The sequence below is a fragment of the Sulfurovum sp. AR genome (assembly GCF_000296775.1).
In the GTDB taxonomy this organism is placed as follows: Bacteria; Campylobacterota; Campylobacteria; order Campylobacterales; family Sulfurovaceae; genus Sulfurovum; species Sulfurovum xiamenensis.
The window spans coordinates 228,902-286,572 of the sequence record NZ_AJLE01000003.1 but is presented as its reverse complement, the minus strand read 5'-3'; the positions used below and the strand labels follow the sequence as shown (position 1 = coordinate 286,572).

Genomic DNA, 57,671 nt, shown 5'->3' with positions numbered 1-57,671 from the left:
GTATAATACTTTAAAAAATTCAGGGTAGCATAGCATGAACCAACTCATCCTTATATTGATGCTTTTCACTGTTTCGCTTCTTGCAAGAGAAGAGATGTTTCCTACTCAGGAATGCCCTGCCTTTAATAACCTGAAACATACGCAAAATACCCATGGCGTACATTTGGATAAAGAGAAAAAATATACGATACTCAGACACTATAAAGGACAAAATCTTATAGTGGTAAAAGGTGAACAGCCTTCACAGAGATGGGTAGATGAGAGTTGTTTTCACAAACATTCAGACGCGTCCAATCCCCTTAATGTTAGAAGAGCAGGTAGTAAGGTTCTTAATATCGATGATGGGTTTGATCAAACTCAAAAATATGACAATAGCAAAATCTCAAAACAAAACATTTTGACCCTCTCCTGGCATAATGCTTTTTGTGAAATGCACAGAGTGAAAAAAGAGTGTCAAAGAAGCTTGTTTGCTTTTGGCAGATTCAAGTATCGTGAAAAACATTTTGTACTGCATGGGTTGTGGCCACAGCCTAAACATAACATCTATTGTGGAGTGGAGCGTCACACCATGATGTTGGACAAACATAAGCAATGGAATAGACTTCCAGATATCGCTTTAAATGATGAGATAAAAGGACGTCTACAAAAAGTGATGCCGGGGGTTGCTTCAAGTTTACATAAACATGAATGGATCAAACACGGTACCTGTTACGGTACAGATCCTAACAGATATTATAAAGATGCTATACAGATGGTAGAACAGGTCAATGCTTCCAGGGTAGGCGATTTTTTTAAAAAACAGATAGGCAAACGTGTGACACTTCAACAGGTACGTGCAGTGTTTGACAGAAGCTTTGGATTGGGTGCTGGAAAACGCGTAGAGCTGAAATGTAATAAGGGACTTATCACGGAACTTTGGTTGCATATAGGAGCGGGAAGTGATGATCTAGGTGCACTTTTAACGCAAGGTAAACAAACACGAAGCCATTGTCAGGGTGGATTTGTAGATAAGGCTGGGTTTTGAGTGATAAAGTCGATGTATTAGAAGCACTGAAACATTCCAATGTTTTTTTGACAGGTGGTGCAGGGGTAGGAAAGAGCTATATTACCAATGAGGTGATCTCTGACTACCGAAAAAGAGGGAAACAAGTCGTCTCTTTGGGCTCAACAGGTGTGAGTGCAGTGAATATTGGTGGTTTTACGGTACATAGCTTTTTTGTTTTCGGTATCGCAAATAACTTTGAAGAATTGGCTGCAGGAGACAAACGTGCTAAAAGCCGGCTTTCGGACCTGAAGAAAGTACTCAAAGCTACAGATCTTATCATCATCGATGAAATTTCCATGGTGAGTACGGACCTAATGGATATGATAGCTTACAGACTGAACCACTACGGATATCTTGGAAAAGTACTGTTTGTAGGAGATTTCTTTCAATTGCCACCGGTACAAAAACAGCAGAATAGAGCTGATGTCTTTGGAGAAAAGCTCTATGCATTTGAGAGTATGGCTTGGGAACGTTTCGATCTGACAGTGATTGAACTGACCAAAATGAAACGTACTAGAGATGCAGAGTTCACACATATCCTATCCAAGGTCCGCAAAGGGCAATGCGATGAGGAAGTGATCCATTATATGACAAAACTCTGGAACAATGAAGAGTTGGAGAAAGACCCGACCTATCTTTTTGGCCGTAACCTAGAAGTGGAACAGACCAATCGAGCAAAGATCAATGAACTCGATACCGAAGAGACCATACTCTTTGCAAACATAGAGATGTTCGGATCAGTCCATGAAAAAAAACTGGCAGGCTGGAAAAATATGCTGCCTATCTCCGAGCATTTGACGCTCAAAGAGGGGGTTCCTATCCTGTTTACGGTGAACAAATGGGGAAAGTTCGTCAATGGAGAGAGAGGGATCCTCAGAAAGATAGAAGAGGACCATCTCATCGTAGAGAAAGAAGATGAATTCGTACGTGTCGAGAGACATGACTTTGATCTGGTCGATATGCTGGTGAAAGATGATGGTAGCGTTGAGACCATGTCCCTTGCCACACTTTCACAATTTCCTCTAAAGCTGGCCTATGCCGTGACGATACACAAAAGCCAGGGGATGAGTATAGACAACCTTGTCTGTAACGTGGACAATATCTTCGCACCCAGTCAATTCTATGTGGCTATATCACGTGCGATAAACCCTAAACATCTGAAAATAGATTTTAACAGAGGAGATCTGACACAGTATCTGAAACGTGTGATTAATGTGGATAGACGTGTTGTAGAGTATTATGAGAATCTTGTTACTTCGTAAGTATGTTGATATATCCTGCCGGCTTGATATGTAAAAGATTATCTTCTATTGTGACAATGTCACCATCAAGTTCTATATGATTATAGGTATCTTCCAATTCGATCGTCATCTCTTTGACCTCTCCGTAAAAACTACCGAATTTTTTGATGAACGATGCGGGGGTGAAGATGAAAAAACGGTTCGAACTCATCAGCATAAAGGGTGTCATGATGAGGTGTAGGGGTAGTAAGAAAAGAAAAGCAAGCAGATATTTCCCCATGTTGTTTTTAATCAGCCCAAAACGCAGTGTTTCAGCAAGGAAGATATGCTGAAGGTCACCCATATTTCCTGCAGAGAAAAGAAAGATTTCCTCATTGAGAGTAAAGTAAGGGTGTTTTTGTGTTGGGAGGGTCTCATTATTGCCCAAAGCATCGAGCAAGGTTTGGAGCTTTGGTACTTTGTGCAGTTTTGCAACCACATTAAATGAGCCTATAGGATTGAGTATGAAATGTGCCGAGTATGTCATCGTATGAAGTTGTTTGATGACACGCCTGATCGTACCATCACCACCAGAGATGATGATATAGTCAAATGCTTCTATATCTGGCAGTGTATGTAAGGATGTCCCTTCTATAGATACTATATCGAGTTTGTCATGTTGTAGTGTTTTACCTATAGAGAGAATACGCATTATGGTCCTTAGTTATATCAGCTATAATTATAGCTATGAAACTTGAAAATGAAGATGCACTTGATAACCTTATCCTCTGTGAGCAATGTTTTACACTGCATGAAGCGTTACCTCTGAAAGATGGTACGAAGGCATGCTGTTCATCATGCGGGGCAGTACTCTACAGATATGACAGTAAACTGATTGATCATGGTCTGGCATTGAGTATCACGGGCCTTGTGTTTTTTTTATTGGCCAATGTCTTTCCTTTGGTACAGATAGAGATACTCGGACACGGACAGTTCATTACGGTCCCTAAAACGATTTTTTCTTTGTTTGAATATGGGTTTTATTTTGTAGGGGTCCTTTGTACCTTTCTTATTTTTATTTTTCCTTTCATGGTCTTTACGATCAATATGCTGCTTTTTACGCTTTTAAAGATGAAACGGGGTAAGAACTTAACCAAAGAACTTCTTGTTTTGCTTGCACATATCAAGCCTTGGAGTATGACCGATATATTTCTGATCAGTATACTCGTCGCACTGGTAAAATTGATCGGGTATGCACAAATTCATATAGGTATTGCATTTTGGGCACTCATGGTTTTTGTACTGATCGACCTTTATATAGTTAAACGTATGCATCTCTTTGACCTATGGATGTTGAGAAAAAGAATCGTATGTGATGAGGATACAAAGTGATAGAGATAGACGAAGACAAACTCATAAGATGCCCGATATGCGGGGCTGTGAATGTAGATAAGGGTAGAGAGAACCGGTGTCGCCGTTGTGATTCTACTATCTATCATCATAAACGTTTTAGTACAGAAAGATCTTGGGCATACCTTATCACGGCTATGATCGCCTATATACCTGCCAATATCTATCCTATGCTCATCACGAAACAGTTTGGTAGTGAGGAGGGCAATACACTCTTGGGCGGTGTTGTCATGTTATGGGAACATGGTTCCTATCCTATCGCTATGATCATCTTTGTTGCATCCATCCTGATACCTGTACTCAAGTTTCTTGTTTTGATTTATTTATTGATTAGTGTAAAATACCCTATAGGGAAAGATAAGAAAGTCAATAAGCACAAATTGTATTATATGACAGAGGTCATAGGTCCATGGTCTATGATTGATGTTTTTGTAGTAGCTATACTTGCAGCACTCATTCATCTTGCCAACATCGAGATCATTGCGGGAATGGCAGCAACTGCTTTTGCACTCTCAGTATTTTTTACACTTTTAGCAGCACATGCTTTTAATGAACGTCTAATTAAGGGATATCAATAAATGTCAACACAGCGACCTACAATAGAAGAATCAAGTAAATTCAACCTTATTACCTCCATATGGATCGTGCCATTTATCGCATTTATTATAGCTGGATGGTTGGCCTACCAGTATTTTGCTGAACTCGGACCTGAAATAGAAATTGTTTTTCCGGAAAATGCAGGATTGCATGCAGGACAGAGCCAAATTAAATACAGAAATGTACCTATAGGTACAGTAAAAAAGATCGTATTGCAAGAAGAGGGTGAAGGTGTGACGGTGATCGCAAGAATGGAAAAATCTGCTACCCCGTATCTTAATACCCATGCAAAATTCTGGATCGTTAAGCCTGTAGTAGGTATATCCGGTGTTTCAGGTCTGGAGACATTGATATCCGGAACCTATATCGATATGTATTCTGCCAAAGGCGGAGAAGCCAAAAATTTTTTTCATGGTTTAACACAGGCATATAGGTATACAGAAGATGGCATGTATTTTCAGCTTAGTGCACCCTCAAGCTACAATGTCAAAGCAGGTACACCTGTCTATTTTAAAAATATTGAAGCGGGTCAGGTAGAACATGTCAACATCTCTTTGGATGGGCAGGGTGTTGAGTTTGTAGTGTTCATCAACAAACTCTATGTACCTTATGTGCACAGAAGTTCCAAGTTCTGGGTCACGAGCACTGTCGAGATGAGTCTGGCTCACGGCAGACTTGATGTTAATGTAGCACCTGTGACGCATTTAGTACAAGGAGGTATAGAATTCTCGTCTACAGGAGAGGATGCTTCTGACACGGTACCTGAAAAATTTGTTTTCCGTCTTTACAAAAATGCTAATCTGGCAGAAGGACAGGTGATAGGAAAAGGTGGAGATTTTATCAATACCTTTGAAATTTTGACTGAGGATTCCATCGCTAAACTCAAAAAAGGTGCACTGGTACAGTATGAAGGGTATGAAGTAGGACGTGTAAAAGATATTAGACTTTCCTATAATATGCAGTCACATAAGATACTGGGGCAGATCCTTGTTGATATAGATCTCTCCTCATTTGCTTCAAAGCATGATGATGTAATAAGTTGCCAACAAAAATTCTATCAGGCTTTAGAAGAAGGTTTAAGTACAAAAATATCTTCTGCAGACCCTTTTACAGGTACACTTTTTGTTGACTTGGTCTTTGATACGAACACCACGAAAAGAAGTATTATACATGGAGAGCATTTTGTACGTCTTCCATCTGTCCCTAATGATACAAGAGGCATAGTCGATGGAGTTGAAAAACTGGTTGCTTCTTTAAATAAAGTGGTTGATGAGAATGCAGAGCCTTTACAGATAATAGTAGCAGACCTACAAAAGACTGTGAACAATCTCCATGCAATGACAGAGGCAAAAAACTTTAAAACGATGCCGGATGAGATGAATAAAGCCATGAAAGAGTTGACAACAACACTCCGTACAGCTAAAAAAGTACTCAAAGGGTATGACAGTAATTCTCTCTTAACACATCAAATTTCTCAAACACTTAAAGAGGTGACAGAAACATCTCAAGAGATGGAGGAGTTCCTTAAACTGATGAACCGTAAACCAAATTCACTTATTTTTGGAGATAAATAATGATCAAAATTAAACTATTATTAACAGTGTGGGCTCTATTGATAGTAAGTGGCTGTGCCTTGAATAACTATTATGTCCTTTCCACAGCTTCACAACCTAAAGAGAGTTATCCTTACAAGTCTCAAATAATAGGGGTTGAGAAAGTGAAGGTACCTAAGTATCTTTTTAAAAGAGAGATCGCTGTTGCCAAATCATCAAACCATGTTATATTTTTAGGGGGCTCAGCATGGGCCGAAGATATGGATGCAGGATTGACAAGCAGACTGATTTCATTCTTGCAAAAAAAGTTTAAACAGCCCGGTGTGTACCCATATCCTTGGGGTGTTGATGGTCAGCCCGACATCAAAATAAACGTGCAAGTATCACGTTTTATTGCCCAAGAAGGTACGGTTTATCTTGATGCAAGCTGGGAAGCAAGAGATATGAAAACAGACAAAAGGGTACTTAAATTATTTAGTACAACTTTCCCAACAAGTATGGATGCCGGCAGTATAGTAGATGCTATGGACAGAGCATTTGCACAGCTGGAAGAAGATGTAGCTAGAGGAGTCAGGGAACTTTAGTATGTTTTACTGACTGCTTGACGGGATACACAGACCAATATTCTAAAGCGAGGGAAACGATCATGACAGATCTGAATACGCGTGAGAACTATACAAGACTATGAAACGTATCAATAAAAATGTCATTATGCTGGGTTGGGTAAGTTTTTTTACCGATATGGCTTCTGCGATGATTATGCCCATTTTACCTATCTTTGTTGTAGTGGTCTTGGAGGAGGGGATGGACAAACTGGGTATTATCGTAGCGATATCTACTTTTGCCTCTTATGCGCTTCGTTTAGTATCGGGTTATATTTCCGACAGATATGGTATTGTCAAACCCTTGGTCGTGGCAGGATATGCTTTTTCTGCGTTGAGCAAGTCTCTGATAGGATTGACACAAGGGTATAAAACAGTAGCAGGTTTACAGGTAGCTGAGAGATTGGGGAAAGGGCTGCGTTCTGCGCCTAAAGATGTGATGATCGTTCAGTATAGCACAGCACGTGCATCGGGTAAAACCTTTGGTTTTCATAAGATGATGGATATCGCAGGAGAGTTGAGCGGTGCACTACTACTCTTTGTACTGCTTTGGTACTTTGGTCAGAGTGAAACGGTCATGCGTAACATCTTTTATGCTACTTTTCTCCCCGGTATCATAGGACTTGTGATCGTAGCATTTTTTGTACGTGATGTCCCTAAGCCGATCAGCCACCGCGAACAATCGTTTACATTGACACAGAATGACAAAAAAACGATCGGTGCACTGTTTTTTTATTTTTTATTTTTGCTTTTTGTTTTTAGTCCTTCTTTTTTTACGATGCAAGCTAAAGCGGTGGGCATTGCCACAGCTGTCATCCCTCTGCTCTTTGTTGTCTCTTCGGGCGTACAGACAATGAGCAGTTATCTTTTTGGTATACTCATTGATCGATTTGGTGTGAAACGTGTCTTGGCATTCTCTTATGCTTGTGGTGTAGCTTCTCAAGGATTTTTAATGCTTAAGAGTCCTTTTTTTACTTGGATCGCCTATGCTTTTCTGGGACTTTTCACCGTGGCTTCACTAAATGCAAACCGTGCGTTTATAGCACAGAGTGCAACCAATAAAGGCTCAGTCTATGGCGTTTTTTATGCAGGAGTAGCACTCTTTGGGGCATTAGGTGCATACATCGCAGGACTCATATGGGAACATTGGAATATGCAGAATGCATTGATATACTCTTTGGTGGGGACTTTAGTCATGACACTGTTGTTTTTTTTGATGAAGGGTCGTCATGAAAACTAAAGTATTCACATTTTTTTTTATAAACAAAGCAGTGATCATAATGAATATTCTAGGTTTTTATCTGTTTGCAAAAATTACAGAAGATGTGGTAGAAAAAGAGTATATTCTTGTGATAGATCGATGGATAGAGACCCATATCAATGCTATACAAACTCCATTATTGACTAAGTTTATGGTTACGCTGACCCATTTCAACGGTGCGATAGGTATTTTTGTTTTTTCACTATTGATGATGCTTTTTTTGGTCTATAAGAGATGGTATAACGATCTTTTGTTCTATTTCTTTGCTGTATTAGGTGCAAATATAGCCTATATTTTTATCAAAATGATCGTGCAACGTGTAAGACCGAGTTCAGATATACTTTCGATAGCAACCCACTCTTTCCCCTCAGGGCATGCAACAATGGCAACTGCCATGGCATTGGCTCTTTATTTTATACTTGCTAAAAGAGTCTCTTCTCTGGGTTTACGATCAGTCATAGTGATAGCTTGTATCGTTTGGCCAATTTTCATTGCTTTTTCTAGAGTTTATCTGGATGTACATTGGTTGAGTGATGTGCTTGCAGGCATAGGGCTGGGAGTGTTTTGGGTAACGTTGATAGAATTGATAAACAGGCTTAAGAACAAAGTGGGTTAAACTGTATACTCAAAATAGAATGCTTAAAAATTACAAAATGGTCAGTAGAACTATATAAGAGATCCAAAATGTAATTATAAATAAAATATGCTATACTTCTTTAATTGACCGACGGTCAGTCATATAAAGGAATACTATGGCAATTATCGTAAATAAGGAAGAAAAGCGTAGGAATATAGCGCTTTCATGTAGAGAATTACTCTTGGAACAGGGGATAAATTCACTTACCATATCACAGATCGCAAAAACAGCAGGTGTGGGAAAAGGAACGATCTATGAGTATTTTGAAAACAAGGAAGATATTGTTTTTGAAATCATTACAACTTTTATTTCCGATCATGAAAAAGAGTTATTGGCATTAGTGGACACACCCATCACTACAAGAGAGAAACTGTTTCATTTCCTCTATTTCTTGTTTGAAAATGAGATAGCAGGGAAGCATCTTAATGTGTATCAGGAATTTCTTGCTATTTCACTCTCTAGTGAACCAGAAGCAATGCTGGCTTTCAGTGAAGAGTGCAGAAAGAAATTTACCATGATACTCGATCTGATTTTAGAAGCGGGCAAAGCTTCAGGAGAAATTGAGAAGACTATGCCTATTTCATCCAGTTCTTTAACTTTGTTTGCTACAGGTTTGGTCGTGGACTCCCGTTTAGAGTCATGTGATATCAAAAAAGAGATAGATCTGTTTTTGGACATGATCTTGCCATCTAAATAAGAAGGATAGTAGATGAGAATTTTTTTAGGTTTGTTATTACCTTTATGTATATTTGCTCAAAGTTATGGTTTGAGAACGTTGGTAGAAAATGCCAATAAAGAGAACGGATTGATCACAGCAAAAGAGATACGTATCAAAGCAAAACAAGAAGAGATGGAGGCAGCCAAAAGTGCTTACTGGCCAACTGTGGATATCGGAGCAAGCCATAGCTATGTCTCTCCAACAAATATAGTGAACCCGGGACAAACTTCAAGTGCATTTGCTACGGTGAACTTTGAGATTTATGACGGTGGCAGAAAAAGTGCCTTACTTGATGCTAAGCGATTTGAACATGAAGCAGCTCTTTTTGAAAAAAGTGCGTTTGAAAAAAGTATCACGCTTGAGATCGTACATCATTATTACGGATTGCAGAAGCTCAAGGCAACACTGCAAGCCCTGGAAGAACGTTCTGTTGAGTTGAGTGCACAGATCAAGCGTATCAAAAAGTTTAAGAGTGCAGGCCTCTCTACACAAGAAGAAGTAGATAAACTTCAGGCGGAATTTGACAGTAATAACTATACGATGGCGAATACGCGTTTGGAACTGATACGAAGTGAAAAAAATCTACAGCTTCTAAGCGGTTTGCCTGTTTCACAGTTACAAAGTGACTCTTTTAAAGAACCTGAAAATGTAAGGTTTGAAACTTTTGAAAATATTAAAATACTTGAAGCCAATGCCAATGCCATCGGTGAACAGTCCAATGCCATCGATGCAGGATACAAACCCCAGATAAGCATATCTGATACCTATAATAAATCACGTTTTGATGATACCGTTTCTATGGGTGATCTTAGTGGAGATGGCTTACTATTGGATCATCAAAACAAATTAATGATCTCGGTGAACATGAGACTTTTTGACAACGGAAAAATGGCAAAAGAGAGTGAAGCAGTAAAGTATCAGAAGTTGGCATTGCTCTCAGAGATCGATCATGCAAAAAAAGAACAGCAAATAAATTATGATCTGTCACAAAAAAGTTTAGAAACAATACGTACAAGACTTAAAAGTGCCAAAAGTGCTTTGCGTGCTGCAAAAAGTACGTATGATGTGCTTAAAAAGAAATTTGAGGTTGGTTTGATCGACAATATTGCTTTTCTTGATGCATTGACCCAAAAGACAGTTGCGCAGTCACGATACAAAGAGACACTTTATGATTATGAGATCGGAAAATCGATCTATTACTATTATGCAGGGAAAGACCCAAAGGAGTTTATTAAATGAAAAAAATGATCGTTTTACTATTGGCAGTATTGCATTTGAATGCAGAGGAGATCTATGCGACATTTGATGTCAAAGCGGAAAAGAGTGCCTCTTTGGCATTCAGCAGCAGCGGAATTGTTGGAGAGATGAAGGTGGACATCGGTTCAGTTGTGAAAAAAGATGAACTGCTCGCTGAGCTACTCAATGATGATATTGAAGCGATGGTTGAAGTTTCAAAAGTGGCTTTGAAATATGCGCAAAGTGATTATGAACGACAAAAAAAGGTGCAGCAGCATATTAATGTCTCTTTGTTTGAGAGTTATGCCTATAAATATGATAATGCAAAAGTCCAACTTAAGTATCAGGATGCACTTTTAGAGAAAACCTATCTGCGTGCCCCTTTTGACGGAATTATCACTGCAAAGCATATTGAAGTCGGAGATGTGGTCAGCGGTCAAATGATCACAGAAGTATACGATATACAAAGTCTCAAGGCACGCAAGCTTATTTTAAAATTCGATCAGAAATATCATAAGAAAGTAAAGGTCGGTGACAGTTTTAAATACAAGGTAGACGGGGATGATACTCTCTATACCGGAACGATTTACAAAATCTATCCAACCATCGATTCCAGATCAAGAAAGATGTTGGCAGAGGTCAAAGCTGAGCGTTTCCCTGTGGGACTCTTTGGTGATGGATACATTACAGTAAAGTAGGAATGCATGTATAAATTTGCCATAAACAGACCTATCACAACATTGATGGGGGTATTGTCCTTTATAGTATTTGGATTAATGTCCTATAACACGATGCCTGTCAATCTTTTTCCCAATGTCGATTTCCCCGTTGTAACCATTCAAACGACTTACGATGGTGCTGATGCCAGTACCGTGGAAACCAAAGTGACAGATAAACTGGAAGAGGCGGTCAGCGGGATCGATGGGATCGATAAACTGATGTCAACCTCTTATGAAGGATTCAGTACGGTCACCATACAGTTTGAGCTTTTTAAAGATATCGATGAAGCGACCAATGATGTACGTGACAAGATCGGTTCTGTACTGCTTCCTAATGAAGTGGAGAAACCGATCGTAAAAAAACTGGGTGCAAGTGGCGTGGTGATCAACCTCTTCATTGCTACTAAAACAGGTGATGTGACTGCACTTATGCGAATGGCAGATGAGAAGATCAAACCTAAACTACAACGGATCAAAGGTGTAGGTGAAGTCAATATCATTGGGTATCAGGATAGAGAAGTACGGATTTTTGTTGACCCTTTTAAACTCAATAAATATGATCTTACACCTCTTGATGTTCAAAATATTGTTGCGGCTCAGAACATTAACCAAGGGGCAGGTAAGCTTATAAGTGATCAAAAAGAGACCGTGATCAAGGTGAAAGCGGATGCCATCAGTGTGGAGGATCTTCGAGAGTTGATCATTAAACCGGGAATCAAACTGAAAGATGTTGCACGTGTTATAGATGGATTGAGTGACAGCAGCAGTTATTCCTCATACAATGGGAATCAAGGTGTGATGCTTGAGGTGAAAAAGATCTCCGGTGAAAATGTATTGGATATCATCAACGGTGTAAAAGCCGTGATGCCACGTCTTGAAACTATTGCTGGTGAAGATTACACGTTGCAATTGCTTCAGGACCAGAGCGACAAGATCATGGTCAATATAGACAATGTGACCTTTGACCTTATCTATGGATCCATACTGGCGATCATCATTGTATTCTTCTTTCTTAGAAATGTGACTGCAACGATCGTTTCTGCATTGGCCATTCCTACATCGATCATTGGGACATTTGCCATTATTGACTGGTTGGGGTATGATCTGAATAAATTGACACTGATAGGACTTACACTGGCTATTGGTATCTTTATTGATGATGCGATCGTTGTGATTGAAAACATTACTAAAAAGATGGAAGCAGGAATGGAGCCATTTAAAGCATCTCTTGAAGGGATCAAAGAGGTGTCATTTTCCATCTTGGCGATCTCTTCAGTGTTGTTAGCAGTATTTGTACCTGTGGCTTTTATGGATGGTATCGTGGGTATGTTCTTTAATTCTTTTGCGATGACCGTAGCTGCAGGGGTTGTGATCTCTTATCTAGTTGCAGTAATGTTCATCCCGACGGTCGGAGCAAGGGTATTAAGTGCCAAGGAGAGTAAATTTTTTCATTTGACAGAGCCACTTTTTGTCAAACTAGACAGAGCGTATGTAGCGCTACTCAAACCATTGATCCGTTTTAAATGGATCACTATTCTGGTCACGATAGGCCTGCTGGTTTCCTCAACCAAACTCTCTACAGGAATGGATTTCGTGCCGATGCAGGACAACAGTGAGTTTCAGGTATTTACCAAGGCACCGGTAGGAACAAGCTTGGAAGAGATGAAGAAAAAAATGAAGCCTCTACTTGAGAAAATGGAGAGTGATGAGAATATAGAGTATTCTGTATTGTCCATTGGGTATAACAGTGCCAAGGAGATCCATAAAGCAAAGATCTATGCAAAGCTGAAGCCTGTAGCGCAGAGGTCTGTTTCTCAAGAAGATGTTGTACAGCAGTATACCAACGAATTCAAGACGATCAAAGATATGGTTGTGACGGTTGAAGAGGTTGCACCGTTTGATACGGGCAGCAGTAATGCACCCGTACAGATCGTTGTAACCGGAGATGATCTTGAGGTACTGAATAAAACGACACAGAAATTGATGGATCTACTCAAAGAGACTAAAGGTGCAGTAGGTATTGATAGAGACTATGAGAGTGGAAAACCAGAAATAAAAATCGATATTTTAAGAGAAAATGCACAGCGCTCTGGCGTAAGTGCCGATGAGATCGCAGGTATCTTGTCAAGTGCCTATTCAAGTGACAGAGCAATATCCTACTACGAAGAGAATGGCCGTGAGTTTGATATTACTTTGCGTTTTGAAGATCAATATCGAAGCACGATCGATGATATTAAAAAACTCCAGGTCAAAAACAGTGACGGTGAATTTGTTTCTCTTGAAGGATTGATCACTTTTGAAGAGCATACCGGTACAGCATCCATCAACCGTTACGACCGTGAGCGTAAAGTGATGGTGACATCAGGTATGTATGAGACCAGTTTAGATGTTATTATGAAAGTAGTGGATGATAAAATCGGTGAAATACTGCCTGTAGGATATAATTACCGTTATACGGGAGATATTGAAAATATGGCGGATACGAATGCTGCGTTTGGTGCTGCAGTACTCTTGGCAGTCATTTTGATCTATCTGATCCTTGCTGCACTGTATGAGTCTATCATTCAGCCATTCATTATTATGGTAGCCATGCCACTTTCCTTTACAGGGGTTATCGTGGCACTCTATTTGACAGGAAACAATTTCTCTCTCTTTGTCATGATCGGGATCATTCTCCTGCTTGGAATGGTAGGAAAGAATGCAATTTTGGTGGTCGACTTTGCGAATCAGGCGATCAAAGAAGGTAAAGAGGTGAATGAAGCCATATTGGAAGCGGGGGAAAAAAGACTTCGTCCTATCTTAATGACCACTTTTGCTATGATAGGTGCGATGCTTCCTCTGGCATTTGGAGGCGGAGCAGGGCATGAGAGTAATGCACCAATGGCATTGGCGATCATCGGAGGACTGATGAGTTCCACTATTTTGACCCTTTTGGTGGTTCCGGCTATTTACCGTATGATGTACCCGATGGATGCATGGCTCAGGAAATGGTATGAAAAAGGAAAAGTATGATCCTTGTGCTATTTTTAGGATGGCATGACTTTAGCAATATGGTGTATAGATATCTTTTATAGTTTATAATTATGTTACAATACATTCATTAAATCATATTGACCGGCAAGGATGTTTATGTCTATAGGACATTATATGAAAACAATTTTATTCATTGGTATGGCAACACTTTTGCATGCAGAAGCGTTCAAGCATCCCTTTGAAGTAGAGTCAGGTATGGTTCTGTATAAGATCAGTGGGGGTACACAACTGACACCTGAAACAAATCTCAGTATAAATGGTAAGACAAAATTACATTTTAAGGACTGGGGTGAAGTGAAGTTGGAGGAAGAGAACGGAGTCATAGTGACTACGGGTGCCATAAAACATAAACAGTATATAAAGAAGTCTGAAAAACATACAAAAGATACAGTCATTACGGTTGATTATGCAAATGAACAACTCCTGGAACGTAAAAAAAGCTCACATGATATCAGTGGTATTGATGAAACAGCATCTTTAACTAAAATAGGTGAAGAAACGGTTGCCGGTGTGCCTTGTGAGATGTGGGAAGGTGCAGGTGTGAAAAAATGCATTTATAAAAATATTGTTCTCAGGTTAGAGTCCAATTTATTGGATGTTGTGTATGTAAAAGAAGCAACGAAAGTTATTTTTGATAGTAATGCTTCTACTGAGGTGTATACTCTGCCGGATTTCCCTGTACAAGAGTTTGCACTTTTTAAAGATAAAATTAAAACGAAGAACAGATATAAAGCAGAAAATTTTTATAACATATTAAAAGAGGCTGCTTTGGATGTCAGTGATATAAATACAACTGAGAGTATCATGGATCTAAGAGATGAAGAGAGGATACAGTTTATTAATCATATTTCTAAAGATATTTATAAAAGACAAAAGAAATTTTTACCCAAGCTTTTAAGATCTATGAAGAAAACACGTGAATGTTTACAGACAGTAGAAGACCCTGCTGCAGCCAACCAGTGTATGGAGTATTGTAATCAAATGAAGGCACAAATGGGAAGTAAGAAGGATAAAGAGATCATACTCTGGGATGAGAAACAAAAAAATAGTTTACTCGATAAAATAGAAGATGAACTCATAGATCTGCAATCTCGTATACCCTGTGTGAACCGTGCCAAAAATATTACTGATCTTTCTAGCTGTATGAAATAAGTATCCATGAATTTTTACCGTATTTACATAGAACTGACAAATGTATGTGGACTCTCTTGCAGCTTTTGTCCGACAAAGGCTTTACCTACGAAAGAGATGGACCTCGATTTTTTTGAATCCATTTTGAAACAAGCCAAAGTCTATACCAAGGAGATTGCTTGTCATGTTGTCGGGGACCCTCTGACCCTGTCCAACCTGGATGCGTATTTAGATATTATCCACAAGCATGGGCTTAAAGCAATGCTCACGACCAGCGGATACTTTTTAAAGAAACACTCTTATGATACACTTTTTCATCCTTGTGTAAAACAGATCAACATATCACTCAACAGTTTCAATAAAAATGATACTTCTATCACCTTTGAACAATATATGAACCCCGTACTTGCGTTATGTGAAGCCAAGCTAGAGAGAGGAGAAGATATCTTTATTAATTTACGTGTATGGAATTTAGATGAAATGATGAGTGAACGAAGGTTCAATGAAACACTCTTTGAAAAACTCTCGTCTGCATTTGGTACCAAACTTGATCTTAAAACTATTTATGAAGAGAAACCAAAGTCACTGCGTTTAGCTTCTAAAATACTTGTACATTTTGATAACTATTTTGAATGGCCTTCTTTAAACAATAGAAACTATGGGCATGGTACATGCCAAGGCCTACAGTCGCATGTGGCTATCTTGGCCAGCGGGAAAGTGGTCCCTTGCTGTTTGGATTGTGATGGGATCATAGAACTTGGAGATTTGCATGAAAATACGCTGGATGAGATCCTAACTGCAAAGCGTGCTGTAGATATGGTAGAGGGATTTAAAGAGGGCAAAGCGGTGGAAGAACTTTGCCAGAAGTGTTCTTATAAGGATCGTTTTAACGATTAATTAGGTATGATCCTTTGGAATTTTGTACCTTCTATACTGACACCTAACATTAATCCTTCTGCACCATAGATAAAGGCCACAATAGGTTTTTCATAACTGATAGAGGTGATATCTTTATTTTTCCCCCAGTCCGCTACCGTAATAGAACCATCTACACCGGCTTCCCATCCATTACTTCGAATAAAATTGTTTAATGAGGCTTCTGAAAGAAAGGCGATCAGCACAGAATGCTCTTGAACACCGGCTTGGTACCCTATAGAAGCGGATGTCATACTGTAATAGTGTTTTGTCGTACCGTTGATACGTAGTGCACCTTCACCATATTCACCTCCAACGATAAATCCACCCTTGATGACCGAAGGAAAGACAAGATATCCTTTTACTTTTGAAAGAAATTCCGGTCCTCCTACCACTTCTTTTTCAAATTTTTTGATAGCAATATCAACATCTTTATTAAGTTGATCAGCTGGTTTTGCAAATGAAAATTGAGTAAAGGTAAGAGAGATGAGTATCAATAGCATCATTGGGTTAAATTTTTTACTATACATGTTGTAATCCTTATGAAATTTGTCATATTATATCTTAGAAAAATAAATAAATTGTGTAGGATCACCATGGAAAAATTAACTATTAAAGCATACGCCGTAAAACATAAATTGAGTATGTTCGATGTAGTGAAAATGACCAAATCAGGTCAAGTAGCAACAGAGACAGTCGTAGAAAATGGTAAAGATGTAGTCTATATCTTACTGGATGACACGGTTGAGAAAACAGTCCAAAAGTCTACTGTAAAAGAAGAAAACAAAGAACCTTATAGCTTACGAAAAGAGAATGCAAGACTGAAAAAAGAGATAGAAAAATTAAAAAAGGAGATAGCTCAACTGAAAAATAGAGTATAATGGTGGGATGAAAGTAGCGTATATAACGGATGATATCTATCTACAGCATGATACCGGTGCAATGCATCCGGAGTCTCCAGAGCGCCTGAGAGCGATCAATAAAGCTATTGAAGTACTGCATCCATCTTTGATATTTACATCTCCTATAAGTGCTTCAGAGCGTATCATTGAACTTGTACATTCTCCTGAACATATAGAGACCATTAAAAACGTTTGTGCCTATGATGGAAGTATTGATTCTGATACGGTTTGCAGTGTAGATTCTTTTGATGCAGCAAGAATGGCTGTGGGGGCGGGAGTAGTGGCATTGGATGGTATAAAGTCTGAAGAATTTGAACGGGTTTTTTGTGCTGTAAGACCACCTGGACATCATGCCAGACCTGCACAAGCTATGGGGTTCTGTCTTTTCAATAATATCGCTATAGCTGCACGGTATGCACAGAGTATAGGGTACAAAAAAGTGATGATTGTCGATTTTGATGTGCATCACGGTAATGGTACACAAGATACTTTTTATGCTGATGACTCTGTATTTTATTTTTCATCACATCAGGCGTATATATTTCCCGGTACAGGTGCCGTATCAGAGAAAGGTGAGGGTAAAGGCATTGGCTACACTGCAAACTTTCCAGTGATGGCTGGAACTACAGATAGTGAATTACTTGACATCTATGAAAATGATCTGCCTTCACTCGTCAAGGACTTTAACCCTGATATCATCTTGGTCTCTGCAGGGTATGATCTGCATGAAAGTGACCCTTTGGCACAACTCAACATCACTACGGAAGGTATAAGAGATATAGTGAGGTGTATACTGGATAGTGCAGATGTGCCTTTTGTGTTTTTTTTAGAAGGGGGTTATAATGTCAATGCTCTGGGAGAGAATGCGAAAGTGACACTGGAAGAGATGCTGAAAAGCACCTCTTCCTAAAAGTTTTAACAGGGATTAAAACGTATAGGCTAATTGGAAAGAAACACTGTCTTCCGCGTGATCAGTAGTAATAGTACTACCTAGAGGAGCTATACTAAATGTTTCAGTATTTGTAGGAGCATAAACATAAGCTAAGTCAAGAGAGAAAGCTCTTGTAAATTCATAACTTGCACCTACTGTATAGTGATCTTCTTGGGTTGCAGGGAAACCTAATAGATTTAACATATTAAATAGTGGATCTGCTGTTTCTACTACTGCAGACTCTGCATGATTGTATCCTAGTCTTACGGTCCATTCGTTTTCTGTATATTGGTAACCAATGGCGTAGACATCAGAGTCATCCCAACCATAATCACCATAGCCTTGGGCATCAGACCATTTTATTTTTTTGTAGTCAAAAGCAAAAGTATGTTGACCCATAGTATAAGCAAGACCTAGACCATACTCTTCCGGTTGTTCAAGTTTGTCACTAAAATTAGATCGACCAAATCCTGCCATAGCCGTGCTTATTTGAGGATTATAGTCCATCTCTATAGCGGATCTATACATAGCACCAAATGTAAGACCATCGATACCATTTGCGGTGAAGTCATAGGCAAGACCTAAATTATAACCAAACCCAAAGTCTTGTGCTAATCCAGCACCATTTGGACCTCCATTTTGCATTCCTGTAGAATCATAGTTAATATCCAAATTACCATACTGGAGAATAGGGGTGACGGCAAGACTCAAGCCACCTGTTTTATAGGCAATAGGTACTCCAAATTGCATAAGTTGCAAGTTTGTAACCATTTGAAAGTTTCCTGGTACCTCACTGTAATCTGTACCCATACCAGCAGTTCCCCACATACCTACACCAATATACCAATTTTCATCTATCTTATGTGCAATAGATACTTCTGGAATTACATTTGTATCTGCATCACTAGTATACTTAGGTCCCATACCGGCTATTTCTGTTTTAATATCTGGCATAAATAGCGTACCACCAAACCCGATTTCAGTACCTTCCACACTGGTGATGAGTGCACCATTGCTTAAAGCAGATTCTGCACCATGACTCATAGCGATTCCAGCACCACCCATACCTCTCGCTTTTGCACCCATTGCGATAAGGTTATCTCCGTTTGTTGCATGGATCATCGTTGAAGTGATAAATGAAAGTGCGATTAATTTCCCTAAGGTTCTTGTTGTCTTTACGTTCATTCCCTTGTCCTTATAGTAAATGTAAACCTATAGTAGCTAAAATATATTAAATATTAAAGGAAATTTAGGAATATATTCTATGTTTTATATTAATTGAGTAGGATTTGTTTTTGTAATAAAATATAGATTAAATGAGATTATGAGTTGAATAAGAGAATAAAAATTATGAAGTAAAAAAAGTGTAGTATTACCCACTATAAAAGTGGGTAGAGGGTTTTAGATCTTGCTTTTAACGAATGCTTCCATATCAGCAACAACTTCTTCAAGTGTTCTCTCACCAGAAATCACTTCTAAAAGGTTTTTCTCTGTATAAAATGCTTGAATTTCAGCCAATGGATCTGTATAGATCTTCATTCTATCGTTGAATACCTCTTCACTGTCATCACTTCTCTCTTCACCTGGGGCTGCTTCTGCACGACGGCCTAAAATTCTCTCTCTAGCTACTTGCTCACTTACTCTTACTTCTATGACTGATGCAAGTTCAATATCATCTTCTTTAGATACCAGTTCATCAAAAGCAGTCATTTGCTCTGTACTTCTTGGATACCCATCGATAAGTACATTGTCTACAGGTGCATTTTTAATAGCAGATACGATCGTGTCTACGATGATGTTCAGTGGTACCAGTGCACCTTTAGAGATATAGCTTTCTATCGTTTGTCCCAATTCGCTTCCGCTTGCTACTTCTTCTCTTAGCATATCTCCAGTAGAGTAGTGTACGATAGTGTCACTGTTTTTCTCAGCGATGATACTTGCATCTGTTGTTTTTCCTGAACCTGGTGCGCCAATGATTAAAAATAGTTTTTTCATAGTTTTTTCTTTCCTTTGTTTTATGCTGTTGGTGTTTGTCTGATTCTAAGGCTTAGGTCTTTAAGCTGTTCTGCATCTACAACACTTGGTGCTTGTGTAAGAAGACACTGTGCTTTTTGTGTTTTAGGGAATGCAATAACTTCACGGATACTTGAAGCACCTGTCATAAGCATGATAAGTCTGTCAAGACCTAAGGCAAAACCACCATGTGGCGGTGCACCAAATTTGAGTGCATCAAGTAAGAATCCGAATTTGTCTTGCGCTTCCTCTTCATCGATACCCAGAAGTTTGAATATCTCTGATTGAACCTCTTCTTTATGGATACGGATAGATCCACCACCGAGCTCTGTACCATTAAGTACGATATCATAAGCGATAGACTCAATATCTTCGATATCTTCATAATCGAGTGATTTTGGTTGTGTAAATGGATGGTGAAGCGCTTTGACCTTACCGTCTTCTACTTCGAACATAGGGAAGTCCATGACCCATAAGAACTCAAAAGTATCTTTAGGGATGATATCCATCGTTTCTGCAAGATAGATACGGAAACGACCCATATAATCCCATACCAGTTTTTTCTCACCGGCACCAAAGAAGACAGCATCACCTACTTCAAGTTCACATCTTTCGATGATAGCCTGAATATCTTCTTCTGTGAAGAATTTGGTAAGTGGACCTTTAAGACCATCTTCTTTCATCTGGAAGTAACCCAGACCGGATGCACCGAATTTACGTACATAGTCTTCAAAACCTTTCATTTGACGTTTTGAGAAGATCTCATCACCTTTTGGTACTTTGAGTGCTTTGATACGGTTTTTCTTAGGGGCTTTGGCGATGTTTGAGAAGATCTCATTGTCACATCTTTCAAAAATGTCGATCACATCTACCATTGCCAGGTCATAACGCATATCCGGTTTGTCTGAACCGTATTTTTCCATCGCTTCAAAGTGAGGCATACGTTTGAACGTAGTCGGAATGTCAAAACCACATGCAGAGAATACATCGTGGATGAGTTTTTCTGCAACTGCTATGACGTCTTCCTGATCACAGAAAGACATCTCAACATCTATTTGTGTAAACTCAGGTTGTCTGTCTGCTCTCAAGTCTTCATCTCTGAAACATTTTGCGATCTGGAAGTAACGGTCGAAACCACCAACCATAAGCAATTGTTTGAAAAGCTGTGGAGACTGTGGCAGTGCATAAAATTCACCAGGATGTACACGAGAAGGTACTAGGTAATCTCTTGCACCTTCCGGAGTAGATTTGGTAATGATAGGTGTTTCAACTTCAAGGAAATTTAGTGCATCAAGTGAGTTACGTGCAGCGATCGTTGCTTTTGAACGAAGCTTGAAGATATCGTAAGATTTTTGTGTACGCAGTTCCAAGTAACGGTGCTTTAGTTTGATCTCTTCATTTACCTTATCATCATTGAGATCAAAAGGCATAGGTTTAGAACGGTTCTCTATGTTAAGATCATCCACTACGATCTCGATCTTTCCGGTTTTAAGTTTAGGATTTTCCAGTCCTTCACCTCTAGCACGTACTTTACCTTTAGCTATCAAAACAAATTGGTCTCTTACTTCTTCAGCCAGTTTATGTGCATCCGCATTGTCTGCCGGATCACACACAAGCTGTACTACTTCATCTTTGTCTCTAAGGTCGATGAATATAAGTCCACCATGATCTCTACGTGAAGAGACCCAACCCGCAACGGTAACTTCTTGTCCAATATGTTCTTCGTTTACTTCTGCACAATAATGTGTTCTCATGACTATCCTATCTGTTTATAATGGCGCGATTATATCAAAAAGTAGTTTAGGGTTAAATTCACTCTTGAAAATATGGCAATATGAAATATTTTCAAATACTAACAGTACATTTATGCTACTCTAACAATTATATTTCTTAAATCAGGAAAAAGATGAGTAGTGAAAAATTAGCACAGATAAAAACTGCAGGGTTTATCTTAAAACCCAACGACCCAGAGATAAAGTCACTTTATGAAAGGATAAAGGCACAGTTCGAGTCTAAAGGTATTTCTGTGATCTTGGCAGAACGTTCAGCACAGAGGGTAGGTCTAAAAGGTATGGCCTTTGAAACAATGTGTGAAAAATCGGACTTTTTAGTCTCTTTGGGTGGAGATGGTACGTTGCTTTCATTGGTGCGTCGTTCTCATGGACACGATAAACCTGTTGTGGGTATCAATGCCGGGAATTTAGGATTTTTGGCCGATGTGACCATAGATGATGTAGAGTCATTTTTAGATCAACTGATCAGAGATGAATATCGTATTGATGAACGTATGATGATAGAAGGGTATCTACAAAGAAAAAATGGTCAAAAAGAGCCATTTTTTGCGTTTAACGATGTAGTGATCACACGTCCTGTAGTCTCCAAGATCGCAACTATATATGCATCTATTGATGGAGAAAGATTTAATACCTATAAAGGGGACGGATTGATCATTGCGACACCTACAGGATCGACTGCATATAATCTTGCCGCCGGCGGTCCTGTCATGTATCCACTGACGCAGGCACTTATTATGACACCGATACTGGCACACTCTCTGACTCAGCGTCCTCTCGTAGTACCTGCTGATTTTACGATCGAACTCTCTTCTCCTGAAGAGCGTGTGATCGCAGTGATAGACGGCCAAGATGATTATGAGATGGTTCCGGAAGATGTACTGGTGATCAGGGGTGCAAAACGTGGGGCAAAACTTCTGCATAGAAAAGAGCGTAATTACTTCTCTGTATTGAGAGAAAAACTTTCATGGGGTGCTGGGAATTGATAGAACGTTTATATTTACGCGATCTTGTTACTTTTGATGAAGTAGAATTAGAGTTTGAAAATGGATTGGTGGTTTTAACCGGACCCAGCGGGGCAGGAAAATCCGTTCTTATGTCTGCGATACTTTCCAGTTTCGGATATAGTACACAAGGTGCTGCAGCACTCTGCGAAGTGAACTTGCAAAAGCCTGAGCAGTTAAAAAGTGATGCCTATGAACTGGAGAATGATCTGACGGTAAAGACACTTAAAAAAGAGAAGCTTCGTTATTTTATCGATGGCCAAAATATCTCCAAAAAGGCTTTAAGTGACATGTTTTTACCGTATGTCAAGTACCTCTCTGTACGTGACAAAGGCGGCTTTGAGTCTGAAACACTTTTAGAGATGATCGATGGTCAGCTTCTCAGCGAAGACAAGACCTTTAAGCAGTTACTCAAAGAGTACAGAAAACGTTATAGAAATTATAAAGAAAAAGCTTCACAGCTCTCAAAGATCAAAGAAGATGAAGCAAAGCTTGCTGAACTCATAGAATATGCTACGTATGAAGTAGAAAAAATAGCTTCTATCAACCCGCAGATAGGGGAAGAAGAGGAGCTACTCAAGGTCAAACAGCAACTTTCCCGTATCGATAAGATAAAAGATGCCCTTTCCACAGCAGCAGACATTTTTACATTAGAAGCGAGTGTGGAAGAGGTCTATCGACTTTTAGATAAGGATGGATCAGTATTTAATGATGCAATGAACCAGCTTCGTGCTGATTTTGAAGAGACGGAAAACCTTGCAGATGAACTTGAAGAGGTCAATGTGGAAGAGGTACTGGATCGTCTAGCTGATCTTACGACACTGAAGAACCGTTATGGAAGTATAGAAGAGGCATTAGCTTATAAAGAGTCCAAAGAGAAAGAGCTTTCCGGATATCAAAATATAGAAAAAGACAAGAGTATGTTGGAGTCATTTTTGGCTTTAGAATTTTCAGAGTTACAGATCATTGCTTCAAAACTCTCTCAGGCACGTAAAAAAGAGGCAAAGATACTAGAAAAATCTTTAGCTGAGTATCTGACCACACTTAAACTTCCTCCACTTACTTTTGTATTCTCTTCTGATAGTTTAGGAGAAGGGGGAATGGATTGTGTTGAGGTGATGCTTGGGTCTTCAAAAACCGCGACACTCAGTGGAGGCGAATTTAACCGTGTACGTTTGGCTCTGATGGCAACGACCATACCTGCAGATAAGAGTAAACAAGGTGTGCTTATACTCGATGAGATAGATGCCAATGTGAGTGGCGATGAATCAATCGCTATAGCAGAGATGATACATAAGCTCTCCTCTGTGTACCAGGTTTTTGCGATCTCACATCAGCCACATCTTACCGCAAAAGCGGGACAACATATTGTTGTAACAAAAGCAGGAGAGAAGAGTAAGGCTGTAGTATTAAATGATGTGAGCCGTGTTTCTGAGATTGCAAGGATCATTGCAGGAGAAAATCCTACAGATGAAGCATTGGAGTTTGCTAAAAAGTTAAGGGCTTAAGTATATTGTGCTTTGAGTTCACTGGTATAGTGTATAAGTTGTTCAAGATAGGCTTTGGCTATGTCAACATCTGTCCCCGTTTTTACATAGGTGTTGTAATCAGTTAAAAGATCTGAGACGCCACCTGTACCCAGATTTGTCGCTGAACCTTTGATCCCATGTGTCAATTTTTCTACTTTATGAAAATCTCTTTCTTCTATGGCTGCTTCGATGAGAGGGATCTCTGTTTCTATTTGTGGGATCAGTTCAGCTACGAATTCTTTTGCTTCTTCGTCTGAAAGCCCCATTTCCACTAGACGGACATGCGTGAACTGAGGATAATTCGCCTGAGGTAGTTCTTTTGTCTCCTGTATGGTTTCCGTTTTAGGTTCGGGTTCAAGTTCTATTGTAGGCTCAGGTTTTGGTTCTTGCTTTGCTTCCACTACAGGTTCAATTTCTGTTTTAGGTTGAGGTTTTGGTTCGGGTTTCGGTTCAGGCTTTGGAACAGTTCTCTTTTGTTCTTTTGAAGGTGCAGTTTTTGTATCAGGAGCGGTTTTTGTTTGTTTTTTGCGTCTTCCTTCCTGATACTTTTTCTCATTTCTGTATTCAAGAAAGATAAGCAAAAGTACAAGAAAAACAAAGATAGATATGATGGTTGATGCAGACATAGCAGCCCTTCGAAATTATAATTGATACTTAACTATAACTTATTGAAGGTTAGATTAGCATGTTTGAAGAGATGAATATAGAAGAAATTTGTTATAATGTATAAAAAAGGACATTATATAGATGTTAATAGATACACATTGTCATTTGGATGATGATCGGTATGAAGATGATATAGAACAGGTTTTGGAAAATGCCAGAGAAAAAGGTGTAGAGAAATTCATTATACCAGGAGCAGATCCTAAAACCTTACAAAGAGCAGTGGATTTGGCTGAACGGTATGAGAGTATCTATTTTGCTGTAGGTGTGCACCCTTATGATGCCGGAGAGTATGATAGAACCTCTATGGAACCCTATGTGACGCATCCTAAATGTGTCGCAATCGGCGAATGCGGATTGGATTATTTCAGACTGCCAGAGTCAGAGGATGAAATCGATAAAGAAAAAAAGCTGCAAAAAGAAGTTTTTATAGATCAGATACTTTGGGCAAAAGAGCTGCAAAAGCCACTGATAGTCCATGTAAGAGAATCAACTCCGGATTGTCTCGCTTTACTTGATGAATATGCGGGTGAAGAGGGGGGAGTATTGCATTGTTATAATGCAGATGAATCTTTACTCAAGCTTGCTAAAAAGAATTTTTATTATGGTATTGGCGGTGTATTGACATTTAAAAATGCTCGAAAGCTTATCAATGTCTATCCTAAAATTCCTCAAGATAAGTTAGTGATAGAGACGGATGCACCGTATCTTACGCCTCATCCCCATCGCGGTGAGAGAAATGAGCCCAGTTATACTACACTGGTAGCTGATAAAATGGCTGAACTCTCTTTGCTTAGTAGGGAGGAGATCGAAACGTTAAGTACAGAAAATGCCCAAAGACTTTTCAGGTTCTGATTCACATGTATAGAAGGATAGGATATTTTAAAAGTATTTTATTTTTCTATATGTTCTGTATTAGTTCTATGTATGGAGTCTCATTAGAACATAAATACCCTAGCTATACCTATGTATTTCATGAATTTGATATAGATGAATCTTATCATTATAATGAAGAGTTTATCTCTTTTGTCTCAAAGCATGAAAAAAAGTTACAATCATTTTATAGACGCTCCTTACTTCGAGGTAAAGAGATATTGCCAACGATGCAGGGACTTCTTGTAGAGGATGGTGTAAGTGATCTATTTATCTATCTTTCTATGGTGGAATCCGGATTTTCCACAGATGCCGTTTCTCCCAAAAAAGCGGTAGGTTTATGGCAGTTCATGCCTGCAACAGCTAAAGAGTATAATCTGACAGTATGCCAAAGCTATGATGAACGGTGTGATATGGTCAGTGCTACCTCTGCAGCAATAAACTATCTCCATAAACTCCATAATCAGTTTGGAAAATGGTATTTGTCAGCCATGGCTTACAACTGTGGAGAAGGTTGTGTAAGCAGGGCCATTAAACGTGCAGGAACAGATGAGTTAAGTGTGTTGATAGATGGGAATTTGAAATATCTGCCTCGTGAAACACGACAGTATATGAAAAAGATTCTTCTTCTTGCGATGATAGGTGAAAATGATACTTTAGATTTTAGCGATAACACAGATGATAAGCCAGGAAATCTCCTCATAGAGGTCTATGTACTTGCCGGGACACCACTAAAAGAGATTGCAAAACTATTAAATATGAAGGAAGAGAAACTTTTAAAACTAAACAAAAGTTTAAAAGAGGGTATAGTACCAAAAGAGAAACCCACTTATAAAATCACTATTCCTATTGAAAAAGTCTATGCTTTTTACTTGCGATATCAGTTAGCAGATAAAAAGAAAGTCTTTAAATCCCATATGGTCTCTCACACAGTCGCATTAGGAGAAACTGTAGAGAGTATTGCGAAATTGTATAATGTGGATGGAGAGGAGATCATGAGTGCTAATCACTTAAAAAATGATTTTCTTGTCTTGGATAGTTTACTGGTGATTCCTGTAAACAAGAAAACATTTGATAAAATAATAAAATAATAATTTATTATATTTTATCATGTGTTGTAAAAGGGAAGATATGTTTAAAAAAAATCTGCTGGTTACTTCTATCCGTATCGCTCCACTTGTTTTCTTGTTGATGCTTAGTAGTTATTGGAGTTATAGAGAATGGAAAAGAATGGACCCTTCAGATACAGGGCTTTTTGTCTCTTTATTGGTCATCGCAGTGTTGAGTCTCTTGTACCTTGGATATGTATGGTTTGATCAGCGCAAGGAGAAAAGAGAGAACAGAGCACTGCGCTCTGTGTTAGACAGCATCGATCATTTAGCAGATATCAAGATAGGGATCATGACACAACAAAGAGAAGAAGTCTATAAGTATATTGCACGTCTTTTTTTCCTTTTAGAGGAGAAAGGAAAAGAGATTAAAGAGGAGGCAGAGGCAAAAAGTCAATTTTTATCGACCATGTCTCACGAAATCCGTACACCGCTCAATGGTATTTTAGGTTTTACTAAACTTCTAAAAGAAATGGATACAACAGAAGATCAAGAAGAGTTCATCTCCTTGATCGAAAATTCATCAAACAATCTTATTGCTATAGTGAATGATGTTTTGGATCTTTCTAAAATGAATGCGGAAAAAATGGAGATCGAATCTATCCCTTTCAATTTATTTGAGACCATCGATCTGACGGTAGCATCCTTTGCACAAATGGCGGATCAAAAGGACATTGAGTTTGGGGTATTGGTCGATCCGACTCTATCGCCTTATATGATCGGTGATCCTACAAAACTTTCTCAAATATTGACAAATCTTATAGGGAATGCCATTAAATTCACGGATGCCTACGGTAAGATCAATCTTTTTGTTGAAGGGGTAAGTAGTGACAAAGATCACACAGGGTTAAAGTTTTCTGTGAGTGACAACGGTATCGGACTGAGTGAAGCACAGCAAAAGACTATTTTTGAAGCCTATGGACAGGCAACAGCAGGTACAAGCCGAAAATATGGAGGTACGGGACTCGGACTGACTATATCACGGAAAATGGTTCAGTTGATGGGTGGAGAACTTGAAGTCAAAAGTAAAGAGAATGAAGGAACGACTTTCTTCTTTACTTTACCATTAGAAAAAAACAAAGATCATGAACCTAGTGTCTATATTGACTTTTCTGATCTCTCTGTTGGTCTTGCGCTTCCTGTAAAGAGTATCAATCGTCAGTTGGATACCAATCTTCAAACCTATATAGAACACTTGGGTGCAACATTTTCATTCTACTATTATGAAGATCTTTTTGAGTCTGAGACACCTGTAAGCTTACCTGATATTATGATATTTGATCATCACTATGCGAGATTGCCAGGAGAGTTGGAACAGTGTGCTGCTCTGGAGTGTAAATCTGTACTTTTGACCAATGGTAGTTTAAGGGCGCGTGTCAATCCACAACAACATCATTTTACCGATGTGGTCCTCACACCTGTCAGTCTGGCAAAAACGATCAGGATCTTAACCAATGCAAGTGAGCATAAGAAAGAGAAGATACTTACCTCTGATACAGTAGAAGATACCGAACAGTTTCAAGGACTTCATGCACTCGTGGCGGATGACAACCAGATCAACTGCAAGCTCATAAAGATCATTTTGGAAAACCTTGGTCTGGAAGTGACTGTGGTCAATGATGGAAAAGAGGCAGTTGCGATGTCTACAAAAAATGTCTATGACATCATATTTATGGATATTGAAATGCCTATTATGGACGGAGTTGAAGCCTGTAAACATATTGTAGAACATGAAACAGAACATCATTTGAAACATGTTCCTATCATTGCACTTACCGCAAATACTTCCTCAGGAGATAAGGAGAAGTATATGTCTAAAGGTATGGATGATTATGCCGTGAAGCCACTAGATATAGAAGCGCTAAAAATGATTATCTCAGAGCATTGTAACTCTTAGTCTATCAAGCAAAAACAAAGTCAAATAAAGCGATAATACCTACCTAAATATAAATGCATCCCCGAGGTATTATGAAGAGACTTGTATCCCCAATATTATTGATCACTATTTTGGGGGTAAGTACTCTTTTTACAGGGTGTGGACCGGAACCTAGGGATCCGAAAGCCACAAAATATACAAGTGCAGCCAGACATAAAGCTACCATGCGTTCCTATAAGGTCTTAGGCAAACGTTACAACCCAACGTATGTAGAGGTAGGACAGGTCATGTATGGGATCTCAAGCTGGTATGGACCTAACTTTCATGGTAAACAGACAAGTAATGGTGAAGTCTATAATATGCATGCAAGAACCGCAGCACATAAAACATGGCCCATGGATACGATGGTAAAAGTCAATAACCTGGTCAATGGTAAAAGTACGATCGTCCGTATTAATGACAGAGGGCCTTTTGTGAGAGGCCGGATCATTGACTGCAGTTATACAGCCGGAAAAGAGATAGGACTTGACAAAATGGGGATCGCTAAAGTTTCGATAGAGGTGGTCGGATTTGCAGGAAAAGTTGAGTCAGATGCAGCGATTGCTAGACAGAAAAGAGAACATACACAAAAACGTATAGTACTCTCCAATTTCGGTGTACAAGTGGGTGCATTCAGACGTTATGAAGGTGCCAAAGTCTATCAAAGAAAATATAGCAGCATGTATAAACGCTATAATACCATCATAAGACGTTTTGATGATATCGATGGGGCACCGCTGTACCGTGTATGGCTCATGGGCTTCAGGTCTGAAGAAGAAGCGAGGGACTTTAAGGCGCATAATTACCTAGAAGGTGCATTTATCGTAAGAAATTAATCAAAGTAGGAAGAAAGATGATAGAAGTAACAAGAGAAACCAAAGAGACACAAATTTCAGTCAAGCTCAACCTGTATGGTTCAGGAAAAGCCAAGATAAACACCGGTGTAGGATTTTATGACCATATGCTTGAAGCCTTCACTAAACATGCGCATATTGACATGGAAGTGACGTGTACAGGTGATACACATATTGATGATCACCATACAGTTGAAGATGTAGGTATCGTGATAGGTCAAGCGCTTAAAAAAGCGATCTATCCTGTACAGAGTATAGAGCGTTTCGGTAATGCAACTGTCGTGATGGATGAAGCCAGTGTGACCTGTGATATCGATCTGTCAAATAGAGGGTATCTTGTATTTGAACTTCCTATTGGTGGTAAAGTAGGGAACTTTGATGTGGAGCTTGTAGAAGAGTTCTTTAAAGCGTTTGCCTTCAATCTTCCTTTGACACTTCACCTTATCTATAACCGTGGTAAAAACAAACACCACATCATAGAGGCTGCATTTAAAGCACTGGCTGTAGCGCTTCGCAGGGCGGTAACGGTGAATGAGAATGCCGGTATACCAAGTACAAAGGGTGTACTGTGAGTATTGAACTGGTTGTACTTGATGTAGACGGTACTATGACAGACAGTCATATCACGTATAGTGAACATGGTGATGAGATCAAGTCTTTTAACGTCAAAGATGGTTTGGCTATTGCTTCATGGAGAAAACTGGGAAAACAGGTGGCCATCATCACAGGAAGATCTTCAAGCATTGTTGCACGCCGTGCAAAAGAGCTGCATATAGAGCACTTCTATCAGGGTATTGATAACAAAAAAGAAGTGTTGGAATCACTCTTGGAAAAGCTTGATCTCACCATGGAGAATGTTGCAGCCATAGGAGATGATCTTAATGATCTGCCAATGCTAAAAGCAGCTCACATTTCATTCGTACCCAGAGATGCAAGTGCGTATGTAGATAAGATCGCTAATGTAGTGCTTTCTAAAAGAGGTGGAGATGGTGCAGTACGTGAAATGATAGAATACCTCATTGTAAAAGAAGGGCTTGAAAAGAAGTATCTGGAGCTATGGGAATAAAATTAGAATACATATTGACCATTATGATCATCGGGATCATATCCGGTGCTCTCATGTTAAAGTTACAAGATGCTCATGCACCAAGTACAGCATTTACCAAAGAGCTTGAATTCACTGATACCACTTTGACGGAAGTAGATACGGAAACTATGAATAGTCGTATATATGGTACATATGGGGTGAGGGACAAGGGTGTATTGAAGGTAGAGAAGATACGATATCTTGATGATCAGATAGAGTCACTTTCTGCGGACAAAGGTAAACTTGAGAATGATATACTGCAATTAGAGGGGCATGTGGTCATGCAGGAGAAAGGTGGCTATAGATATGAAACAGAACATGCTATCTATAATAAAAAGAGTGAAATATTACATATCACAGCACCTTTTACCGGTACAAGAGGGCAAAATATTATTAAAGGACAAAGTATGGAGTATGATACACGCCAAAAAAAGGCTACCGGTAAGACCGTGGATACAGTATTTTATACCCCTGACAAGTAATATCGTGCTACAATATTCAACCAGGTCACAAAGGGACGCTATGCATTTTGTAAAAATAATACTTTTAGTGATGCTCACACAGACACTTTTTGCAGAAAGGGTAGAGATCACTTCTACATCTATGGAAGCAGAAGAGCTCAAGAAAGAAGTACACTTCATAGGTAATGCCAAAATAAAAAAAGGGGATGACTGGTTACATGCCGATAGAGTCATAGTCTACTTTGATGACAATAATGAAACAAAAAAATATGAAGCTATGGGATCAGTGAAATTCGAATTTAAAAAGGATGAAAAACATTTTAAAGGAAGTGCAGATAAAGTGGAGTACAATATCGTTCAATCACTTTATGTATTGATCGGTAAAGCAATTTTGGATGATCTGGTCAAGAAAAGTCATCTCAATGGTGATAAGATCGTTTTGGATATGTCTACGGGGAGTGTAGATGTGAAAGGTAACCGTAAAAAGCCTGCGAAGTTTATTTTTGATATGAAGGACGAATAGTGAGTACACCTCGAGTAGTAGAAGCAGCATTTATCAAGTCAGCACAGAGCATTGCAGACTCTTTACCTGAAGATATGAGTGAAGTGGTTTTTTTAGGACGTTCCAATGTAGGGAAAAGTTCTACACTAAATTCATTGACGCAAAGAAAGAACCTGGCTAAAAGTTCAGCTACACCAGGAAAAACACAACTGATCAACTTTTTTGAAACGAGATATCTCTATAACGAACAGAGTTACCCTGTACGTTTTGTGGATCTACCGGGATTTGGGTATGCAAAGGTCTCTAAATCATTGAAAGAAGTGTGGCAGAAGAACCTTGTGGAATTTATTCAACATCGTGTCTCTATTCGTCTTTTTATCCATCTTCGTGATGCCCGCCATCCACATGCCAAGATAGATGATGACGTTGAAGCGTATATCTCTGAATTTATTCGTCCTGATCAGAAGTATCTGACTGTGTTTACGAAGATCGATAAACTCAATCAAAAAGAGAGATCGAAGCTCAAAAAAGACTTTCCCGGTTCTATCACACTTTCAAACCTGAAGAAGAATGGTCATGACAGGGTACATCAAATGATACTGCAAACGATCTTCGGTGTAGAGGATGGAACTAAAAGTAAAAGTAACAGTGTAGAAGAGAATGAGGAAAAAGAGTGATTGAACTTGTAAAAGCGAAACTGAGTGATATCCCTGCAATGCAGGCACTGGTTGCCCCTGAAGTAAAAGACGGGATCATCCTGAATCGTACAGAAGATGAAGTAGCGACGAATATACGCTCCTATGTTTTGGCCAAAGACGGTGAGAAACTTGTGGGGTATACAGCCTTGCATATACACTCGAGAAGACTGGCTGAGATCAGAAGTCTTATCGTAGATGAAGCCTACCGTGGGCAGAATGTAGGTCAAAGAATGGTACAGTTCACACTTGAAGAAGCGAAGAATATAGGTGTGGAAGAGGACGTACTTGTCTTAACGTACCTCCCTCAGTTCTTTCTAAAATTGAATTTTAAAGAGATCGATAAAGAGGTGATACCTGAACATAAGATCTGGGCGGATTGTATCAAGTGTATTCATTTCCCTATTTGTAACGAAGTAGCCTTGGTCTACAAATTAGCGTAATCTGGGTTTTTGATGGATCATGTAACAAAAGCGCAACATGGCCTGTTCTTTTGGTTATTTGCCGGTACATTCATCTTTTTTTATCCCATGCTCATCTCTATCTATGTTTTTCTACCCCTACTGATAGGGGCGATGGGTTATATGCTGGTGCAGGGATTAGAGAGAGCAAAAGCACCTTTTATTTTACTTGCCATTGTCTATATGGTCAATTTGGAAGTTAATCTCTCTTTGCCGATCTTTCTTTCAGTGATCTCTTCATTATTGTTTTATTTACTTCTCTATCCCTCTTTAAAACATTTCCGAAGATGTATCATATGCAGAGCCCTGTTAAGTGTAGTTTTTTTAGATCTTATGTATCTGGGATGTCTGTTTGCTTATGATTTTATCTTTCAGACCCAGAGTATTATCCTGGATGAGATCCTGCTTTATACCCTTATCGTAGATATGTTAGTTGTGGTGATCCTATGAGATACAAGTTTATCGTATTGGTCTTCCTTATTTTTTGGGCTGTCATGATCACAAGACTCTATCATGTTAGTATCAAATCCAATTTTTACTATGAGGGATTGGCAAAAGAGAATATAGAAAGAAAACAGTTTATTAAACCCGTAAGAGGTGAGATAACAGATGCCCGTGGAAACCTACTGGCCATGAACCAGATCGGTTTTTCACTCTCTATTGCACCACACTTGAAAGTCAAGAACCATCAGTTGGAAAATGTCATCGAAAAACTAATTGAAACATTTCCAGATCTCAATAAAACAGTGATGTTGAAAGTCTATAAAAAGCACAATTCACCTTACAATCACAAATATATAAAGGTTGTAGATTTTATACATTACGCAGATATGATGGGGGCTTATCCAAAATTAAGTCTCATAGAGAACATTAAAATAGAAGCGGAGACAAAACGTTATTATCCTTATGGAAAGTATGCAGCACATATCGTCGGATACACTGGAAGGTCCAATAAAAAAGAAAATGAAAAAGACCCTGTTGTCAATGAGGTTGGTAAAACAGGAAAAAGTGGTCTGGAGCGCTATTATAATAAAGTTCTGGAAGGTGAACTGGGTTATGAGATCAGTAAGGTCACGGCAACGAATAAAGCCATAGAGGTACTTGAAAAAGAACTTCCCAAAGACAATAAAAATATACAACTCAATATAGACATAGAGCTCCAGAAAATGATCTATGAGCGTTTTGGAGAGGATACAGGAGTGGCAGTTGTCATGCGTACCAATGGTGAGGTCTTAGCAGCAGTGAGTTACCCTTCTTATGATCCTAATCTTTTTGTTGGAGGCATCAGCTCTAAGGAGTGGAAAGCCCTGCAGGATAATATTGATCATCCTTTTACCAACAAATTTATCCATGGAACCTATCCTCCGGGCTCAACGATCAAAATGGGTATGGCCTTGGCATTCTCTAAAGCATTGCCTAATTCTCTTGGGGCACCCGAGTATTGTAATGGGCATATCACACTGGGTAGCAGTAAACATAAGTTCAGATGTTGGTCACGGTGGGGACATGGAAAGGTTGATCTTAGAAAAGCGATACGAGAGAGTTGTGATGTCTACTTTTACAACAAAAGTTTAAAAGTTGGTATCGATGCGATGGCAGAAAACCTTCGTACTTTTGGTCTGGGTGTACAAACAGGCGTGGATCTGCCACGTGAATATGCAGGTGTGATGCCAGATAAGGCATGGAAGATGAAACGTTATAAACAGCCATGGTATATGGGTGAGACAGTCATCGCAGCGATCGGTCAAGGATATGACCTCGTCACACCTTTACAAGTAGCACGTTATACTGGCTTGATCGCTACTGCATCCCTAGCTAAGCCATTGATTGCAAGGGAAGTGGATGGGAAGAAAATTGAGCCTGAAATAAAGCCTTTGAGTTTTAATACGTATTATTTGAATGAGATTAGAAAAGGGATGTATGATGTATGTAATGTAAGAAGCGGAACGGCATATAGAACCATGAGTAAACTGCCTATTGTTGTTGCCGGTAAAACTGGTACTTCACAAGTCACTTCTATCCCTCAATCCACGCAAGTACGTTTAAAAGAGGAAGAGCTGGCCTATTATCACCGTTCCCATGCCTGGATCACTACGTATGCTCCGTATGAAGATCCTAAATACATTGTCACAGTACTGGTTGAACATGGAGGTCATGGTGGTAGTACGGCTGGTCCTATCACCGCAGATATCTATAAATGGCTCTACAGAGAAGGCTACTTCTCTGCTGCCGAAGGACCTAACGGAGATGTAGATAACAACAGCTTAAGATAATTTGTTACATATTTTGTAGCGTATTATTTAAAAAGAGTCCTAAGATAATGATGAGGCTAATGCCTGCTGATTTGTTGTAGAGTTTGTTGGCTGTAATAAATACAAGAAGTAGTGTTGCGACGATCATAGTAGAAATATCAAAGATATAGGCAGGTGCATTGATACCCATAGGTTTTGTCAAGGCTGCTGCACCAAGAACCACGGTCGTATTTGCCATATTTGAACCGATGATATTTCCTATAGCCATATCCACTTTACCTTTCACCGCTGCAGAGATACTTACAACCAATTCCGGTAGTGATGTCCCCAGTGAAACCATAATGATACCTATGATCCACTCTGAGATCCCAAAGCTTTTAGCGATGTCTGAAGCACTTTCTACGGTAAAATGTGCACCAATGATCACAAGTACAAATCCGCCAAAGAGTATACTTATACTCTTTGGCCAGGAGAACGAAACTATATCAAGATCATCTAAATCCTCTTCAGGAATATTTTTGGCATCTTGAAGCAAAAAGACAAGGTATGCACCCATTAAAAGTAACAAAAGTGACGCATCAAACCTTGTGATCACACCATCCAGTATCATCAATATAAAGACCAGTACCGGTACCAGTGCCCAGGTACTGTCTTTGGCAAAAAAGTCTCTGCTTGGGTTGATCTTTGTGGCTATAAGAAAAACAGCTGCGAGTACAAGGGTGATATTCAGTACATTACTTCCTATGACATTGGCTATGGCTATATCCGGTTTATTACTTACACTGGCAGCGATACTCGCTGCCATCTCAGGTAAAGAAGTACCAAGGGCAATGAGCGTTGCACCGATAATAAATTCTGGAATGTTGAACTTTAAAGCGATACGTTCACTTTGGTTTATAATGAGGTCAGCACCCCAGATCAATACACCCATGGCAATAACAAAAATTACAAAACTCAACTTAAGACTCCTCTGTTCTTACGATTAGACTGTTAGGCAGATCAAATTCCTCTATGATCTCTTTCTCTCTTATCCTCATTTCACCTTCATCCTTTTCATGGTCAAAGCCCAGAAGATGCAGCATGCCATGAATGAACAAAAGTGAGAGTTCATCTTGAACTGTATGTCCGAATTCTACAGCCTTTTCTTTTACAAAAGACTCTGCAATAATTATAGAGCCTAAGGGCATTCCAAAGATTGATTGCTCTGTAAAAGGTGTCTCCATAGGAAATGAGAGTACATCTGTTACCTTGTTCTTACCTCTATGCTCTGCATTGAGTTCCTGCATGGTCTTATCATCAGTAATGATCAGCTCTACTTCTTTGGTAGAAAGCGTATCTGCAATCTTCTCTAAAGCTTCCAGATCCACTACCAGTGATGTTTGATTATCTAAGTCTATCATGCAGGAAGTTTACCCAAATCTTGGTAAAATGGCAGTAAATCTTAAAATAGTTATAAATATTTTTGAGCCAATGGCTATGCTCTTTAGTGAAAGGCACCAAGGGTATTCCCTTCGGTCAATTTTCACGGGGCTTAGCTCTGTGAAAAGGAGACATGTTTATGAAAAAAGCAGTATGTATTATTTCCGGAGGTATGGACAGTGCATTGAGTGCTAAAATAGCGCAAAATGAAGGGTATGAAATTATCGCTTTGCATTTTAACTACGGACAGCGTACACAGGATAAAGAACTTGAATGTTTCCGGAAGATCGCATCGGCAGTTGATGCCTCTGAAACGTATGAGATCGATCTGCCTTTTTTTGAGCAGATCGGTGCATCTGCCTTGACAGATCAAAGCATTGATGTACCGACGGGAGGGTTAGAAAAGGGTGTACCGGTGACCTATGTGCCTTTTCGAAATGGTATCTTTCTCTCCATTGCTGCTGCAGTGGCTGAGAAACATGGTGCGCAGGCACTTTTTATCGGTGTGGTAGAAGAAGACAGTTCAGGATACCCTGACTGTCGTGAGAGTTATATCAAACAGATGCAAAAAGCGATCAACCTGGGTACAAAAGATGAAACAGATCTGGAGATACGAATGCCATTGGTGGATTTGAAAAAAAGCGAGATCGTTCAAAAGTCTTTAGAGCTTCATGTCCCATTGAAAGATACATGGAGTTGTTATAAATCAGAAGAGAAGGCTTGCGGTGTGTGTGACAGCTGTCGATTGAGATTAAAAGGATTTGAAGAAGCGGGAAGTGTAGACCCGATTCTTTATGCGTAGCAGAGGTTTATTCAAAGGTAAACCCTCTGACAATAAAATTCAGTTCATATCCATGGTCCGGATATCTTTTTAGTCCCTCTGCAATAAATTGATGTCTAGTGATCTGTCTATCCCATAGACGGTAGGTCAATTTTTTAAACCACTCTTTTTTTTCATTTGTATTGAGCGAAAGTCGCTTATAATTAGGATCATCTTGGATACCTGAGGCTATTTTTCTCATGGTGTTTTCATACGCCTCTTTCTTTTCAGGAGTGGGCTCTTCATAATCATACTGTGTCTTTGGTGTTTGAATCTGTTGTGTCGGTTGGGTTGTTTGAGTTGGTTTCTTTGGTTCTATGAGATGACCTATAGAACTTGTACACCCAGAGAATCCAAATGCAGCCAATATCGTTAATAAAAAATGTCGTTTCATTGTGCCCTTTCTTGTAAATTATTATGTGGGTATTGTAACGAAATGAAATAAAAATTACTATGATATAATGCCATAAAAAATAAAGGAAATGACCATGATAATCCGTGCAAAATCACCTCAAGCAAAAGAAGCATACAGTCTTGTAGACGCATTGCAGGCTTATTTCGTCTCAAAATTGAACGCTGTTGCGTTACAGTTTGGAAAAGGCAGGTCATGTGAAGCTGTCACATGGGAACGTGACGGCGGAGAACACGGTGGCGGTGTACGATATGAAGCCAGAGACACCGTTGTCTATGACAGAGGTTCGGTCAATATTTCCCAAGTACACTATGATGACGATGAGAGTAAAAAGTTAGGTTCAGCCACTGCTATCTCTACGATCATTCACCCGCGTAATCCCCATGCCCCTTCTATGCATATGCATATCTCTTGGACACAGATGAAAGATGGAGAAGGGTATTGGCGTGTCATGGCGGATCTCAACCCTTCGCTTCTAGGTGAATCTGATGCAGATAAAAAGCATTTTTCCCAAACACTTAAAAACGTTATAGGTGCATTGTATGAAGAGGGTGCCGCACAGGGTGACAGATATTTTTATATCCCGGTACTGGGACGACATCGCGGTGTAAGCCATTTTTATCTTGAAGGTTACAATAGCGGAAACTTTGAAGAAGACAAAGCGTTTGTCCTGAAAGTAGGTGAAAGAGTGATAGAGACATATATTGACATTATTTCGAAAAAACTCATGGAGTATCCTACATTTACAGAGGAAGAGAAAGAAGAACAACTGGCGTATCATACACTCTATCTTTTCCAGGTACTTACACTGGATAGAGGCACCACATCTGGTCTGTTGGTACATGATCAGAATGATGTAGGTATCATGGGTTCCATCCCTTCTCATGTGAACAGGGATCTCTTGGCTTCATGGGTACAAAAAATGCCTCAGCCTCAAGATCTCTTGGTTCAAGCATTGCTGAAAGCTTTACCTGATGAGATGCCGACACCTGTAGAAGAAAACACCAAAAAAGCATTAGCGTATGCTGTACGACAGCACTACAGAAAATATCCCGAAGCACTCAGTATGCAGGCCAGTGGAGATATCATTCCTCCAACCGTGGATAACCATCGTTAAGGAAAACAGTTATTCCAATGTAAGAGATACTTCTCTTACTTGACCCTTTCTAAAAATTTTTACCTGTACTGTATCACCGATATCATATCTCTCCAGTGTAGAGAGAAGCATTTGGGTAGTCTCTATCTGATGTTGGTCTATCCCGACGATTATATCTCCAGAGATGAGTGTATTATTTTGTATAGTAACCCCTCTAAGGCCTGATCTCTTTGCCGCTGAATTTGGCTGAACTTCTATGACTGCAACACCAGAAATGTCCAGCTCTTTGGTGATCTTTTTATTCAGGTTTTCATTTATGGTGATGCCCAGTTTTGGTCTTTGGTAGTGACCCTCTTTAATGATCCGTGGTACGATACGGTTCACGGTATCCACAGGTACGGCAAAACCAATACCTGAATAGGTGCCTGAAGGACTGTAGAGCGCTGTATTTATACCGATCAATCTACCGGCACTATCCAGTAGAGGACCGCCGGAATTTCCCGGATTAATAGCTGCATCTGTTTGAATCAGTCCCTCAATGGTCGAACCATTGTTATTGACCAGAGTGCGATTGAGTGCAGAGACTACACCAGTGGTGAGTGTATGATCAAGACCAAATGGATTCCCTATAGCATACGTCATCTGTCCGACCTGCAGGTCATGACTTGTACCGATAGAAAGAGGGTTTGGCATATTGGGTATCATAGGTATACGTAAAACCGCCAGATCATGTTCCGGACTTGCTCCGATGAGCGTGGCATTAAAGGTACGCTGGTCACTGAGCCGTATTTTTACAGCGGAAGCACCTTGCAAGGCATGATAATTGGTAATGATGTGTCCCTGCCTGTCCCATATAAAACCTGATCCTGTACCTCGAGGTATACGGGTAATGTCACGCGTCCAAAGATTGAGCGTATCTTCAAGTGTTGTGATGTAAACCACGGAAGGACTGCTTTGTTGAAAGATCTCTATATTGGCTTTTTCGCTAGCTGAAAGTGATCCTCTAGCGGTGATGGATCTTGGTTCTGACTGTAGGGATGCCCATATATTTTCAATACTTGGCAGGAATAAAAAAAGGGCGAACAAAGTGATCAGGATCAAAAGTAAAATACGTATGCTTCGCAGGAGTGAAACACCATTAAAATCTTTTTCCATAATATTGAACCTTATGTATTTTATTTCAGCATAGCAGTTTAAATTTAACAAAGGTTAAACAGTATGCGATGGTTAAAGTGTTGTAAATTTTCCTTTGAACCTGTCTTTCTTTATCTGGTCATAGGTTCCCATCATGCCGTTCATAGCAATGAAAACACCTTCTTTATTTAAGGCATTGAGATATCCATAGGCAGAACAGAGGTTGGCAGTGGCTTCTACCGGGTCCACACTGTAGGGAACCATAGCACCTGTAAGGACGATACATTTTTCGATATCTGCATCCGCGAGATACTCAGCTGTTACATCCATGGTATCTGTACCATGTACGATCAGTATATGATGGTACTCAGATTGATTGATCGTCGCCAGAAGTTCCAGTCTGTCATGATTGGTCATGTCAAGACTGTCTTTGCCTATGAGGTTCATTATTTCAAATTCACACAGCCATTTTTTTGCGATCTCATTCAAGGCTTGTGACTCTACATCTATGATAAATTCACCCTTGATCGGGTCATAAATCTTGTTAAATGTGCCACCTGTACTCATAATAAGTGTCTTTTTCATCTATTTCCTTGATTTATGATAAATATAGTTTTAGATTTTACCATTATTGCGTTAAAATTATCGCATTAATTTCTATGGAGCATTATATGATAATGAAGGGTAAAAAAGGTGTTATTTTAGGCATCGCTAACAAAAAGTCTATTGCATACGGTATTGCAAAATCTTGTCAGGAGCAGGGTGCAGAGATGGCCATTACTTTCTTGAATGAAAGATTTGAGCAAAAACTGGCTCCTATCGCAGAAGATCTAGGGTGCGGGGCAAGATTGTACCCTTGTGATGTAAGCAAACCAGAAGAGATCAAAGCACTCAAAGAGTCTCTTGAAAAAGATTTTGGTAAGATCGATTTTATCGTGCACTCAATCGCATTTGCACCTAAAGAGGGACTAAGCGGACGTTTCTATGATATCTCTAAAGAAGCTTTTGATGTGGCAATGGACATTTCTGTCTATTCACTCATCGAAATTACACGTGAGTTAAAGCCGATCCTTTCTGATAACTCTTCGGTATTGACACTCAGCTACTACGGTGGGGTTAAATACATCCCTAACTATAACCTTATGGGTGTGGCTAAAGCAGCATTGGAGATGACGACAAAGTATCTTGCAGAAGATCTTGGTAAAGATGGTATCCGTGTGAATGCCATCTCAGCAGGACCTATCAAGACCCTTGCAGCAGCAGGGATAGGTGATTTCTCATTTATGCTCAAGTGGAATCAGCACCACTCACCACTTAAACAAAATGTGACTATCGATCAGGTAGGAAACTCTGGTATGTACCTGCTTTCAGACCTCAGTTCCGGTGTCACAGGTGAGATCCATTATGTGGATGCAGGGTTTAACATCATGGGGATGCCTGCTGTTGAATTTGATACGAACGGAAAGCCTAAGATCGCTTGGGACGGAAACGCTTAATTGAAAGATTCTCCAGAATATTTGGCAAAGAAGTCTTTTTTTGACAAAGTGCTAACCATCTACGGACGTAATGCCGTGATGGAAGCACTGGAAGATGATGCTGTCACAATTCACAAACTCCACTTCTCAAAATCTAACAAAGATGCCACTATTTTGGAACAGATGAAAGAGATCGCTCAAAGAAGAGGTATCGAAGTAGCCTATCACGATAAGCAGGCACTATCACGTATCTCTAAAAATGCCAAACAGGACCAAGGTGTAGCCCTTGATATCGTACTTGAACATTTCGGTGATGAAGAGAGCTTCCTGGATGCCCATAATACGTATCGTATCATTGCACTCGATGGCATAACAAACCCCCAGAACCTGGGCATGATCATTCGTTCTTGCGCAGCAGGTAATGTAGATGCCATCTTGCTTCCTACCAAAGGAGCGGCACAGATATCACCTTTGGTGATCAAAGCCAGTGCAGGGACACTCTTTAAAATGCCTATCATCAAAACGACCGATCTTGAAAAGACGCTTGAGTCTTTTCAAAGCAAAGGAGCATCTCTTTATACACTCTCATCGCATGCATCAAACTCTTATAAAGAGCAGAGCTACAGCAACAAGACCATCTTTGTGCTTGGTAACGAGAGTGAAGGTGTCAGCAAGCGTGTAGAAGATCTGTGTGATAAAAGCATAGCCATACCTATGCAGCGTGGTGTTGAGTCTCTTAATGTCGCAGTAACCGCTTCTCTGCTTGCATTTTTATAATTTTTTACATTGATAAAACAAAGCATGTCAATTTGACATATTTAGACTACTCTAGATACTTTTCTGATATGATTATAGGAATTAGAATTTAGGAAGTGTTATGTCTACGCAAAACAGTATAAAGTGTCCCAACTGCGGAACCAAAATTGATATTGATGAGATATTTTACCATCAGATAGAAGAGAAGTTCAAACAACAGCATTTAGCAGACCAGAAAAAGCTTCAACATGAAATCGAAGCCAAACGTAAAGAGTACAAAGCTCATCTTGATATGCTTAAAGCGAAAGAAGATGCGCTTAAAGAAGAGAAAGAGAAGTTTGATGAAGAACTGCATAAAGCAACGAAAGAACAGCTCAAAATTGAACGTACAAAGCTCATGGATGAACTTAAACGTGAACTGGTAGAGGAACAGCGTGAGTCAGTAGCACTACTGCAAAAAGAGCTTGAAGAGAAATCTAAGCAAGTCCAAGAACTCAATGCTTCAAAAGCAATGATAGAAAAACTTAAACGTGAAAAAGATGAGATCGCATCGGCGGCAAAGGTCGAGGCTCAGAAGGCTTTAAGTGAAGAATTAAAGCTTGAAAAAGAGAAGTTGGCAAAACAGGCAATGGAAATGAAAGAGCTGGCCCTCAAAGAAGCAAAAGAGGCAAGTGAGCTTGAGTTAAAAGCCAAAGATGAGAAGATAGCACAGATGGCAAAGAGTATTGAAGATGCCAAAAGAAAATCCGAGCAGGGATCGATGCAGATACAAGGAGAGGCATTGGAACTTCTTATTGAGTCCTGGCTCTCTTCCCAGTTTCCTTTTGATACGGTAGATGAGGTAAAAAAAGGCGCCTTTGGTGCAGACTGTATACAGACCATACACACCAGGGAATTGCAAAACTGTGGGACCATCTGTTATGAGAGTAAAAATACCAAAGCATGGAGTGATACTTGGGTCAGTAAGCTTAAGCAGGATATGCTCAAGGTCAATGCAGACCTGGGCGTTCTTGTGACATCGGTTTATCCTAATGGAATGGATAGGATGGGCTTTGTGGATGGTATCTGGGTGTGCAGTCTTGATGAATTTAAAGGTTCAGCATCCCTTCTGCGGGAAAGCCTGATACGTGTACATTTGAGCGTACAAAAAGAGGAGAATAAAAGTGATAAGATGACGCTCCTCTACAACTACTTGACAGGTAACGAATTTAGTATGCAACTTAAAGCTATCGTAGATGGATTTATGTCGATGCAACAAGAACTGGATAAGGAACGCCGCTCTCTTATGGCAAGCTGGAAACGCCGTCAGAAACTTATAGACGGTGTCCTTCAGAACACTACAGAGATGTATGGTTCACTACAGGGGATTGCTGGGGCCGGAGCGCTGGGAAATATTGAGGCATTGGAGTTACCTGAAGAGATTGAGAATGAATAAAAATAGTATCATTTGAGATTATGGGAGCGTTCCATACCATCAAAGAACACTATAGACAGATATTTTTGATCTCTCATGTGAGTGAGATCAAGGAGATGTTTGAGAGGCTTATGGAACTGTAAGTTCCAATTAAAAACACATAAATTCAATGAAATAAGCTACAAGTTTTTAAATTCATTTGGGTTTATGTTTTCATGATAAAACCTTCTATATAGAACATTTTATAAGGTTTTCTCACGAAGAGAATAGATTTATGGCTCGCAAACGTCGCTATAGTGGATAACCTTATAAAATATGTTAGATTATAAGGTTTTAAAAAACTACATTTTTGATCAAATTGATTTCTACTTTATATAATTGATATAATATATAATATTTAAAAGGCTGAGGTTAATGAAAAAATCATTAATAGTTTTTTGTACATTATTTGTATTATTACTTAGTGGATGTTACCGTTTCCCTGATCCAACCCCAGAAATATCCTCTTCAGATACAAAAAATCAAAAGACTTTGGCTAAACTATCTGAACTAAAAAAAGCATGTCTCGAAAAGGATTCTGTTGCTTGCTACAAGCTGGGTGATTTTTATCGTACTTCTGCCTGCAATAAAACGAAGAATTTTCCTTATGACAAATTCAAATATAAAGATACTCCCGGTTTTGATTATTATAAAGCACATAGCTATTATAGCCAAGCGTGCTGGTTAGGATATAGCCCTGGATGCATTAAACGTGCTGAACACTATTTGAGAAATGTTCCATTAGGGAAATCATACGCTTCTTATAACCATGCAAGAAGAGCCCTTATTGATGCTTGTGATTTCTATAAGGATGTTGAAGGATGTGAAGCACTTTGTTCTTACTATCTTCATAGAGATGTTGATCATCCTAAGGCAAAAAAGTATTGTAGAAAATCCTGCAATTTAGGGGGTGGTATTTCTTGTAAGAATTTAGATCTTCTCCTATATCGTGGTCAGGGCGATATTCGGAAAGACCCACCAGAGTCTATTGAGTATTATAATAGAATTTGTAGGTTAAATGATGCATACGGATGTATGAAACTTGGTCATATGTATAGAGAGGGTAAAGGAATATCACAAGATTATTTTAAAGCCAAGGATTATTACAGTAAATCATGCAATTTAAATCATACTAATGGATGTGTGCAACTGGGAGTTTTATACAGGGAAGGTAAGGGTGTAAAACAAGATTATTCCAAAGCAATGAAATATTTTAGTGATAGTTGCAATTTAAATAACATGGTAGGGTGCCAATATTATAGGGTCACAAAGGAGAAAGGCTCTGAATATTTTATGAAAAGAGCAAATTAAACGATAAAACCTTATAAAATTATTTTAAAAATTGGTGTTTTGATCGAAGAAATAAAAAAAGGCATATCCCAAACTTAGGATACGCCTTGCTTTTTTTTATCCAAAATATATTAATATAATGAACTAGAGACCACCAAGAAATGCATCCCAGTGTCCAGAATTATCTGGTATTCCTGAGCCAGCTTGATCTACTGGTGCAGGGTGATGTGCCATAGCGCTTGAAGCTAAACCGATTGTTAGAAGTAAGATTGCTGTTAATTTTTTCATTATAAATCCTTTTAATTTTTTTGTAATGCTTATCTGATATTCAAATCAGAAACGCTTTATTCAAATTCAGATGAAGTATAAAATAGAAGTGTGAAACTAGTGTGAAGAGAAAACCTTATAAAATATATAAATTTATAAGGTTTTTCATTTCGACTTTTGTTCCTGAAATTTTGTAGTATATTTCACCAAATTTATCGGGAAAGTAGATATGCAAAACGCACTTTTAGCGTACTGAAAGCTTGATAGTTTGGCGATGGTTGGGGTGTTGGAGAAGTTGAGAGAAGTTTAAACTGATCCTAACCTCTCAAAGAGGTATAGTGGTAGGGTGATAATGATAGCTAAGCCGAAAAGTGTTTACTTTATAATAGTAGTTGCTATAAGCTAGTGTTTGATTCTCTTATACTCCCTTAACCATCATATTCTTTGTTTTTTCTTTGTTTCACTATACTCACTACCATTACAGCGACATAGATAATCACGATAGTTGAAATAATCATCAATAAAGTAGTCATAATTACAATCCTTTCTTTTTGTTTATTATACCCGTTGATCATTTATAGTATTGATTGGATATAGTCATGAACGAGTAATCTGCTAATTTTGCAAGGTCGTTGATCATTTCTATAGTCATAGAGATTTATTTTAATGAAGTCATATATTCCTCATAATTTTAAGAATAAAACATTTTTTGTTATGTTCAGACATTTTGGTCATAATAGAACAAATGAGAGAGGGTATAAACTCTGATCTATACTAGATATAATATTTACTAAATAAAATTGGAGTGTCGCGATATGCATATCAATGTAGTTTGTCCCCATTGTCTTAAAGTAAGCAGTGTAAAAAAGAAGGAGACATACACTACTGAACATTGTAAAGAGTGTGGAGGATCACTTTTAGAAAGTAAGCCGCTGAATGCTAATTTAGCTATATTGGATTACTTCATTCATACTTCTGATCTACCTGTTATAGTTGACTTCTGGGCACCTTGGTGTGGTCCATGCTTGACGATGGCACCTCATTTTGAAGCTGCAGCTATGGCTATGCCATTACAAGCACAGTTTTTAAAAATAAACAACGATAACGCTCAAATACAAAACCCAACTATCATTATAGTAAATATCCCTGCGGTACTTGTGTTTAAAGATGGAAAAGAGATAGATAGATTTACCGGTGCACGCAGTAGTAAGCAGATCATAAAATGGGTTGAAAAGTATCTTTAATAGTTTAAAGAAAAAATAGGTGTCAGGTGATAATGACAACCTAAAAAAGAAGATGAGAAAAGCACTCTTAGCGTACTGCAAGATTGATACTTTGGCGATGGTGAAGGTATTAAGTAGATTACATAAAAACATCATCCATTATGATCGGGATGTGATGAGTATAACTTTTCTGCATCAAGTCTATAAAAGCGTTTAAGTTCTTCATAGACATCAGGAAAATGATTTTTGAACGCTTTAGGTATCTGAAAAAAGCGCTCGCTGCATACTGCAAAAAACTCAGCTTCATTCGTGAGCGCATAGTTACCTAAAAGTATGAGCCCTTCTGAATGTTTTTGCCTCTCTTCAAGGTTTCTTAATGTCGTAAAAGCTTTAGAGAAAACTTCAGACCATTTTTGATACTTTGAAGTTTCCAAAAGAGGTGTACCGTCTGCAAGTCCATCTTCAAAGTCCAACTCATGGGCAAACTCATGGATGATGACATTCTCTTTCCCCGGCTTAGCTATGTTTAGTGCTATATCCTGCCATGAGATGACTACAGTGCCATTGGCTGATTGCCCTTCGAGGACTGATGTGCGTGTGTGGTGTATGCCATCAATCGTATGTGAGTCATCTACGATGAAGTGCTCGGGGTAGACTATAACGGTGCTGACATGGTCTTTCTCACCCAGTTCAAATCCAAGCCGCATCAGACAGGCATAAAATGCGATGGTGACTTTTATCTCATCATTGATGTTCATTTTGGCACCTACGAACTCTTTTTGATCTATGAAAAGAAGTATCATAACGTGGAGTTTTTCTTTTTGTTTGGGTGTGAGTTTCTGGTACTGTTGTATGTTTTGTAGTATGGTCACATAGGATCTTGGAAAGGGCATAGCTTTGAGTCTCTTGTATCTCCACATACGACGAAAGTAACCTACACTTTGCCAAAACAAAAAGAGCGCGATAAGTGCAAAAAGAAATTGTATGAGTAGAAGATAATAGCTCGCCATTGCCGAAAAACCTTGTAATAAAAGTGAATCACTATAAGTGTAACACTTTTAGCTTCAGGTATTTATGATGTTACACGCTATAATGTCTACGATAGTATAAAATGATGTATAAAATATTGGAGTGTTGATTTATGAATATAAATGTTGTTTGTCCCCATTGTCTTGAAGTAAGTAGTATAGAGAAAAAAGAGTCATACTCAGAAGAGAACTGTACTCAGTGTGGAGAGTCACTTTTAGACTCTAGGCCCATTGATGGGAATGCCAACATTCTAGAAAACTTCATAACAAACTCTGATCTGCCTGTGATCGTAGATTTTTGGGCACCTTGGTGTGGACCATGTATAGCCATGGCACCACATTTTGAACTAGCAGCGATGGCGATGCCGCTGCAAGCACAATTTTTGAAGATCAATAACGATGATGAACAAACCTTAGGCTCTAAGCTTCTTATAGCAAGCATTCCCGCGGTGCTTGTTTTTAAAGAGGGAAAAGAGATAGACAGATTTGTTGGAGCACGCAACAGTTCGCAAATAAAAGAGTGGGTCAAGCAATATCTTTGATGAGAAATACGTATTCATTAGGGGAAGGATGCTAGTATCTCTGACATCACTTTTACCTAATGACAATAGGGGTTATTCCAACTGTAAACATTAGCTATAATTCATTTATCAATACAAGGTCAATCTATGTCAAAACGTCCAACACTTTTACAACATTTTCGCTCTTTTGCTTACCAGAACAATATCAGAGATTTCGATACGGCTTTAGAGTACTTTACTGTGTTTGGCGGGACGGGGTGGAGTGTAGATGTTACTAAGAGTGTAGAGGCACTCATAGAGGAAAAAATACTGCGTAACTATGAACCTCTTCATAAAAGTATGACAAGGTATACACATAACAACCCTGTCTACCATATGTTGTTATCACTCGTGGCACTGGGTGTGAACCATGAGCATGAGGCCTTTAAAAAAGCTAAAGTGGGTAGAGACAGGGGTGAAGAAGCCATAGACTACCTGGAAAAGAAAAGTCTGTTAAGATTTGATCTCTCAGTGGAAAAACCTTTAAAAGAGAGTGATGGAAAGTCGGATAGAGTGTTGTTTGAACTGCCTTTTATGCGTTTTTGGTTTGCTGTGATCTCTCCCAATTATAAGAGTATTTCTAATGGTGACTTTAGTGAATTTACACAGAAATGGCATCCACTAAAAGCTAATTTTTCTATCTTGCTGAGCAATCAGTTGGTGTTAGAACTTGTAAAACAAAGCTTTGCTGAAAAGTTTGCAGATGACCCCATCGTTTCCATAGGTTCATACTATGACAAACATGTGCAGATAGAGATACTCGCTAAAAGAAAATCAGAAAAGATGTTGGCAGGTGAGTGCAAATACTCTAAAGAGGCAGCAAAAATCAACATGTTAAATTCCCTTAAAGAGAAGTGTGAAAAGGCAGAACTAGATATAACGGATTATGTACTCTTTTCTAAAAATGGATTTTCTTCTGAGCTTGAGCAGATGAAAGATGTAGACTTGACACTTTTATCTCACACACATCTAGTTTCGTTACTAGATAACTTGAGTAAAGATGACTTGTTAGTCTATACCAATAAAAAGTACTAAAGGAAAATAGATGCTCATACGAAGCGGTAAAATTCAGTTTTTATTTTGGACAGCATTCTTCTCTGTCATGCTTTATATCTGGATCGTGACGATCGGACTGCAGACATTTGTACTCCCTGATGAAAAGCCTCTTGAACTGCCTCAAGAGGTCATCTTGTTGATGTTTGTACTTTATGGTTTTTTGGCTGTTGCGTTGGTGGCGGGAACCATCATCTCTACCATGATCAACAACCGGTACTATATGAAATTCTTTGGTATTTTTATGATGGTAGGGCTTGCAACACTATTGACAACAAGAGGGGTGTTTGGCTGATCTCCAGCAAGGGAGAGGGTACTTTAGTACTCCTGCATCTCACCTTCAATATAGAGTATGGATTCTTTCAATGCTTCTATGACACTGATCTCACGCTCTTCAAGTTTTTCTTTACATAATACACGTAACTTCTCAAGATATAGGTCTAATAGTTCGTCCTGATTCATACCGTCTCCTTTGTATAGCGTATTTTGTTTAGTATAGCATCTCTACGCTTTGACTCTCTGAAAGTTATCCTTGTTAAGAAGAGCAGCTGAGCCTTTTATTTTTAAATTCTTGCGGTGTAGCCTCTGCCCATCGCTCAAATGCTGGATGTTCATCAAACGGGTTTTGGGCGATTTGAAAGAGGTCATCTACCACAGAGAAGTCACCTTTTTCAGCCGCGTCTATAGCCTCTTGAAGCATATAGTTTTTAAGCACATACTTCGGATTGGAAGAGAGCATTTGCTCTTTTCGTTCTGTTGTATCTATGGTTTTGATGCGTGCATCATATCTGTCCAGCCATGCATTCATAGGTTCATGGTAGAGCCCTGTAGAGAGAAGTGCTTTTCTATCTCCCTCATAGTGACTCAATGTTCTAAAAAAGAGCGTATAATCCACATGCAGCTGCTCCAGCATGTCCAGCATATCATCTATGAGTTCAGGGTCACCTTCTATCGTGCCTTCAAATCCAAGCTTTTTACACATGTAGTAGTGAAAATAACGTATATAGATCTTATCAAACATCGCCAGGTTCTTTTCCATCTTATCTGTATCGGTTAATGGACTAAGGGCCATTATCAGTGATTTAAGATTCCATTTGGCGATTTCGGGCTGGTTTGCAAAACTGTAGCGTCCCTCTACATCTGTTTGGTTGCATACATTTTCATGTCGGAAATCATCTAAAAAAGCATAGGGACCATAGTCTATCGTCAGCCCGGCGATAGACATATTATCCGTGTTCATAACACCGTGGTTAAAACCGACAGACATCCATTGTGCAATAAGCCTGGCTGTGATGATCAGCACATCATTAAAGAGTAGGGTATAGCGATTCTCTTTACCACTATGATGCGGAAAATTTTCCTCTATGACATAATCAGCCAATGCAGCAAGCTCTTTGAACTTTCCTTGATGGGCATAATATTCAAACGTACCAAAACGTACCCATGACGAGCTCACACGGCAGACAATCGCACCTTTTTCTATCTTGTCACGTCTCACATCATGTTCTGACCCTATCAGCCCCAAACAGAGTGTAGTTGGTATACTCAGACCATGCATCGCTTCACTCATAAGGTATTCTCTGATACTTGAACGTAGTACGGCACGTCCATCACCGTGACGCGAATACTCGGTGATCCCTGCACCCTTCAACTGCAGATGATACTTGTCGATCGTACCGATATTGATCGCTCGGCCATCACCAAGCCTAGGCACAAAATAGCCAAACTGGTGCCCGGCATAACACATGGCAAAAGGTTCTGACCCTTCAGCTATATACTCACCATTAAGAAACTTCACAAATGCTTCAGTCTGGAGTTCCGTCTCGTCAATATCGAGTACCTTAGCCACATCTGTGTTGGCATGTATAAGGTAGGGTTCTGCAAGAGGCGTTGGTGTTACTCTGTCATAACACACAGACGGCAGTTTTAAGTAGGGGTTGGTTACGTGTAATTCATTTAATTTCATATGCCCATATTAGCTGGTAAAGCTTTGAAGTCACTTATAAAGTTAAAAATAAAGGTGAGTAGAAGATATCACTGTATAAAAGTGATAGAAAGTGGTAGGTTATAACAGCATCTTAGGTATAATCTATCTATTAATCTAAAGGTTTCCTGATGGAAAAAAATCCGACACTACTACAACATTTCCGCTCTTTTTGTTACCAAAACCATGCGACTGACTTTGAACAGGCTGTAGAGTATTTTTCTGTATTTGGCGGTATGGGATGGCGTATTGACTTTTCCAGATCTATTGATGAACTGATAGAAGAAAAAGTGCTTAGAAACTACAGATACATTCATGGTGACATTGCATATATTACAAAGAGTAAACCTATCTATCATTCTCTTTTATCGGCTATAGCATCAGGTGATAGAAGAGAATTCTCTGCTTTTAAAAAAGCGAATGTAAAGAGAGAAGAGGGTGAAGAGGCGATAGACTGGCTGATTAAAAAAGACCTCTTGATCTTTGACAGATCGACAGAAAAGCCCCTGACAGAGGCAGATGCAAACTCGGATAAATTACTCTTTGTACAGCCTTTTATGCGTTTTTGGTTCGCTTGCATCTCTCCTTACTATAAAGGCATCAAAGAGGGTGACTATTCAGAGATGAAAGAACACTGGTCACGTATAAGATCAGAATTTTCAAATCTTATCTATGACCAATTGGTATTTGAAATGCTCAAAAAGAGTTTTCAAGATGCATTTGAGGGTGATCCTATCGTTGGTATCGGCGGGTATTGGGACAAGCATGTTGAGATTGACATCTTGATCAAAAGAAAGTCCGGAGAAATGATCGCAGGTATCACAAAGTACGCTAAGTCAAAAGCCAATAAGAGTGAACTTACAAAGCTCAAAGAAAAATGTGCACAGGCGCAACTGGATGTCGACAGGTTTGTCATCTTCTCTAAAAACAAATTCTCATCTGAACTCAAAAAGGAAAAAGGTGAGAAGTTGCAACTTTTTTCATTGAGAAACCTTACCGGCTTGATAGCTGATCTGAGTGAAAAAGATCTACTTGAATATACCAATAAGAAGTATTAGAAGAGAGGGGTGATTACCCTCTGATATTTAAGAAGTTCTTGGTACTGATATCATCCCAAGGCTGATTGAGTTTGACAAAATCCCTATAGCTTTTCAATACACGTTTAAAATCTTCATTTTGGGCACTTTGGGCATCCAGTACTTCACCCAGTGCTACTTTGGCTGCATCCATCATATCTTTGGGAAATGTTCGTACTTCTACATTGTCTGGAAGGTTTTGCAGTGCTTTTGCATTTTGGTATCTAAATTCATGAAGCATGTTTGCTGACATCTCTTCACTGGCTGCAGTAATAATGGCTTGATGCTCGCTACTCAGCTTTTCCCATCGGGCTTTGTTAAAAGTGATCTCCAGTATCGAACCTGGTTCATGCCAGCCTGTATAGTAGTAGGGTGCTGCTTTGGCAAAGCCCATCATGCTGTCAAGCGCAGGTCCTACCCACTCTGTTGCATCGATGGTACCGCGTTCAAGTGAGGTATAGATCTCCCCAGCAGGCAGTAGTACAGGGTTTACCCCCAGTTTTTTCATCACTTCGCCGCCCAGACCGGGGATACGCATCTTGAGGCCTTTAAGGTCCGCAAGAGAGTTGATCTCTTTTTTGAACCAGCCTCCCATTTGGGGTCCTGTAGTACCTCCTATCAATGGATAGAGGTTAAATTTACCATATAGTTCACGCCAGAGTTCATAACCGCCGCCAAACTTCATCCATGTAACCATCTCTTCGCTGGTGAGCCCCAGAGGCATACCCCCAAAGATCGAAAATGCAGGATTCTTTCCTTTCCAGTAGTAGACACCGGAATGAAATGCATCAATTTGTGCTGCGGAAGTAGAGTCAAAAACCTGAAGGGCAGGGACAAGAATGTTCTTGGCATAGACTTTGATCTCCAGTGTGCCTCCACTCAGTTCAGCACAGCGTTTGGCAAAACTGTCTACACCTGTCCCCATGATAGGAAAGTGTGCAGGCCAGGAAGTGGCGAGTTTGAGCGTTACTTTTTTCCCCCGGTTTATATTCACAGAACTGCCTTCTGTTTTTTCTTCAGCCCTATGGCATCCGTTTAGTGCTAAAGCCGTAGCACCTATGGCTGTACCGGTGATAAAGTCTCTTCTTCTCATTGCATTTTGTCCTTGAATTAATAGATAAGATAGTAACATAACACTCATTAAAGGATGTAGATTGAACTGCCATATTTGCGATAAACCAACAGCGTCATTTCAGCATGAAAAAACGGATATCACCTATTACTATTGTGAGGCTTGCCAGTACATCTTTAAATCACCTGAATACTACCAGGATCTCAGTACCCAAAAAGAACGATACAACCTTCATGAAAATGATGAAAATGATACAGGATACCAGGCGTATTTCCAGCGATTTATCGATTTTATACTTCCTTTAGTGAACCAACCGAAAAGAGCGCTTGATTTTGGTTGTGGCAGAAGCTCTTTGCTCGCTTCACTACTTACAAAAGAAGGTATAGCGTGTGACTACTATGACCCTATCTATCATCCCGACACCTTAGAGGAGAAGAAAAAGTATGAGCTGATCGTCTCTACAGAAGTGTTTGAACACTTGCATCAGCCCAGAGAAGTATTTGAGAGTCTCCTGGAACGATTGGAAGAGGGCGGTTACCTGGCCATACAGACACAGTTTCACCCCAATGATGTAGAGGCGTTTAAAAAGTGGTATTACCATCAGGACCCGACACATATTGTCTTCTTTACTGCTCAGACTTTTAGAGTACTATGCAAAAAGTATGGTGTTGAAGTTATCGCTGATAACGGGAAAAATATGGTGTTGATGAGAAAAGCTTTACACTCACAGTCACTGCAAGTGTAAAAAAGTGTTAGAAGAGTGAGTACTCTTCTTGTATCGTATGTAACATACTTTTGTCTGCATTGTAGATGAATGCATAGTTATAGTGGATATTTTTGAGTAGCTCCTGCAGCTCTTCTTTTGTTGCAAACCAATACGGGTGGTCAATGCCGGGTACTTTGGTCTTAGGCGGTGTCATAACCACACTTTTGACCCACATATTACTTCTCATGACATATTCTCTTGCTTTGGTGATATCTGAGAGGTTGTCAGTAAATATTGCCACCTTATCACTCTTGCTTGCTTGTGTGCTTTTGAGTTTTCCATCTATAAATACCGGTGTAAAGTGTTTCGTATACTTTAGACGCTCCACTGAGTAGGTAAGTTCATGTGAGTCACAAAAGTCTATCACACGAAGGAGATACTCTAAATGGAATGGGATCAGCTCTTTTTCCTGATAGACAAATCCGCCTACCTTGAATGTCGTTCTAAAGAGTGTATCAAATACGGCATATCCATCCACCTCTTTATTAAGTTTAGGAATGTCAGGTTTGATAAGTTCTAGAAGTTCCTTGTCCGTTCCAACAAAAAGCGAACTTTCAGTGTTCAGAATCTGTTCAAAGGCCTTTCTCCAGTCATTTGATATGAAGGTAATGTTGGTCTTGTGCACAAGTATCATCTTCAAAAAGGTCATTTCATGTTCTGAAAGCAGATAGAATTCTGCTTCTTTTCTAATGATCACATAACGGATGAGTTTCATGGCTGCAAGCTGCAGATCTGAGACTTTGATCCAGGCTATTTCATCATCCTTTTTTACGATATTGTCATCGGCATAAACGATGGCATAGGCACCATTTGCGATGGCTTGGTCTATCTCTTCCTGATTTGAAGAGAAGAAAAGATCACCATGCTCTACTTTTGAATAGTAGACCGTTGCAGCCTCTATAGACTGGACCTTTGGAATATTCGTGAGTGTTCCCTCTGTGAGGTTTACAATATCTTCAATTTTCATACTTAACCTATAGGTGTTCCAGAAGTTTTCGGCTTCTCTGGACGTATCATACATAGACCATTCTCATCTTTGGCTGCAAGAAGCATACCTTCACTCTTGAGACCCATGAGTTTAGCTGGTTTAAGGTTCGCAACAACACAGACTTGTGTGTTGAGCATATCTTCAGCACTATACCACTCTTTGATACCTGCAACAACCTGTCTAGGCGCATCTTCACCGATATCGACTTGCAGTAAAAGAAGTTTTTTACTCTTTGGTACTTCCTCTGCTTTTACAACCGTACCGACTTTGAGAGAAGTTTGGAAGAATTGGTCTATTCCTATCAATGCGATACCTTCTTCCTTCTTTTCTTCTTTAGGCGCTTCTTTTTTAGGTGCTTTCTCTTTCTCTTTGACATCAACAGGCTCTGCTTGTTCCAGTAAAGGCTCTTCTATACGAGGGAAAAGAGGGTCGATCTTTTCGAGTGTAAATGTTTCAAGAAGTTTGGTATCTTTTACCATACTGTTCCATGAAGCATTGTCTATAGTGAAGTGAAGGGCATTAGAGATCTTTTTACACACCTCAGGCATGACAGGAGAAAGCATGATCGACACTTTTGCAAGTATTGCCGCTATGAGTCCGTTAAGGGCCATCGCTTCTTCTTCTCTGCCTTCTTTCATCAATGTCCATGGCTGGTACATATCTATGGCTTTGTTCGCTACCGTGAGTGGTCTCCAAAGCTCTTCAAGGTATCTGTGTATCTGCATATCAAAAAGCAGTGGTTCCAAAGTGTCTAAAGCGGCATGGACTTCATCAAGTTCTGCCTGATAGTATTTGGATACATGTGCAGAGTCTACGGTACCGTTAAAGTATTTACCGCTCATTCCTATAAGACGGTTGAGCAGGTTTCCAAGGTCATTACCAAGGTCGGAATTGATACGGTCAATGAGCGCTTTTTGGCTAAAGTCACCGTCACCGCCGAATGGCACTTCTCTAAGCATAAAGTAACGGAAGTTGTCCAGTCCATAGGCATTTGCCACTTCTCTAGGGTTGACCACGTTCCCTTTGGACTTACTCATCTTCTCACCATCTCTTGTCCACCAACCATGTGCAGCAATGTGTGTCGGAAGAGGCAGGTCAAGGCTCATAAGAAATGCCGGCCAGTAGATGGCATGGAAACGTAAAATATCTTTACCTATAAGTTGCACACGTGCCGGCCAGTAGTCCATGTTCGCTTCATCTGTACCATACCCCAGTGCTGTGACATAGTTCATCAGTGCATCAAGCCATACATACATCACGTGTTTAGGGTCATCCATCTCTTCTGGAAGTTTCACACCCCAGTCAAAACTTGTACGAGTAATGGAAAGATCCTGTAGTCCGCCTTCAACAAAACGGATCACTTCATTTCTTTTACTCTTAGGTAAAATGAAATTAGGGTGTTCTTCATAGTATTGAAGCAGTCTGTCCTCATATTTTGAGAGTTTGAAAAAGTAACTCTCTTCTTCTACTATAGTCGTGCTTTTACCACATTCTGGACAAAATTCATCATCAACCAATTGTATGGCAGGGAAGAAGGTTTCACATGATATACAGTAGTGACCCTTATAGGTGTCTTTGTAGATATCACCATTTTCATGCATGATTGAAAAGGCTTTTTGAACACCTTTCATGTGGTCTGCGTCTGTAGTTCTGATAAATTTATCATAAGAGATGTCAAAATCATCCCAAAGGTTTTTAAAAGTAGCTGAGATCTCATCTGCATAAGCTTGGGTCGATTTTCCTCTTGCTTTTGCAGCTTCTTCTATTTTCTGACCGTGTTCATCCGTACCGGTAAGAAAAAAAGTATCCAATCCTGACATACGCGAGTAACGTGCAAGTGTGTCTGCAATGATGGTTGTATACGCATGACCGATATGGGCAATGTCGTTAACGTAGTAGATCGGAGTAGTAATGTAAGATTTTTTGTGACATGACATAGTATGTAGTTCCTTAAACAAATGAGTTTGTAGAGTAAAATTTGAATAAATATTCTAGCCAAATAGTGCTGTAATATGGATGATATTATAAAATAATATATCTAATGCTATAATAACCGTATGGAATAGAATGGGAGAGGGAAGATCTAAAAGGACAAGCATGGATAAAGATCCAACTGAAATATTAGATATCAAGAGCTTTTCAAAGAAAAAGACCTATAGTGCCGAAGAAAAACAACTCATTATGGATAGGTTGAATGAAGAAAGATTGATCCACCAAAGAGCAGAAGAGGAGCTCAAAGGTCAAAAAAGATCATTCACGGAAGAAGAAAAAAAGAAGATCTTAGACAAACTCAATGAAAAAAGACTCAGTACCCAAAAACGTGAAGAGATCAAAAAGAAACGGCTTCACAATAAAAAGCGTTATAAGATCGGAAATAAAGAGTTCTATAAATTTAGAAATATGGAACGGGAATATTATATAGAAGTTGCGGATTGTGATAAGATAACAACAAGACCAAGTATTGTCACACTCTATTATAAATCTATCAGTGAATTTGAAATAAAAAAGAAAGATGTGCTCATTAAAACTGAAATATATTCAGATAAGTTCTTTATCTCATATGAGATTCATCGTGTCTATTTTAAAGGGTATGCTTTAGAAGATGAGAAGTAAAAAGAAGCAATGTATTATGTGTATATCGTAAAGTGTGCAGACGAGACACTTTATACGGGCATTGC

Annotated in this window: 62 protein-coding genes (1 of these 62 cut by a window edge); 44 read left to right on the top strand and 18 right to left on the bottom strand. The window is 39.3% G+C overall.

What is annotated here, in order from left to right:
- Positions 1-34: 34 nt before the first annotated feature.
- Positions 35-1,024 carry a hypothetical protein gene (locus tag SULAR_RS10905; protein ID WP_008243485.1) on the top strand — a complete coding sequence of 330 codons (990 nt, stop codon included), beginning with the start codon at positions 35-37 and terminating at the stop codon, positions 1,022-1,024.
- Positions 1,021-2,307 carry an ATP-dependent RecD-like DNA helicase gene (locus SULAR_RS04590; RefSeq protein ID WP_008243483.1) on the top strand — a complete coding sequence of 429 codons (1,287 nt, stop codon included), beginning with the start codon at positions 1,021-1,023 and terminating at the stop codon, positions 2,305-2,307. Before SULAR_RS10905 ends, SULAR_RS04590 begins: the two co-directional genes overlap by 4 nt.
- Here SULAR_RS04590 and SULAR_RS04585 read toward each other — a convergent pair.
- Positions 2,297-2,977, bottom strand: coding sequence for a diacylglycerol kinase family protein (locus tag SULAR_RS04585; RefSeq protein ID WP_008243480.1), 681 nt, complete (start codon positions 2,975-2,977; stop codon positions 2,297-2,299). The genes SULAR_RS04590 and SULAR_RS04585 overlap by 11 nt on opposite strands.
- Positions 2,978-3,012: 35 nt before the next feature.
- Here SULAR_RS04585 and SULAR_RS04580 point away from each other — a divergent pair, with 35 nt between their 5' ends.
- The 12 genes from SULAR_RS04580 to SULAR_RS04525 all read left to right on the top strand — a co-directional run bounded on the left by SULAR_RS04580 (position 3,013) and on the right by SULAR_RS04525 (position 16,059).
- A complete protein-coding gene (locus SULAR_RS04580) occupies positions 3,013-3,657 on the top strand; it encodes a paraquat-inducible protein A (RefSeq protein ID WP_008243478.1) in 645 nt (214 codons plus the stop codon).
- Positions 3,654-4,253 carry a paraquat-inducible protein A gene (locus tag SULAR_RS04575; RefSeq protein WP_008243476.1) on the top strand — a complete coding sequence of 200 codons (600 nt, stop codon included), beginning with the start codon at positions 3,654-3,656 and terminating at the stop codon, positions 4,251-4,253. The genes SULAR_RS04580 and SULAR_RS04575 overlap by 4 nt, the downstream gene beginning before the upstream one ends.
- On the top strand, positions 4,254-5,846 hold the full coding sequence (locus tag SULAR_RS04570) for an intermembrane transport protein PqiB (protein WP_008243474.1): 1,593 nt from the start codon (positions 4,254-4,256) through the stop codon (positions 5,844-5,846). It begins immediately after the preceding gene.
- Entirely contained in the window at positions 5,846-6,409 is a 564-nt protein-coding gene (locus SULAR_RS04565; RefSeq protein WP_008243473.1) for a membrane integrity-associated transporter subunit PqiC, read from the top strand. Before SULAR_RS04570 ends, SULAR_RS04565 begins: the two co-directional genes overlap by 1 nt.
- A gap of 100 nt (positions 6,410-6,509) precedes the next feature.
- Positions 6,510-7,667, top strand: a complete 1,158-nt coding sequence (locus SULAR_RS04560) for an MFS transporter (protein WP_008243472.1) — start codon at positions 6,510-6,512, stop codon at positions 7,665-7,667.
- A complete protein-coding gene (locus SULAR_RS04555) occupies positions 7,657-8,304 on the top strand; it encodes a phosphatase PAP2 family protein (protein ID WP_008243471.1) in 648 nt (215 codons plus the stop codon). Before SULAR_RS04560 ends, SULAR_RS04555 begins: the two co-directional genes overlap by 11 nt.
- Before the next feature lie 136 nt (positions 8,305-8,440).
- The gene (locus SULAR_RS04550; protein ID WP_008243470.1) at positions 8,441-9,022 is read left to right on the top strand and encodes a TetR/AcrR family transcriptional regulator; all 582 of its coding nucleotides are present in this window, start codon (positions 8,441-8,443) and stop codon (positions 9,020-9,022) included.
- Between the two features lie 12 nt (positions 9,023-9,034).
- Positions 9,035-10,282 carry a TolC family protein gene (locus SULAR_RS04545; protein ID WP_008243469.1) on the top strand — a complete coding sequence of 416 codons (1,248 nt, stop codon included), beginning with the start codon at positions 9,035-9,037 and terminating at the stop codon, positions 10,280-10,282.
- Complete coding sequence (locus SULAR_RS04540; RefSeq protein ID WP_008243468.1) at positions 10,279-10,977, top strand: efflux RND transporter periplasmic adaptor subunit; 699 nt, start codon at positions 10,279-10,281, stop codon at positions 10,975-10,977. The genes SULAR_RS04545 and SULAR_RS04540 overlap by 4 nt, the downstream gene beginning before the upstream one ends.
- Positions 10,978-10,983: 6 nt before the next feature.
- Entirely contained in the window at positions 10,984-14,010 is a 3,027-nt protein-coding gene (locus SULAR_RS04535) for an efflux RND transporter permease subunit (RefSeq protein WP_008243454.1), read from the top strand.
- Between the two features lie 135 nt (positions 14,011-14,145).
- The gene (locus tag SULAR_RS04530; RefSeq protein ID WP_155993769.1) at positions 14,146-15,183 is read left to right on the top strand and encodes a hypothetical protein; all 1,038 of its coding nucleotides are present in this window, start codon (positions 14,146-14,148) and stop codon (positions 15,181-15,183) included.
- A 6-nt stretch (positions 15,184-15,189) separates the two neighbouring features.
- Positions 15,190-16,059, top strand: a complete 870-nt coding sequence (locus tag SULAR_RS04525) for a radical SAM/SPASM domain-containing protein (protein ID WP_008243452.1) — start codon at positions 15,190-15,192, stop codon at positions 16,057-16,059.
- Here the strand turns inward: SULAR_RS04525 and SULAR_RS04520 are convergent.
- Complete coding sequence (locus SULAR_RS04520; protein ID WP_008243451.1) at positions 16,056-16,607, bottom strand: YSC84-related protein; 552 nt, start codon at positions 16,605-16,607, stop codon at positions 16,056-16,058. The genes SULAR_RS04525 and SULAR_RS04520 overlap by 4 nt on opposite strands.
- 66 nt (positions 16,608-16,673) lie before the next feature.
- Between SULAR_RS04520 and SULAR_RS04515 the strand changes: the two genes are divergently transcribed.
- Together SULAR_RS04515 and SULAR_RS04510 are read left to right on the top strand one after the other, a co-directional pair.
- Positions 16,674-16,958, top strand: coding sequence for a hypothetical protein (locus SULAR_RS04515; RefSeq protein ID WP_008243450.1), 285 nt, complete (start codon positions 16,674-16,676; stop codon positions 16,956-16,958).
- 7 nt (positions 16,959-16,965) lie between these two features.
- Positions 16,966-17,889 carry a histone deacetylase gene (locus SULAR_RS04510; protein WP_008243449.1) on the top strand — a complete coding sequence of 308 codons (924 nt, stop codon included), beginning with the start codon at positions 16,966-16,968 and terminating at the stop codon, positions 17,887-17,889.
- A 15-nt stretch (positions 17,890-17,904) separates the two neighbouring features.
- Here the strand turns inward: SULAR_RS04510 and SULAR_RS04505 are convergent, their stop codons facing one another.
- The 3 genes from SULAR_RS04505 to aspS form a co-directional block, all read right to left on the bottom strand.
- Entirely contained in the window at positions 17,905-19,095 is a 1,191-nt protein-coding gene (locus SULAR_RS04505; protein WP_008243448.1) for an OmpP1/FadL family transporter, read from the bottom strand.
- 216 nt (positions 19,096-19,311) lie between these two features.
- Positions 19,312-19,905: an adenylate kinase gene (locus SULAR_RS04500; protein ID WP_008243447.1), complete on the bottom strand. Its 594-nt coding sequence runs from the start codon at positions 19,903-19,905 to the stop codon at positions 19,312-19,314.
- A 20-nt stretch (positions 19,906-19,925) separates the two neighbouring features.
- Entirely contained in the window at positions 19,926-21,677 is a 1,752-nt protein-coding gene (gene aspS / locus SULAR_RS04495) for an aspartate--tRNA ligase (protein WP_008243446.1), read from the bottom strand.
- 152 nt (positions 21,678-21,829) lie between these two features.
- Here aspS and SULAR_RS04490 point away from each other — a divergent pair, with 152 nt between their 5' ends.
- Together SULAR_RS04490 and SULAR_RS04485 are read left to right on the top strand one after the other, a co-directional pair.
- The gene (locus SULAR_RS04490) at positions 21,830-22,702 is read left to right on the top strand and encodes an NAD(+)/NADH kinase (RefSeq protein ID WP_008243445.1); all 873 of its coding nucleotides are present in this window, start codon (positions 21,830-21,832) and stop codon (positions 22,700-22,702) included.
- Positions 22,699-24,228, top strand: coding sequence for a DNA repair protein RecN (locus SULAR_RS04485; protein ID WP_008243442.1), 1,530 nt, complete (start codon positions 22,699-22,701; stop codon positions 24,226-24,228). Before SULAR_RS04490 ends, SULAR_RS04485 begins: the two co-directional genes overlap by 4 nt.
- Here SULAR_RS04485 and SULAR_RS11295 read toward each other — a convergent pair.
- The gene (locus tag SULAR_RS11295; protein WP_008243440.1) at positions 24,225-24,875 is read right to left on the bottom strand and encodes an Hpt domain-containing protein; all 651 of its coding nucleotides are present in this window, start codon (positions 24,873-24,875) and stop codon (positions 24,225-24,227) included. The two genes, SULAR_RS04485 and SULAR_RS11295, sit on opposite strands and share 4 nt — an antisense overlap.
- A gap of 121 nt (positions 24,876-24,996) precedes the next feature.
- Between SULAR_RS11295 and SULAR_RS04475 the strand changes: the two genes are divergently transcribed.
- From SULAR_RS04475 to mrdA, 12 genes are all read left to right on the top strand, one after another.
- Positions 24,997-25,767, top strand: a complete 771-nt coding sequence (locus tag SULAR_RS04475; protein ID WP_008243439.1) for a TatD family hydrolase — start codon at positions 24,997-24,999, stop codon at positions 25,765-25,767.
- A gap of 50 nt (positions 25,768-25,817) precedes the next feature.
- The gene (locus SULAR_RS04470) at positions 25,818-26,876 is read left to right on the top strand and encodes a lytic transglycosylase domain-containing protein (RefSeq protein ID WP_238536354.1); all 1,059 of its coding nucleotides are present in this window, start codon (positions 25,818-25,820) and stop codon (positions 26,874-26,876) included.
- Positions 26,877-26,916: 40 nt separating this feature from the next.
- Positions 26,917-28,791, top strand: a complete 1,875-nt coding sequence (locus SULAR_RS04465) for an ATP-binding protein (protein ID WP_008243433.1) — start codon at positions 26,917-26,919, stop codon at positions 28,789-28,791.
- Positions 28,792-28,862: 71 nt separating this feature from the next.
- Complete coding sequence (locus SULAR_RS11415) at positions 28,863-29,645, top strand: septal ring lytic transglycosylase RlpA family protein (RefSeq protein WP_008243431.1); 783 nt, start codon at positions 28,863-28,865, stop codon at positions 29,643-29,645.
- Positions 29,646-29,662: 17 nt separating this feature from the next.
- A complete protein-coding gene (hisB, locus tag SULAR_RS04455; RefSeq protein WP_008243430.1) occupies positions 29,663-30,235 on the top strand; it encodes an imidazoleglycerol-phosphate dehydratase HisB in 573 nt (190 codons plus the stop codon).
- Positions 30,232-30,729 carry an HAD family hydrolase gene (locus SULAR_RS04450; RefSeq protein WP_008243429.1) on the top strand — a complete coding sequence of 166 codons (498 nt, stop codon included), beginning with the start codon at positions 30,232-30,234 and terminating at the stop codon, positions 30,727-30,729. Before hisB ends, SULAR_RS04450 begins: the two co-directional genes overlap by 4 nt.
- The gene (gene lptC / locus SULAR_RS04445) at positions 30,720-31,232 is read left to right on the top strand and encodes an LPS export ABC transporter periplasmic protein LptC (protein WP_008243427.1); all 513 of its coding nucleotides are present in this window, start codon (positions 30,720-30,722) and stop codon (positions 31,230-31,232) included. The genes SULAR_RS04450 and lptC overlap by 10 nt, the downstream gene beginning before the upstream one ends.
- A gap of 40 nt (positions 31,233-31,272) precedes the next feature.
- Positions 31,273-31,734 (top strand): lipopolysaccharide transport periplasmic protein LptA, encoded by a 462-nt coding sequence (lptA, locus tag SULAR_RS04440; protein ID WP_008243426.1) that lies wholly within the window; start codon positions 31,273-31,275, stop codon positions 31,732-31,734.
- The gene (yihA, locus tag SULAR_RS04435) at positions 31,734-32,390 is read left to right on the top strand and encodes a ribosome biogenesis GTP-binding protein YihA/YsxC (protein WP_008243424.1); all 657 of its coding nucleotides are present in this window, start codon (positions 31,734-31,736) and stop codon (positions 32,388-32,390) included. The genes lptA and yihA overlap by 1 nt, the downstream gene beginning before the upstream one ends.
- Positions 32,387-32,851: an N-acetyltransferase gene (locus tag SULAR_RS04430; RefSeq protein WP_008243422.1), complete on the top strand. Its 465-nt coding sequence runs from the start codon at positions 32,387-32,389 to the stop codon at positions 32,849-32,851. Before yihA ends, SULAR_RS04430 begins: the two co-directional genes overlap by 4 nt.
- A gap of 12 nt (positions 32,852-32,863) precedes the next feature.
- The gene (locus SULAR_RS04425) at positions 32,864-33,319 is read left to right on the top strand and encodes a hypothetical protein (RefSeq protein ID WP_008243420.1); all 456 of its coding nucleotides are present in this window, start codon (positions 32,864-32,866) and stop codon (positions 33,317-33,319) included.
- Complete coding sequence (mrdA, locus tag SULAR_RS04420; protein ID WP_008243418.1) at positions 33,316-35,142, top strand: penicillin-binding protein 2; 1,827 nt, start codon at positions 33,316-33,318, stop codon at positions 35,140-35,142. Before SULAR_RS04425 ends, mrdA begins: the two co-directional genes overlap by 4 nt.
- 4 nt (positions 35,143-35,146) lie before the next feature.
- Here mrdA and SULAR_RS04415 read toward each other — a convergent pair whose 3' ends face one another.
- On the bottom strand, positions 35,147-36,079 hold the full coding sequence (locus SULAR_RS04415) for a calcium/sodium antiporter (RefSeq protein ID WP_008243415.1): 933 nt from the start codon (positions 36,077-36,079) through the stop codon (positions 35,147-35,149).
- 1 nt (position 36,080) lies between these two features.
- Positions 36,081-36,521, bottom strand: coding sequence for an rRNA maturation RNase YbeY (gene ybeY / locus SULAR_RS04410; RefSeq protein WP_008243413.1), 441 nt, complete (start codon positions 36,519-36,521; stop codon positions 36,081-36,083).
- Between the two features lie 158 nt (positions 36,522-36,679).
- Between ybeY and queC the strand changes: the two genes are divergently transcribed.
- Entirely contained in the window at positions 36,680-37,342 is a 663-nt protein-coding gene (queC, locus tag SULAR_RS04405; RefSeq protein ID WP_008243412.1) for a 7-cyano-7-deazaguanine synthase QueC, read from the top strand.
- A 7-nt stretch (positions 37,343-37,349) separates the two neighbouring features.
- On the opposite strand, the gene SULAR_RS04400 is transcribed toward queC, so the two are convergent.
- Positions 37,350-37,754, bottom strand: a complete 405-nt coding sequence (locus tag SULAR_RS04400) for a hypothetical protein (protein WP_008243411.1) — start codon at positions 37,752-37,754, stop codon at positions 37,350-37,352.
- Between the two features lie 94 nt (positions 37,755-37,848).
- Between SULAR_RS04400 and SULAR_RS04395 the strand changes: the two genes are divergently transcribed.
- Positions 37,849-38,889 (top strand): coproporphyrinogen III oxidase, encoded by a 1,041-nt coding sequence (locus SULAR_RS04395; protein WP_008243410.1) that lies wholly within the window; start codon positions 37,849-37,851, stop codon positions 38,887-38,889.
- A gap of 9 nt (positions 38,890-38,898) precedes the next feature.
- Here SULAR_RS04395 and SULAR_RS04390 read toward each other — a convergent pair whose 3' ends face one another.
- Positions 38,899-40,023, bottom strand: a complete 1,125-nt coding sequence (locus SULAR_RS04390; RefSeq protein WP_008243409.1) for a S1C family serine protease — start codon at positions 40,021-40,023, stop codon at positions 38,899-38,901.
- A 72-nt stretch (positions 40,024-40,095) separates the two neighbouring features.
- A complete protein-coding gene (locus SULAR_RS04385; protein ID WP_008243408.1) occupies positions 40,096-40,587 on the bottom strand; it encodes an asparaginase domain-containing protein in 492 nt (163 codons plus the stop codon).
- A gap of 86 nt (positions 40,588-40,673) precedes the next feature.
- Between SULAR_RS04385 and fabI the strand changes: the two genes are divergently transcribed.
- From fabI to SULAR_RS04365, 4 genes are all read left to right on the top strand, one after another.
- Complete coding sequence (gene fabI / locus SULAR_RS04380; protein ID WP_008243407.1) at positions 40,674-41,498, top strand: enoyl-ACP reductase FabI; 825 nt, start codon at positions 40,674-40,676, stop codon at positions 41,496-41,498.
- Positions 41,499-42,254 (top strand): 23S rRNA (guanosine(2251)-2'-O)-methyltransferase RlmB, encoded by a 756-nt coding sequence (gene rlmB, locus SULAR_RS04375; RefSeq protein WP_008243406.1) that lies wholly within the window; start codon positions 41,499-41,501, stop codon positions 42,252-42,254.
- Between the two features lie 100 nt (positions 42,255-42,354).
- A complete protein-coding gene (locus SULAR_RS04370) occupies positions 42,355-43,668 on the top strand; it encodes a DUF2130 domain-containing protein (protein WP_008243404.1) in 1,314 nt (437 codons plus the stop codon).
- A gap of 393 nt (positions 43,669-44,061) precedes the next feature.
- The gene (locus tag SULAR_RS04365) at positions 44,062-44,997 is read left to right on the top strand and encodes a tetratricopeptide repeat protein (RefSeq protein WP_008243400.1); all 936 of its coding nucleotides are present in this window, start codon (positions 44,062-44,064) and stop codon (positions 44,995-44,997) included.
- A gap of 123 nt (positions 44,998-45,120) precedes the next feature.
- On the opposite strand, the gene SULAR_RS11125 is transcribed toward SULAR_RS04365, so the two are convergent.
- A complete protein-coding gene (locus SULAR_RS11125) occupies positions 45,121-45,264 on the bottom strand; it encodes a hypothetical protein (protein ID WP_155993683.1) in 144 nt (47 codons plus the stop codon).
- Between the two features lie 794 nt (positions 45,265-46,058).
- On the opposite strand from SULAR_RS11125, the gene SULAR_RS04360 reads away from it, so the two are divergent.
- Entirely contained in the window at positions 46,059-46,487 is a 429-nt protein-coding gene (locus SULAR_RS04360; RefSeq protein WP_008243398.1) for a thioredoxin domain-containing protein, read from the top strand.
- Positions 46,488-46,618: 131 nt separating this feature from the next.
- On the opposite strand, the gene SULAR_RS04355 is transcribed toward SULAR_RS04360, so the two are convergent.
- Entirely contained in the window at positions 46,619-47,476 is an 858-nt protein-coding gene (locus SULAR_RS04355; protein WP_008243395.1) for a zinc-dependent peptidase, read from the bottom strand.
- A 131-nt stretch (positions 47,477-47,607) separates the two neighbouring features.
- Between SULAR_RS04355 and trxC the strand changes: the two genes are divergently transcribed.
- From trxC to SULAR_RS04340, 3 genes are all read left to right on the top strand, one after another.
- Positions 47,608-48,036 (top strand): thioredoxin TrxC, encoded by a 429-nt coding sequence (gene trxC / locus SULAR_RS04350; protein ID WP_008243393.1) that lies wholly within the window; start codon positions 47,608-47,610, stop codon positions 48,034-48,036.
- A 126-nt stretch (positions 48,037-48,162) separates the two neighbouring features.
- Complete coding sequence (locus SULAR_RS04345; protein WP_008243386.1) at positions 48,163-49,089, top strand: DUF234 domain-containing protein; 927 nt, start codon at positions 48,163-48,165, stop codon at positions 49,087-49,089.
- Between the two features lie 10 nt (positions 49,090-49,099).
- Positions 49,100-49,402, top strand: coding sequence for a hypothetical protein (locus tag SULAR_RS04340; RefSeq protein ID WP_008243384.1), 303 nt, complete (start codon positions 49,100-49,102; stop codon positions 49,400-49,402).
- 23 nt (positions 49,403-49,425) lie between these two features.
- Here SULAR_RS04340 and SULAR_RS11120 read toward each other — a convergent pair whose 3' ends face one another.
- Both SULAR_RS11120 and SULAR_RS04335 read right to left on the bottom strand, forming a co-directional pair.
- A complete protein-coding gene (locus SULAR_RS11120) occupies positions 49,426-49,569 on the bottom strand; it encodes a hypothetical protein (RefSeq protein WP_155993765.1) in 144 nt (47 codons plus the stop codon).
- A 73-nt stretch (positions 49,570-49,642) separates the two neighbouring features.
- Positions 49,643-51,073 (bottom strand): YdiU family protein, encoded by a 1,431-nt coding sequence (locus SULAR_RS04335; protein WP_008243382.1) that lies wholly within the window; start codon positions 51,071-51,073, stop codon positions 49,643-49,645.
- A gap of 149 nt (positions 51,074-51,222) precedes the next feature.
- Between SULAR_RS04335 and SULAR_RS04330 the strand changes: the two genes are divergently transcribed.
- Positions 51,223-52,149, top strand: coding sequence for a DUF234 domain-containing protein (locus SULAR_RS04330; protein WP_008243380.1), 927 nt, complete (start codon positions 51,223-51,225; stop codon positions 52,147-52,149).
- A 13-nt stretch (positions 52,150-52,162) separates the two neighbouring features.
- Here the strand turns inward: SULAR_RS04330 and SULAR_RS04325 are convergent, their stop codons facing one another.
- Positions 52,163-53,260 (bottom strand): TRAP transporter substrate-binding protein, encoded by a 1,098-nt coding sequence (locus SULAR_RS04325; protein WP_008243377.1) that lies wholly within the window; start codon positions 53,258-53,260, stop codon positions 52,163-52,165.
- A 61-nt stretch (positions 53,261-53,321) separates the two neighbouring features.
- Between SULAR_RS04325 and SULAR_RS04320 the strand changes: the two genes are divergently transcribed.
- Positions 53,322-53,984: a class I SAM-dependent methyltransferase gene (locus SULAR_RS04320; protein WP_008243376.1), complete on the top strand. Its 663-nt coding sequence runs from the start codon at positions 53,322-53,324 to the stop codon at positions 53,982-53,984.
- 7 nt (positions 53,985-53,991) lie between these two features.
- Here the strand turns inward: SULAR_RS04320 and SULAR_RS04315 are convergent, their stop codons facing one another.
- Together SULAR_RS04315 and metG are read right to left on the bottom strand one after the other, a co-directional pair.
- Entirely contained in the window at positions 53,992-54,972 is a 981-nt protein-coding gene (locus tag SULAR_RS04315) for a hypothetical protein (RefSeq protein WP_008243373.1), read from the bottom strand.
- 2 nt (positions 54,973-54,974) lie between these two features.
- On the bottom strand, positions 54,975-56,930 hold the full coding sequence (gene metG / locus SULAR_RS04310) for a methionine--tRNA ligase (RefSeq protein WP_008243372.1): 1,956 nt from the start codon (positions 56,928-56,930) through the stop codon (positions 54,975-54,977).
- 160 nt (positions 56,931-57,090) lie between these two features.
- Between metG and SULAR_RS04305 the strand changes: the two genes are divergently transcribed.
- Positions 57,091-57,606, top strand: coding sequence for a hypothetical protein (locus tag SULAR_RS04305; protein WP_008243370.1), 516 nt, complete (start codon positions 57,091-57,093; stop codon positions 57,604-57,606).
- Between the two features lie 9 nt (positions 57,607-57,615).
- On the top strand, positions 57,616-57,671 hold the beginning of the coding sequence (locus tag SULAR_RS04300) for a GIY-YIG nuclease family protein (protein WP_008243368.1). It continues 193 nt past the right edge of the window; only the first 56 of its 249 coding nucleotides appear in the window; it begins with the start codon at positions 57,616-57,618; its stop codon lies off the right edge, out of view.

Coding starts and splice junctions, on each gene's coding strand:
- hisB (WP_008243430.1), top strand. CDS start 29,663: ATGATAGAAGTAACAAGAGAAACCAAAGAGACACAAATTTCAGTCAAG.
- SULAR_RS11415 (WP_008243431.1), top strand. CDS start 28,863: ATGAAGAGACTTGTATCCCCAATATTATTGATCACTATTTTGGGGGTA.
- SULAR_RS04400 (WP_008243411.1), bottom strand. CDS start 37,754: ATGAAACGACATTTTTTATTAACGATATTGGCTGCATTTGGATTCTCT.
- SULAR_RS04330 (WP_008243380.1), top strand. CDS start 51,223: ATGGAAAAAAATCCGACACTACTACAACATTTCCGCTCTTTTTGTTAC.
- SULAR_RS04550 (WP_008243470.1), top strand. CDS start 8,441: ATGGCAATTATCGTAAATAAGGAAGAAAAGCGTAGGAATATAGCGCTT.
- SULAR_RS04535 (WP_008243454.1), top strand. CDS start 10,984: ATGTATAAATTTGCCATAAACAGACCTATCACAACATTGATGGGGGTA.
- SULAR_RS11120 (WP_155993765.1), bottom strand. CDS start 49,569: ATGAATCAGGACGAACTATTAGACCTATATCTTGAGAAGTTACGTGTA.
- SULAR_RS04500 (WP_008243447.1), bottom strand. CDS start 19,905: ATGAAAAAACTATTTTTAATCATTGGCGCACCAGGTTCAGGAAAAACA.
- aspS (WP_008243446.1), bottom strand. CDS start 21,677: ATGAGAACACATTATTGTGCAGAAGTAAACGAAGAACATATTGGACAA.
- SULAR_RS04585 (WP_008243480.1), bottom strand. CDS start 2,977: ATGCGTATTCTCTCTATAGGTAAAACACTACAACATGACAAACTCGAT.
- SULAR_RS04305 (WP_008243370.1), top strand. CDS start 57,091: ATGGATAAAGATCCAACTGAAATATTAGATATCAAGAGCTTTTCAAAG.
- queC (WP_008243412.1), top strand. CDS start 36,680: ATGAAAAAAGCAGTATGTATTATTTCCGGAGGTATGGACAGTGCATTG.
- SULAR_RS04560 (WP_008243472.1), top strand. CDS start 6,510: ATGAAACGTATCAATAAAAATGTCATTATGCTGGGTTGGGTAAGTTTT.
- SULAR_RS04470 (WP_238536354.1), top strand. CDS start 25,818: ATGTTCTGTATTAGTTCTATGTATGGAGTCTCATTAGAACATAAATAC.
- SULAR_RS04555 (WP_008243471.1), top strand. CDS start 7,657: ATGAAAACTAAAGTATTCACATTTTTTTTTATAAACAAAGCAGTGATC.
- SULAR_RS04545 (WP_008243469.1), top strand. CDS start 9,035: ATGAGAATTTTTTTAGGTTTGTTATTACCTTTATGTATATTTGCTCAA.
- SULAR_RS04390 (WP_008243409.1), bottom strand. CDS start 40,023: ATGGAAAAAGATTTTAATGGTGTTTCACTCCTGCGAAGCATACGTATT.
- SULAR_RS04540 (WP_008243468.1), top strand. CDS start 10,279: ATGAAAAAAATGATCGTTTTACTATTGGCAGTATTGCATTTGAATGCA.
- SULAR_RS04365 (WP_008243400.1), top strand. CDS start 44,062: ATGAAAAAATCATTAATAGTTTTTTGTACATTATTTGTATTATTACTT.
- SULAR_RS04385 (WP_008243408.1), bottom strand. CDS start 40,587: ATGAAAAAGACACTTATTATGAGTACAGGTGGCACATTTAACAAGATT.
- SULAR_RS04315 (WP_008243373.1), bottom strand. CDS start 54,972: ATGAAAATTGAAGATATTGTAAACCTCACAGAGGGAACACTCACGAAT.
- SULAR_RS04510 (WP_008243449.1), top strand. CDS start 16,966: ATGAAAGTAGCGTATATAACGGATGATATCTATCTACAGCATGATACC.
- lptA (WP_008243426.1), top strand. CDS start 31,273: ATGCATTTTGTAAAAATAATACTTTTAGTGATGCTCACACAGACACTT.
- SULAR_RS04425 (WP_008243420.1), top strand. CDS start 32,864: ATGGATCATGTAACAAAAGCGCAACATGGCCTGTTCTTTTGGTTATTT.
- SULAR_RS04395 (WP_008243410.1), top strand. CDS start 37,849: ATGATAATCCGTGCAAAATCACCTCAAGCAAAAGAAGCATACAGTCTT.
- lptC (WP_008243427.1), top strand. CDS start 30,720: ATGGGAATAAAATTAGAATACATATTGACCATTATGATCATCGGGATC.
- SULAR_RS11295 (WP_008243440.1), bottom strand. CDS start 24,875: ATGTCTGCATCAACCATCATATCTATCTTTGTTTTTCTTGTACTTTTG.
- SULAR_RS04355 (WP_008243395.1), bottom strand. CDS start 47,476: ATGGCGAGCTATTATCTTCTACTCATACAATTTCTTTTTGCACTTATC.
- metG (WP_008243372.1), bottom strand. CDS start 56,930: ATGTCATGTCACAAAAAATCTTACATTACTACTCCGATCTACTACGTT.
- SULAR_RS04525 (WP_008243452.1), top strand. CDS start 15,190: ATGAATTTTTACCGTATTTACATAGAACTGACAAATGTATGTGGACTC.
- SULAR_RS04335 (WP_008243382.1), bottom strand. CDS start 51,073: ATGAAATTAAATGAATTACACGTAACCAACCCCTACTTAAAACTGCCG.
- trxC (WP_008243393.1), top strand. CDS start 47,608: ATGAATATAAATGTTGTTTGTCCCCATTGTCTTGAAGTAAGTAGTATA.
- mrdA (WP_008243418.1), top strand. CDS start 33,316: ATGAGATACAAGTTTATCGTATTGGTCTTCCTTATTTTTTGGGCTGTC.
- SULAR_RS04530 (WP_155993769.1), top strand. CDS start 14,146: ATGAAAACAATTTTATTCATTGGTATGGCAACACTTTTGCATGCAGAA.
- ybeY (WP_008243413.1), bottom strand. CDS start 36,521: ATGATAGACTTAGATAATCAAACATCACTGGTAGTGGATCTGGAAGCT.
- SULAR_RS04345 (WP_008243386.1), top strand. CDS start 48,163: ATGTCAAAACGTCCAACACTTTTACAACATTTTCGCTCTTTTGCTTAC.
- SULAR_RS04360 (WP_008243398.1), top strand. CDS start 46,059: ATGCATATCAATGTAGTTTGTCCCCATTGTCTTAAAGTAAGCAGTGTA.
- SULAR_RS11125 (WP_155993683.1), bottom strand. CDS start 45,264: ATGAAAAAATTAACAGCAATCTTACTTCTAACAATCGGTTTAGCTTCA.
- SULAR_RS10905 (WP_008243485.1), top strand. CDS start 35: ATGAACCAACTCATCCTTATATTGATGCTTTTCACTGTTTCGCTTCTT.
- SULAR_RS04340 (WP_008243384.1), top strand. CDS start 49,100: ATGCTCATACGAAGCGGTAAAATTCAGTTTTTATTTTGGACAGCATTC.
- SULAR_RS04465 (WP_008243433.1), top strand. CDS start 26,917: ATGTTTAAAAAAAATCTGCTGGTTACTTCTATCCGTATCGCTCCACTT.
- SULAR_RS04515 (WP_008243450.1), top strand. CDS start 16,674: ATGGAAAAATTAACTATTAAAGCATACGCCGTAAAACATAAATTGAGT.
- SULAR_RS04505 (WP_008243448.1), bottom strand. CDS start 19,095: ATGAACGTAAAGACAACAAGAACCTTAGGGAAATTAATCGCACTTTCA.
- fabI (WP_008243407.1), top strand. CDS start 40,674: ATGATAATGAAGGGTAAAAAAGGTGTTATTTTAGGCATCGCTAACAAA.
- SULAR_RS04325 (WP_008243377.1), bottom strand. CDS start 53,260: ATGAGAAGAAGAGACTTTATCACCGGTACAGCCATAGGTGCTACGGCT.
- SULAR_RS04475 (WP_008243439.1), top strand. CDS start 24,997: ATGTTAATAGATACACATTGTCATTTGGATGATGATCGGTATGAAGAT.
- SULAR_RS04520 (WP_008243451.1), bottom strand. CDS start 16,607: ATGTATAGTAAAAAATTTAACCCAATGATGCTATTGATACTCATCTCT.
- SULAR_RS04565 (WP_008243473.1), top strand. CDS start 5,846: ATGATCAAAATTAAACTATTATTAACAGTGTGGGCTCTATTGATAGTA.
- SULAR_RS04490 (WP_008243445.1), top strand. CDS start 21,830: ATGAGTAGTGAAAAATTAGCACAGATAAAAACTGCAGGGTTTATCTTA.
- SULAR_RS04370 (WP_008243404.1), top strand. CDS start 42,355: ATGTCTACGCAAAACAGTATAAAGTGTCCCAACTGCGGAACCAAAATT.
- SULAR_RS04580 (WP_008243478.1), top strand. CDS start 3,013: ATGAAACTTGAAAATGAAGATGCACTTGATAACCTTATCCTCTGTGAG.
- SULAR_RS04570 (WP_008243474.1), top strand. CDS start 4,254: ATGTCAACACAGCGACCTACAATAGAAGAATCAAGTAAATTCAACCTT.